The following is a 56,129-nucleotide window of genomic DNA, read 5'->3' on the forward strand; positions in this document are numbered from 1 at the left end:
AAGGTATGTACGGCCGCGAGGTTCAAGAGTACATCATGGACGTCATCGCACCGTATTGCGCCGAGTTTGTCGCGAAATGCGGTGTTGACCCCGCCAGCTCCACGAGTCATCTCTGTGGGCACAACCCAACGTACGACGGCGCGAAGTCGTTCGGCATCAAAGCTGGCTTTGCATACGAGCGCATCCATAGTGTCGCCGATGATCGTGCCAACACGTCGTCGACCTCGCCGTTTCTCAACTACCACACAGCTCGCACGCTTGGACTGATTAAAAGGGGGGATAACGTCTTCCTGGTTGGTTACGGCGCCGGTCCTTCGGCTGCGTTCCTCTACTACATCGAGCCCTGAGATGGGCTCCCTCGCCAACACCCCCTAGCTCTAGCAGTTAGGGGGTGTTCCTGTAAACTTGATTAGACCGTGCACCTTTCAGTTGCGTGGCAGACAGGAGCAACTCATGGAAAACCCCTTCATCATTCTCTGGGAGTGGACCTTGGGTTGGCTTAAAAGGCTCGCCCTCTACCGCTTCCCGGACCGAGTCGATTTCGCTTTCGGAATGTTCACTACATTCATCGTCCTACAACTGATCCTCGGCCGGTATGGCCTTTTCTACCTGCTCAGCTGGTGGCCAGACGCCCAACGGGTTCAGTTCGAGAACACCCCTCTTGCCTACTTGGGCTGCTTCCTCGCCTTCCATATGGGCGTGGCCTTCTTCGAGTTTGGATTCCACCGGTACATTCTTCATAAGGTGTTCTGGAGATTTCTCCAAGGATTAGCCCGGAAGCATCGCAAGCATCACGGCTTAACCTACGGTGACGCCTACCCGATCACCGAGCCAAAGCAGATCGAATCCTCGGCGTTCCCCGCGTGGACTTTGGCGGCCTTCTGGGGATTCTTCGCCGTCGTGGCGTTAATCCCCTTGCAGCTCATCTTCCCCTCCCTGCCGTGGCTCATCAGCGGCGGGGCGGCGGTTGCGTGGTCGTACTGGCTTTACGAGGTGAAGCACGCCGTAGAGCACCTCGACTACGACAGGTGGTGGAAGTGGTGCGTTGAGCGATCCGATCGCCTTGGTCAAGTGGCAAAAAAAGTCTATTGGTACCACCGGATACATCACTTTATCCCTGAGATAAATGAAGCAATCGGCGGATTTATGGGCTTTGACTTCCCCGGATGGGTGTTCCGAACCAGCTTCGTTCCTGAACACATTCCGGCGGTTGGGGCCAAGTTTGACCCTAGCTCGTTCAAGTACCCGCCTCCACGTTGGCCGGTTAACGTGCTCGACAAGGTAGTTGACGCTCGTGAAAAACAGCTTCAAGGAAGAGCATGAAAGAAGAGCTTCCGAAATTCTGTAGTGACCGTACGTCAATGAACTCCACGACCCCGCCCACAAGCGGGGTCGTACCATATTACAAAAGAATAAACGCTAAAATGTGTATACTAATAATGAGTCCTTTCGGGGGCTCGCAGAGAGACGGTCTGTCTTCTCTGGGTTAGGGATCGTGTCCGCGTTCGTGATCGGTCCGTTGTCCGTTTTGATAAGTTAGAGCGTACCTGGCAACAATACGTGACCGTGTTCGTCGATAGTTGCTCGTTTGTTCGTTAAGTTTTGGGATTGTTGCTTGAGCCCAGCTACAACCCTGTCGTGGGGCAAATGGGTTCCCGTTTTGCTAGCGGAGTTTGCGCTTCGTAATGAACCTTGTTGATCACAAGTGTTCAGCACAACCTTGGTACATACACGACAAAGAAGTCCTCGACACGCAAATGTCGAGGCTTCTTTTAATCCTTCAGGATTTTGGGGATTTCCGATTGCGGTACTTTACGAACTTCAATCTTGGCCTTTCCCTGTGAACTAGCCTTCATCAAACGGTGCAGACCATCCAAAATCAGCCAACGCCCCCGCCAGTGCATGATGTCAATTGGATGCGATAGATCAGCCTTCTGCGTCCGGTCGTACTCGCCTTGGTATTTTTTAGGGTTTTTCAACACTTCATCGGGCTTCAGGTTGTAATATCCATCCGGCTTCGTCCACAGAAATGGAACGTCGAAATGCCAAACTAACTCGTCTATATCCATTTCTTCGACTGGAAGATCGAGTGCCCAGACTTTCTTTTCGTCCCAGTCAAAATCAAACCCAACTTCTTTAATAATTTTCGGTGGTTGCCTGCTCATCAGTCACCCACAACGCCGCCCATAAAACGGGCTTCGTAAACTAAACCGTCCTTGAAATGTATCTGCTCCATACCATCAAAGCGCTCAACACTTCCTTCGGTTTTGTTACTGTATCGCCAGTCACCTTCTACTAACAATCCCGGTCCCCTGAAAGGTCTATCTTCGGGCATCTTCATTAGAGCTCGTTTCAGGAATCCATAAAGCTCGCCAACATTGACGTCGCTATCGAGCGGGTAGCCGTAGTACGTCATTATCCAAATCGGCACGTTTTTTAGCGATACGATATCGCGGCCGCCAAATTTCACTCCGCCGACCCAACTGTCGTGGAATCTCCAGTCGCCACGTTCGTAGATAATCGTTTCCGAGTTGTCAGAATTTTTTAGAATCTTTGTGGATTCATTTCCATAACCATTCTTATTGGCCTCAAGCAAAAATACCCGGAGTTCTTCGATGTTCATAATGACTCAAAATTTATCGCGTTTTTTACACTCTCTGTTTCTTCCGGCGTCAGTAGCCTCGTTATTTTCGCTACTTCCTCGGGGTCTGGCAATCCAATCCCAGAACCGTTTTCACGGGTATATAACGTAACGTGTGTTGGCTGGTTGAGAAAATCCATCCCGAGTGCTTGACGCATACCGTCGAAAAATTCCTGCAAGTTTTTTGCTTGGCACATCACGACGACAGTCTTCTTGTCCCGCTCTTCAGCCAATCGGAACTCGTCTTTGAACTGTTCAATTGAAATCGGAAACTGTTTTAACAATCGACTAGCTTCTTCTAAAATCGTCTGCTCGGCGTCCTCTTCCGAAACACCTTTAAGCTGAGCCATTTCTGGCGCGTACTTTTTGACACAAAAAATACTCATATGGAATTCCGATTTTTTAACTAATGTTTCGCCATCAATTTCTAATGTCGACGCAATTAGAGGCGTCTCATAAGGCAAGCCCACATAGCCCCCTGCATAACGGTATCCAGCAAGAAGGTTCTCGCTAGCCATTTAAGTAACCTTTTAGATTCGTAGCCGCAATATTGCGCATACTAAAAGAATTCTTCTCCTCTTGACCCATTTCGGCGAATGTTTTGTCACGGCCATCTGGACAAAAAATTGGGTCCCAGCCAAAACCTGTCTCGCCGCGCGGCGCAACGATTGTCCCTTCAATCACTCCTTCAAAATACTCAATCTTGCCACCTTCCGAAGCGTAGCCGATAATCGTTTTGGCTTGAGCTTTGGCGTTGCCGAGTTTCGTAGCAATTTCGGCCAAACCGTCATTGCCAACAGTTTTCAAAAACCATTTAATCAAAGGTCCGGGTAAACCCTTCAAACAATCGAGATAAAGCGAAGTATCTTCGACAATAAATCCGGCTTTTTTATGTTTTAGAGCTTCTTCTAATTTTGCTTTAATTATTTCGTGCGCATCGATGTTTTGAATCTCCGGCAGGTCAATGTCCATTTGTTCAACGTCGGGAATAATAGATTTAATTTCTGCAAATTTATTGGCGCTGCCTGTAATGAAAAATAAGGCCATCAAAACTCCGTTAGCTCTATAAGCGTTTCGGGTGTAGTGCTGTAGTCGCGGTACCTCAACCATTCGGGGGTAACTTTAAAATATCTGGTTTCAGGAATATCGAAGAACTTACTTGCTCCCGGGTTCTTTTTGACAAAAATATTTTTCAGCTCCTCCATCTCTTCACCATCAACTTCCGTCGCTACCCCTTCGTACTGGACCGTAGCGTCCTCCCAGCCAATGACCACCGCAACGTTAGGATTGGCCTTGAGGTTTGGGTATTTGCGATAGGTTGAGAACGTATCAAAGATCAGCTCGAAGTTGTCAGTTTCGGCAAACTCAATCGCGGCAGCTTCGGGTTTGCCTGTCTTTGACGAAGTAGCCAAGACACAAACTTGATGACGCTTTATAAACTCCAGAATCTCTATTTTTGTTTTCATTTTCCAAATTTATTTCACGAAGCAAGCTCTTTGAGCTGGGTAGGTATCCCAGACTTATTACCAATTTTTTGAGATAGGTTAATCATTATTTTTTGCAGCACATCGCTTACCATCACCAGTTCCTCTTTACTAATAACTACCTGGTCACTATGAGCGGCTGCAATACGTTTTGCATATATCTCCCGCAGTTTCTCTTGGTTGAAGACTTTATATTTATCCTGAATATCTTGTGTGAATAGTGAGAAATCAAAAAATTCTTTTTGGCTTATACCAAGCACGTGCTCGTAGTCTTGCAACCTACTCTTCAAGTCTTTTTTTGAAAACACCTTTAGATAATTTGTTACGAGTGAGAGGAGAGGTTCGGTTGGAGAAGAATGTCTTAATGCAACCTCCATACTGTCCTCCAGGAATGCATCGAATATGCCGCACATCATTACTAGGCTGTAATTATAAACCCATGAGAGGTAGCGAGCAGCTTTATTAAGGTTTGTAAAATATTGCTCTTCTATCTTTGCGTACATCCTATCTATATCATCCTCAGTAGGAGGCTTCAGAAACATTTTTGGGTTAGAGAGGATCTCTTTTGTCGTCTCTCGCAGCTCGTCGGTCATTTCTTTAGCTATGCACATTTGCGCGTGTGGGGTTAACGCATGATTTTCTACGCGATTGACAAACTGGTAACATTCTACAATCCTTTTAATGTAATCTAATTCTTTAAGCATAGGGTCGCAAGACAAAAAGCCCCGCGGTGAGGCGGGTACTTTTTGTGTTCATTCTTTGAATTCTCTTACTTTAGTTCGACAGTCGCGCCGGCTTCTTCGAGACGTTTCTTGGCAGCTTCGGCGTCGTCTTTCTTCATCATGCCGAGCTCCTTAGGAGCGGCATCGACGAGGTCTTTAGCTTCCTTCAGCCCAAGCTCCTGTTTGATTTCGCGAACAGCCTTAATGACCGCGATCTTTTGATCGCCGGAAGCAGCGAGTACGACATTGTACTCAGATTTTTCTTCAGCGGCCTCAGAACCAGCGGCGGCACCAGCGGCTGCGGGTGCGGCGCCAGCAGCCATAACTGGCATGGCGGAAACGCCGAACTTCTCTTCGACGGCCTTCACTAATTCGGACAGTTCCATTACCGACAATTCGGCGATCTGGTCAATCAATTTGTCTGTTTTATCACTCATTATTCTCCTTTACTTCTTCCTTATTATTAACTTCTTCATCCTGAGCGGAGTCGAAGGATTCTTTTTCTTCTTTAATCTCACTTTCTTCTGTGGATACTTCTGCATTTTCTTCGCTAGTTTGTGCAGGAGTCTCTACAGTTTCAGTTTCTTCTTTTGGTTGCCCTGATTCAGCATTAGCTGCTTCTGTAACTTCTGTTTTTGCTTCCTCCACAACTGGCGAAGCCGGTTGTGAACTCTTAACTGCCTCGACCACAAAAGCAAATTTCTGCATCGGATAATTCAAAGAATATGCTAGCGATCCGATTAAACCGCCAAGGCGGCCGACCAACTGTGCTTGAAGAGTCTCTTTGTTTGGCAGTGAAGCCAGTGTTTTGACTTGGGAGGCATCGAAGAAACTACCATCGATCCAGCCCCCTAAAACTTCCAGCGCTTCGGTTTCTTTACCGAATTCAACCAAAGTTTTAGCGGCAGTTACTTCATCTTGGAAACCGTAAGCTAAGGCCAAGGTTTTTTCAGGGATGTCAATCTCTCGCCCCAGGCGCTTTAAAATTAGGCGCAGCAGGTTGTTGGAAAGCATTTTGATCTTGCCGTTTTGCTCGAAAGTTTTAGTGCGCAGTTCGTCGTTAGCTTTCATATTAAGCTTGGTGTAGGCAACGATCAGGGCGACACGTGACTCCTGCAGGTCGGTGACCAGCGATTCAACTAAAGCTTCTTTTTGGGCTCTCACCAGTGGCATGGATTGAAAATCTCCTTATATACGAAGCAAGGAGAACTTTGGTTCTGCCCTCGGTAGGATTTACGGCTTGGGGCAGGCTGCCCGGCCACCTACTTTCTTCGTAGCTAAGGCATTGTCGCAAAAAGTTAGTTCAGGGTCAAGATGGCGTTAAGGTGTTCGGCGCCGATACGGCCCGGGAAAAAAGCTTTGAAATAACCACCGCGTATATAATAGGTAGCGGGCATCGTCGCGAACCAGGCCTTCGAGGTTGCGCCCTCAGCATCGTAAAGTGTTTCAAAGGTGAGGTTATATTTCTTGAGTGCCTCATCAGCCTGCTCTTTATTATTTTTAACATTAACGTAGACGACGTTAATGTCTGGGTGTGCCGCAGCGAACGCACTAATGACGGGCAGGCCGATGGCACACTCGCCGCATGTCGCATCCCAAAGTGTGATGAGAGTTTTATCAGGCACGGAGGAATCAATTGTCACGATCTTACCGTCGCCGTCCTTCAGTGTGACAGGCTTAATTGCCTCATTAACTAAGTACGGCTTGATTAATTCGCTGGCTTTTTTGTTATCGGTATAGCTTGGGCCAGTGTTAAAGACCGAGAGCCCAATTGCTATGGCAATAACTACCAGCAAGAAACCAATCGGCAGGATTAACCGCCGCGTCATGACTTAAAGCGAGTTTAGATCTATTGAAACGGAAGGGCTGATACTGGCCGACAGATGAGCCGTCTCGATCCGTGATTTAGGTAGGGTCGCAAAAATTGCGCGAATGTTTTCCAGCAGTTTTGCGTCGTCCCAAGAGACTTTGCCAACAATTTGGTGAACTTGGTTCTGGGCGTCAATGCGGTACTCGACTTTGCCAGCGTTGATTTCTTCGATGGTTTTCTTTGGGTCGTTAGTAACCGTGCCGGATTTCGGATCGGGCATTTTGCCTTTAGGGCCGAGAATTTTGGCAATTTTACCAACTTTAGGCATCAACTCCGGCGAAGCTAAGGCGATATCAAAATCAATCCTTTTGGTCTTGGCGATCTCTTCTATTTTGTTTTCATCTAGAACAATAATATTTTTTTGTTTGCCTGAACCGTGCGGCAGATGGAACAAGCCTTTCGGTGATTCAGAAACGACTTTGCCCTTCTTCTTGATAAGTTTTAGGTGCACCTCAATCGAGCCGTCAAATTTACTTAAAGAAACTTTCTTAACTAACGTCACTGCTTCGTCTAGCGGGTAACGCTTGCCAGCTTCGACTTGATTCTTTGCCTGGTGGTATTTTTTGGAGCGTAGTTTTGCCTTCTTAGATACGACCTTTTTACTCTCGGTTTTCTTAGCGCCCTTTTTCGTTGCCGGTTCGTTTAGTTCTTTGGCAATCTCATTGTCAGTATTAATCGCCGCGATCTCGGCAGGAATATCAGCATCAACATCAGCGCCTTCCTCGGCCGCTAAGCCCTTCTCCGCCTCTTCGTCGGGGCTTGAAGCCGCCTCGTCTATCGAGGCTTCGCTGTGGTGGCGACTTAAACCTTCGGCTTCCCGTTCGGAATCCTTCTCGAGTTCAACCGGATTATCGTCCTGTACTGTCTTGGTGTTTTTCTTTGGCATTGAATGTTATCGCTGATAGATTTTGTTCGTCAATTGATTGTATCAGGTAGGAAACCACTCGGTCAATGACAGAGCCTAACTCTTTTTCTTCCTCCTCCGTAAACGGCGCCAAGACGTAATCAGCTAATTCTACAAATTTCGCGTCCCTGCCAACACCAACACGAATCCGCCAATATTCCGGGCCGATTGCCTCGTCGATGGATTTAATACCGTTGTGCCCTCCACTTGAGCCGCCAAGTTTCACGCGAACTTCGCCAAAAGGAATTTCGACGTCATCGTGGATGACCCAAATATCCTCGTGGTCTAAGCCGTGCTTTTGTTTGATTTTATTTGCGACAACTCCCGATTCGTTAACGTAGGTGAGCGGCTTCAAAATCTCAACGTCGCCACTCTTGAAATATTGGGCCGGTATATAACCACCCTCGTTAAATTCCCCGTGGAGTTTGTGAACTAAAGCCTCAACAATCCGGAAACCGATGTTGTGACGGGTTCTGTCGTACTTACGGCCAGGATTGCCTAAGCCAATTATTGCTTTCATTTATTCGCGATCCTCCCCATCGCTTAAGAGGACGAGGATGCCGATAACGACAACTACGCCCACAATCACTAGGGAAAACATTTACATACCTGGGAAGTTGAAGTCTTTTAAGATCGGCTGTAAACGCGCGGCGGACTCGCTCTGCGCTTTGGCCATCGCTTGGCCGATCGTGTCTTTAAGGTTGCTTTCAAGCTGATTTTTATTGCCAGCGTCGAGCGCCTCATCGGCGATAGTTATCTCGACTATTTTCATCTCACCGTTCACGATGACGCCAACAGTACCGTCAGTGGAGCGGGCTTCGATCTCTAAATTTTTGAGTTGTTTCTGTACATCCTTTGCCTTTTTCTGCAATTGGTACATGTCTTTCATTTGTCCGAAACTTGGTAATGCCATGAATTCCTTTCTTTGTTAGTAGTGCGCTCGCTTCTTACGAAATGCTAGGAGCAATTTTAGCATTTCCCTAAGCTTCCGTTCGGCAGTTGTCGATTGTCCACCGGACATTCGACATTTGCTGCCTCATCATCTGTCCGAAACTTGGTAATGCCATATTTTCCTTTCTGAGTTAAAGCAAACTCTACCTGTAATTGATTTTACCTTGTGCGACGTGCTTTCGGTAGGCCTCGAGGAAAGGCTCGATCTCGCCGTCCAAGATATCTTGCACCGCCGAAGTCTCGTAGCCACTCCGCAGATCCTTAACCAACTGATACGGCTGTAAGACGTAAGAACGGATTTGGTTGCCCCATGAAGCTAAGACGGGTTCGCCGCGATGCTTTTGTTCTTCAGCTCGGTGCTTCTCGTCGTCGAGCAGTTGTAGTTTACCTTGTAGAATTTTTAAGGCCTGGTTTTTGTTTTGAAGCTGAGACCGTTCGTTCTGGCACGTCACAACGATCCCCGTCGGAAGGTGAGTCAAGCGTACGGCTGAGTCAGTAGTGTTAACGCCCTGTCCGCCGTGACCACCAGCTCGGTAAACATCGATCTTTAATTCATCCGGTTTGATCGCTAATTCGCTGCGCTCAATTTCAGGTACTACTTCGACTAAGGCAAACGAGGTGTGCCTGGCCTTATCGGAATCAAATGGACTAATGCGAACCAAACGATGCGTGCCATTTTCGCCTTTAAGCCGCCCATACGCTCGGAAACACTGAATGAAAAGGGTCGCGTTTTTAATGCCGGCCTCCTCGCCTTCGACACGATCAAGCAGTTGAACTTTGCAGTCAGCTTTTTCGGCGTATCGCATGTACATTCGCAAGAGCATTTCAGCCCAGTCCTGAGCTTCGGTACCGCCGGAGCCGGCGTGAACCGACAAGAAAGCTGAAGAATTGTCATGGGCGCCTGTGTACGTTGCTTCATCCTCAAGTTCCTCAAGCTCAGCTTCTGTTTCTGCCAGATCAAACCGCAAGATAATATCGTCTAAATGTTTCAGCTCTTGCGCGGTCTTGGCAGCACGTTCGTGATCCTCCCAGAATTTAGGATCGGCCATTTCCTGCTGAATTGCCGCCATCCGTTCACGCTTGGATGAGATATCTAAAATTGCGTCCAGTTCTTTTTTGCGATCGTCAGTGGCCATGTGTTTATTTTATCCTGTTACCTTTTACTTAAAAATGCCTAACAAAAAACACCCTTTCGGGTGTCTTTTGTTTCTTGGCCTAGTTAGGCAAGAAGAGCGGCTTCCTTCTTAGCAAGCATAAGCTTGCGAAGACCGGCAGCAGCGACAGCAGCTAAGCCAGCAAACAGGTAGATTTCTCCACCGGCTTTAGGCAGGCTGGTTGTCTTTTCAGCAGCAACCTTGGTGGTCACGCAGTTAGCGTTCGCACGGGCAGCAGCTGAAGAGCTAGCCGAAGCAGAAGCAGCGGCGGCAGCAGCAGCGCTTGAAGCGCTTGTGCCTGGGCAGTTCTGGAGGCTAGTAACCGTTTGGTTACCAGTTGAACCAGAAGCAGCCGCAGCGGCGGCAGCAGCGGCAGCGGCGTTTGAGCCACGATTACCACGGTTGCCAGCCGAAGCTGACGCACTTGCAGACGCACTACCACTGGCAGAGCCAGAGGCGCCATTACCAATAACAATATTATTCACATTGTTAAGAGCATTGGCGTTTGCGTTTGCATTGTTATTAACACTTACAACTGAATTACTAACATTAGTACTGGCAACAACAACATCGCTGCCGTAACCAGCAACTAAAGCAGTGCCTAAAACAGTTGCAATAATAGTAAGAGTAATTTTATTCATTTTCTCTTTCCTCCTATTAATTGATGTTCGTCACGCAGCAATCGGTTCGACCTGCCGATTGTCGTTGTGGCCTTATTGCCACAAGGAGCTTTCTACTATTTTTAGAGGGAAATGTAAATCTTAGATTTGTATTTTCTTCTAAATTAGAAAGTTTCTTGTAGGAAGAAGGTCGGTGCAGGGGTGCCCCAGGAGGGGCACCCGCTGCGATGGGAAGTAGTAGTGGCCGTTAGGCGGCAAGAGGTCGGTGTCCGTCCTCATACCGCCAGTCGGCGCTCGGCTCGGCGGATGGCTCGGGTGAGCCACCGCCGTTTCCAGAGCCGGCCGTGGACGATCCAGCTCCTGAACCGGATGCGGAGCCGCTTGAGCCGTTGCCCGTGACGATGTTGTTCACGTTATTCAGAACGTTGGTGTTGGCGTTACTATTGTTGTTCACGCTTATCACCTTGTTCCATATGTTGATGTCGCCCGGGCGGGCGAACGACATCGAGCCGGAGATCAGGGAGTTCGACGTTGAGTGCCAGCTGAACTGGTTCTGCAACGGCGCGAACGCCATCACTGGTGCCGCGGCCGGCCCGGTGATGTTGATCGTGATCGGGGCAGTCGCCGCCGAGGCGGTGATGTCGTTGTTGACGATCGCGGTCGCCGAGGCCCGAACGTCGATGTCGACGTCGAGGATCTCGGTTTCGTTGGTCGTCTCGTAGTAGTTCTGGCTCGGTGGGAGCTTGCGTGCGCGTTTGGCTTGTTCCTTATTCCTGGGCAACGTGTTGATGCAGTCATCTTTGACGTCTACAGGCTTAGGCGCCGGACAGCGCTTGCAGACCACCGTCGTGTACGAGACGGCGTAGGCCCGCGCGTCAGCGTAGGCAAGCGGCTTGCCGTTTCGATCGAGGCCGGTGTTGGCAAAGTTCTTTTCCTTGGGGTTAGCCGGAGGAATTGTGCCGTAGCCGACCTCTTCGACGTCTTCGTCGTGTCGCCAGTGCTGGCAACCGAAGGCGTCATCGAGAAGTTCGGCCGCGCCCTTGTCGGACTTGCCGGTCATCTCGATCTTCTGCGGCAGCGTCGCTGCCTTGTAGGCCTGGGTATTGCGGATCTTGTAGTTCAAGGGCCGAACACCGAGCCGTGGAGAGGCGTGGGCCGTCATCGCAAAAGCGCTGACGGCCAGAATTGCGAGGAAAGCGTAGATTCGCTTCATAGTCTTCATTTGCTCCTTGCGATGGCGTAGCTGATTCGTTGGCCGTCCTGGGTGATGGCGAGCGTGGCACCAATCATGGTGTTAGCACGCGCCCATACTCGAACCCAGTGAATGCCGTCTTGACGTTTCCTTACCGCTAACTGGAAATCAGCGCGACCGTCCTTGATGAGCTTGGCCTCGAAAGGCTTGCTCGACAGGACGTAGATCACGTTCCAGCCGTTAGGCTTGGTGCTGATCTCGCGACCAGTCACGCGGCCCTTAGCGGCGAGTTGAAGTTCGTCGTCGCCCAGGATCGCCTCGTTGGCGAACTTGGGCTCGTCGAGGAAGAGCGCTGTGCCGACACCGATGTCGGTGCGGTTAGCCGTCTGGCCGTTGTCTCGATTTTGCGTCGAGCCACGGTACGGCAGATCTTCCTCGCCACCGGCGGTTTTGGAGCCGCCGATGCGCTGCGTGCTTTCCTGACCAGGGATCACCGTTGAGGTGCCCCCGTTGTTGTCGGGAGTCGCGTCGATCGGCAAGAACCCTTTCAAGAAGCGGAGAATCTCAGTCCCCCGCAACTGTCGGTAGTCCGCCGGTCCGCGCAAGATGTTGATCTCCAAGCTACCGGTCATCATACCGCCGCGGGTCCAGGTGAACGTGAAAATTGCCACCTGGTATCGATCCCGATCGTCACGGTGCTCGACGATCCACTGAAGTGGAATCGGCCGAAGCGGTGACTGGTCGGTGTCGAAGAGATACGAGAATTCGCCTGGGAATTCTGTCGTACGGCATAGCCGATAGCGATAGCCCTGGTAGTCCCAGATGCCGCTGCGCTCGTCTTTGCTGTCCTTGCCGTTGGCGCTTTCGCCAACGCAGATCCAGACTCGTTCTATCCTCTTGAAACCCCGCGCAATGATGCGCAGATCCAAGACGGTGCCGCGGGGAACTTGCGGGTAGTACCCGGTGATTGCCGAGTACGAGCCGCCGAGGTTGTCTTCGCGAGTGCCTCCTGTGTCGTACGCCGAAGCGTTGAACGACATGGAAACGCTCTGCCGAAGCCGTTCCTCAGTTTTCCCCAGCCACTGCACGCCGAGCGTGTGCTGGGCTTGCTGTGTGGCAGCAAAAGTTGTCGGGGCGACGCCCATAACGAGCGCCGCGAGAACTACGAATAGTCTGAGCATCCGATACACGGGCTCACCTCCATTTGTCGTTGGTAACATAAGTTTCTGTCCTGCTTGTAAAACAACGCACTGAGCGTCGTGGTCGCCTTACTTGCAGGCGCCGTCTCAGCCAGGAGAAGGGCAGGAGGAATATTGCCGGGATGAGCAAGCTCAACCCATATGGCAACTCTCCCTAGTCCCAGCCGAGACGGCACCTACAAGCGTTTACCATCGCGCTTAATGTACGACGGGATAATAGCATATGCCTACCTAAAAGTCAATCATTATAGCAGGTATTTCGCATATACTATTTATATACTTTTAGTTGCCGAAAAATTAACTCACCGTTAGCGGGAATGCACAATTACCTTTAAGGCTTATTACCGTGGCACGTATTCTGTGCCGTCGTCGGTATCTAGAACGTCGTACCCTAGCTGAAGTAGTTCCGCCTTACGGTTATCAGCCGTCAGGAAGTCCTTTTTTTCTCTAGCGCTATACCTATCAGCGGCTAAGCGTTGGGCTGGCGGGTCTTCTTCCACTTTTCGATAGACAAGGCCGAAGATTGCAAAAAGCTTGTCGGTATCCTCAAGGCTTATCTCCGTCGCGTTCTGTGACCAGATCTGTAAAGCTAGGGGGGTATCAAGATCGTCCTCGAGAGCAGCGATGATTTGTCCCCATATCTCCGCGTTAGTTTCCGACGGCAAATTACGGTAGGCGCCGAAAATTTTCTTTCTTAAAGCGACGCCCTGCTCCATATTTGCTCTGGTATAGTCGAATGGGCGACGATAATGAGTTTGATACATTGCCAGGCGAATTTCGTTTGGCGAGAAGTCTTCTAAGATTTCTTGGATCAGAATGGTGTTCTTGAGCGACTTACTCATCTTCTGACCGTTTACCGTTAACATACCGCCGTGAATCCAGAAATTGGCCATAGTTTTACCTGTTAGCGCCTCTGTCTGGGCGATCTCATTCTCGTGGTGCGGAAAAATATGCTCAATAGCTGAACCGTGAATGTCAAAAGTATCGCCCAAATACTTGCGACTCATCGTCGAACACTCGATATGCCAACCAGGAAAACCCCTGCCCCAGGGCGAGTCCCAGACCAGTTCGTTGGCCCCAAACGGCGCTGCTTTCCACAGGGCAAAATCTGCTGGTGACAGTTTGTCTTTAGCAGGTTCAGTTCTGGTGCCGGTGACAATTTCAGCAATACCCCGATGGCTTAACTTGCCGTAGTCTTGTTTTCTCGAGACACGAAAATATACATTTCCTTCAGATGTAGCATATGCGAACCCCTTTTTAATAAGTTCCTCAACAAACTTGATTATTTCCTTGATATGGGAGGAGGCTTTCGGGTACTCATCAGGTTCGAGGATATTCAGGCGTGACATATCCCTCTTATGAGCCTCGCTAAACTGTTCGATTACCTGCACAGTAGTCTCGCCAGTCTCCTGAGCCTTCTGCCTTATCTTATCTTTACCTGATTCGGCGTCGTTCATCAGGTGGCCGACGTCAGTGATATTCTGGATATAATTCACCTCGAAGCCCTCGTAGCGAAGTACCCGGTTTAAAAGGTCGAAGCTCAAATATGTCCGGGCGTGCCCAATATGGTCATAGTCGTAGACAGTAGGGCCGCAAACATACATCCGAACCTTATGCGGCTCAATAGAATAGAAGGGTTCCTTTTTTGTCGTCAAAGTATTGTAAAGCTCTAAAGCCATTACCTTACTTTTACCTTAATTTTTTTCCGGAGAACAGGCCGGCAGGTGTAGTGCTGGCTGCTATTCGTCACCGTCGCCGTAGTCGTCGTGAGTATCGTCCTGGGACTCTTCTTCCTGAAGGCGCTCGAGTGAGAGCTCTTGGCCATCTTCTGCCCCGCCACCTTCTGTTTGTTCGCTCAGGGATTCGTCCTCGTCTGACTCGCTGACAGCGCTGCGGTGCTTTGCAGGCGCATCAAGCGTCATCATGCGGCCGCTACAGTTAGGGCAAATTTCATTGGGGATCGGGGAGGTAAAGCCGCAATCCTCACAGGCGAATTCTTGATCTACAGTGTGTTCCATAGGGCAATATTAGCGAAAGTTAAAACAAAATTACAGTTATGTTACTACTCATTGTGATACGAACGACGACCCTCCAGGGCCCGGCTTAAAGTTAGTTCGTCAGCATACTCAAGATCGCCACCAACCGGCAAGCCGCGTGCCAAGCGTGTGACAATTATTTCAGCGGCGATATTCTTGGCTTGCTGTTTATTTTTTACCTGCTCATCAATGTAGAGCGCTGTCGCTTCGCCTTCGAGCGACGGATCAGTCGCTAGGATAACTTCCTTAATTTCGTTACCCTCAAGACGTTTTAGTAGGTGGTCAATTGCTAAGTTTTCGGGGCCAACGTTGTTAATTGGCGAGATTTGGCCGCCAAGCACGTGATAACGACCAGTGAAGCGGGCTTTCTCCAGAGCTAAAACGTCTAGTGATTCCTCAACGACTGCTAGTTTCTCACGCTCGCGACTTGTGTCGGAGCAAATCGGACACGGGTCGGCTTCGGCAACAATATGGCAAGTTGAACAGCTGACTACGTTCCCTTTTAGCTCAGAAAAAGCTTTGCCAAATTCTTCGAGCTCTTCGTCCTTGCGTCCTAACAAGTAGAACGTCAAACGGTTGGCCGTTTTTGGGCCAACACCAGGCAGGCTAGACAAAACCTGCGACAATCTCTCCACGGCTTTCGGTAAAACGCTCTTCATAGCTGCAAGGGCATTGTACTAACTTTTTACTTCAGGACTAGCCCCAGCTGGCTCTTTGGTGTAGTCGCACTGACTGCAGGCAAGCCCGGCGCGCTTCTTTACCAAGATATTGCTGCATTGTGGGCATTTTTCGCTTGTTGGCTCGTCCCAAAACGCAGTCTTGCAAGACGGGTAGCCAGAGCAGCCCCAGAAAGCTTTGCCACGACGAGTCATCTTGCGTACTAATTCTTTGCCACAGTTAGGGCAAGGCACGCTCGAAGCAATAACAAGCGCCTTGGTGAACTTACATTTTGGGTAATTAGAGCAGCCAAAAAACGTACCGAACCGTCCCTGTTTTAAAACGAGCTTGCCGTCTTTGCATTTTTCACACGCGCCGCCTTCTTGCTCGTCAACGGCTTTTTGCTCGTCTTTGTCCATGTTCTCAGTAATCGGCGCCGTATATTTACATTCCGGAAAGCCTGTACAGGCGTAGAACTTGCCGTAACGGCCAAGCTTAATTACCAGCGGTTTATGACACTCCGGACACTTCTCATCGGTTTTCTCCTCGACGATAGATTTCTTGTCGACAGTTTTTTCGCCTTTGGCAAGCAATTCGGCGAACGGTTTATAAAATTCGTCAAGAACAGTATTCAACTTTTTCTTGCCCTCGGCGATGTCATCTAACTCATCCTCCATTTCGGCGGTGAAGTTAAAATCAACCACCGTTGGAAAGTGCTCAACGAGTAAGTCGTTAACGATGCCGGCGACGTCTTCCGGAACAAATCGTCCGACCTGCTTTGTGACGTAACCGCGTTCGACGATTGTCGACATCGTTGGCGCGTACGTTGATGGTCGGCCAATGCCGCGTTTTTCCAGTTCCTTTACCAGCGTCGCTTCGGAATAGCGCGCCGGGGGTTGAGTGAAATGTTGTGTTGGTTCCAGTTTTTTGAAAGTCACGCTCTCCCCTTCCGCTAATTCTGGGAGTGCGACGAAGCGCTCTTCGTCGTCGGGAAAAACCTTCAAGAAGCCTTCAAACTTTAGGTCGCGGCCGCGAGCGATTAACTTTGTGCCGTCACCAGACTCGATAGTTGCGGTGGTGGTTTCAACTTTTGCTGGCGTCATCTGTGAGGCCATAGCAGCACGCCAAATTAATTCATAAAGTTTGAAATGATCACGATCGAGCTTATCCTTAAGCATCGTTGGGGATAGGTTGAAGTTAGTTGGTCGAATTGCTTCGTGCGCCTCCTGTGCTCCCCGAACTTTTTTGGTATAAACGTTCGGCTTGGCCGGAGCATATTTTGCTCCAAAATCAGAAACGATCACTGAGGCGGCTTGTTTACGAGCTTGCTCAGCCAGGTTGTACGAGTCGGTCCTCATGTAAGTGATTAAGGCCACCGTGCCCATACCGGCAATATCCACACCTTCATAAAGGTCTTGGGCAATTTTCATCGTCTTCTTGGCGGCGAAATGGCAAAAGCGCGCCGACTGTTGTTGCAGAGTAGAAGTAATGAGCGGCGGTTGAGGATTAAGTTGGGAATCGGCAGTCTCGACGCTACTGACTTTTAACGAAGCACCCTTGAGTTTGGCGGCAAGTTTTTCGATATCCGCCCTCTTCTCAACTTCCAACGGTTTGGTCGAACTTTTTTCTGAAACATAAGAATCAAACTCGCCGTTCTTGCTTTTAAGCGTGGCGTCTAGTGTCCAGAATTCACGGGTTTTGAACTCGCTAATTTCCCGCTCGCGCTCGACAATTAGCCGCACAGCGACTGACTGGACTCGTCCTGCCGATAAGCCGCGGTAAACTTTTTTCCAAAGAAACGGCGAGAGCTTATAGCCAACTAGGCGGTCAAGAATTCGTCTTGCCTGTTGCGCGTCAACCAAATCGGCGTCGATTGTTCGCGGATGATCGATGGCTTCTTGAATCGCTGACTTGGTAATCTCATGAAAAGTGATTCGCTTTGGCTCAGACTTCGGCTTCAGGAGCTCTGTTAAATGCCAGGCGATTGCTTCTCCTTCGCGATCAAAGTCCGTTGCGAGATACAGTTCGTCGGTCTTCTTAACCGCTTCGCGAAGTTCGCTAACGACGGTCTTCGCCTTAGCGATCGGCAGGTAATCGACAGAATAATTGTGCTCAACGTCAATACCGAGCTTGCTTTTCGGCAAGTCACGAACGTGGCCGTATGAAGCTTTGACGACGTAATCGCTACCTAAATATTGTGAAATAGTTTTTGCCTTGGCGGGAGATTCAACAATTACCAACTTCTTCATCTATAAAGTTTTCTCTGCTGGTCGTGCTGACAAGTTTTCTTCATGGTTATTTTATCTGCTGATACTGTCCAGGATGAACTTGGTAGATCACACCGGCAAGTTCGAGCTCCGTTATTAATCCTAATACCTCTTCTATATTTTGCCCAGTTTCGCTCACTATAGCGTCTAGATCCAGAGCCCGATCAGTAAGTAAGTTTAGAAGTCTTGCCTGCTCACTGTCAACGGCCACTCGTTCGGTGCTGTTATTTTCCAGGCCGTAGTATTGAAGAAGTTGACTCGGGTCGTCTAGAAGTATCGCGCCGTGCTTAATAAGCATGTTCGTACCTTCGGCCTGAGTCCGAGTAATGTCAGCGGGAATGGCAAAAATGTCGCGGTTGTAATCAAGAGCAGATTTAGCGGTGGTCAGCGACCCTGAACGAATTTTTGCTTCGACGATTACTGTCGCGGGCGAGAGCGCTGCGCCGATACGATTACGAACTGGAAATTTGTAAGGCTGTGGGCGACTTAAGGGCGGGTACTCGCTAAGCAGCAAGCCACCAGAATCAATAATATTCTCCGCTAAATTGGTGTGGTCGGTGGGGTAAATGCCGTCAAGGCCCCCGGCAAGAACTGCGATTGTCCTTCCTTTATACCGTAGACTGAGTTCGTGTACCGATTTATCAACGCCGTAAGCCAGACCAGAAACAGTTGTAATGTTGGTTAGTAGCTCGGGCAGGAGAAGTTTTTTCAGCGCCTCTTGGGCGTACGTACTCGGCTTACGCGTGCCAACAACTGTTAGAGTTTTAGCTTCACTTTGAGCCCCTAAGTCCCCGCGATAATAAAGCCAGAGCGGCAAATCAGGAATTTCTTTTAAAAGCGCGGGGTAATGTGCGTCGTCTACAGTTATAAGCTTAATGTCGCGGCTCTTTAGCAATTTCATCTCACGACTGACATCGGTATCACGATCTCTAAAACACTCCGCCTGATGTTGGGTCAAGCCGGCAGCGATTAAGTCTTTTGTTTTAGCAGCCAATAATTCTGTGGCTGATTTGAAACCACGACGGAGCTTTTGCCAGGAGAGCGGACCAATTACCTCAAGTCTAGATAAAGAGATAATCTCCTCTAACGATACATCTTTAAAGTAGCCGGAAGTCTTCGACATATCACTAATATTACACGTCTAGCTGTGCAAATTCCTAAGTAAAATTAGCGATGAGACTCTTGACTATTGTTAGGTGTCGTGTTAAATTCCTTCAGCACTTAAAAAACAAACGCATATAGCGAGGGTTCCCTTCCTTCTCATTCTAAAGACCAATACGAAAATCAATCAGCGTATCGGAAGCGAGTGGGCTAGGTCCCATAGGGCCACGAGCTGAGATCGAGGGCGAGTCACCGCAGGAGTGACGAGACCCGACTGATAGATGTTCGTATTGGTAATCCCCGCTTTCTGCGTTCAGCCAACCCGCGCCTTATTAAAATGCGCGAAATAATTCTTAACGAGGCTGGTGAGGATGTAGGGAGATTTTCGGGAAAGGCCTCGGCATTTATGTCGGGGCCTTTCCCTTACTCCCTAAATTTTTTTCAACTTTTTGGCCAGTTTTTCAGTTTCGCGTAAAAGCTGTTCGACTTCGTCTAGGCCTTGATCCCAGAATGCCTTGTCTTCGATATCAATCCCCAGTGCTAGAAAAATGTTTTTTGGAGAAACGGACGAGCCGGCCGATAGGAATTCTTTAATCTTAAGAATGAAAGTGGGCTCTTGGCGGAACTTACGCTGGAGTGCTTTAGAAATTAAAAGCCCGCTTGCGTAGGAATATACATAAAACGGACGGCGAAAATGGTGCCATCCAACCCACCAATTCTCGCTGCCAGGAGACTGCTCTACTGTTGGACCCATGTACGAGCGCATGTGTTCTTGGAATATATTCCCAATTTCTTCTTTAGAAAGGTAACCTCGCTGACGGTATTCCTTGTGTAACTCCTGCTCACATTTATAAGCAGCCACTTGCCTTATAATTGTCGAGATGTCATCGCCCAGTTTCATTACCATTACTGCTAGTCGTAACTCATCGTCGGCATCCTTGAGTAGCTCGTCAACTGTGAAATCTTCCATAAAAGTACTAGCCACCTCCGCGGTCGCAAGCGGCGTGTGTGCATAAGTCGCAGGCTGTCGCTTCTTAATTAATTCGTCATTTATTCCGTGCCCAACTTCGTGAGCAAGCGTCGTCACGTCACGAAAACTGTCAGTATGGTTGAGTAATATGTAGGTCGGTAAGCTGACCAAATACATTGTGCAAAATGCCCCGGCTCGTTTGCCCTTTTTGGGGAACACATCAATTTGCCCGTTTTCGACAAACTTCTCAAAAATCTCCACAAATTCTTCATCAACCTTGGACAATGCGCTTCGGACAACGTCGAGTGCTTTATCGTAAGAATAGTTGTGATCGATATCGCCGTACTTAATACTCCGCTCATGATACGCAAGCTTCGATACACCGAGCAGACGAGCTTTAAGCGCGTAATAACGATGGGCAATTTTAAATCGCTTGCTCACAGCATCGACTAGCGCATCAACGACCGTGCTGTCAATATCGTCTGCTAAATGTCGGGCGGCATCGGGACGTGTATATCCACGAAGTTCATCACTGACCTTTTTAGTTTCCAAAATGGCATTCAGCTCATTCTCTGCGACCTCAACATGCTGAAATAAGATATCGTTTATGGCAGCTGCTGCGTCGTCTCTAACCTTTTTGTTTTTGCTAAATATCACGTGGTGTAACTTGCTGTAGTTAGTTTTTGAGCGTTTGCCGTCCTCGAGTAACACCACTCTTTCTTCTTTTGCCAGGAACCCGCTAACCATTTCGGTCCAACGGCTGTATGCCGACGGGTGAAGTAATGAGAAAACGCGCTCTTCTGGGTCGGTAAGAAAATGTTCCGCCTGCTTAAACAGACGGGCAAGGAATCTATGATACTTTTTGAGTTTCGGACTATTCAAGAATATTTCTTGCTGGGCTTCGGAAATTTTTCCCAAGTTGAGCCGAAAGAACCTTATGGCGTTAGAATTATTTTTGCCAACCTCGTTAATTTTATTATTTCGAGCTTTGATAGTCGGGTCGTTTAAGTCGAGGTTACTTTTAAGGCCGAAGTAATATCCCGGCTTTCCCTCCATCCCAAGGCGAGCAGCTATCTGTTCGCCTTCTTCGAGAGCGTCAAGAAGAGCCTCTGGGTCACGAAGATAATCGTCGCGCTTTCTCCATTTGTTGGCGTAACTACTAACGACACGAGAAATCTCTTGTAGATCTCTCTCTATTTGCGGATCGTCGTCTGATTTATATAGCGCTGTAAGATCCCAGTCGTGGGTATTGAGACGTTTACTTTTCAACTTCGATGCCCATAGACCGGGCTGTGCCTTCGATAATTCGTTCCGCTTGCTCGGTAGTGCGAGCGTTAAGATCTGCCATCTTATTTTCGGCGATCTCCCTTATTTGGGCACGGCTCACTTTGCCAACTTTCTCCTTTTTGGGTGTCTGAGAACCTTTCTGTAAGCCAGCCGCTTTGAGTAGCTGATTAGCAGCTGGTGGAGTTTTGGTAATAAAGGTGAAGGAGCGGTCTTCGTAGATTGAGAGTTCAACCGGCACGACCGTATCACCCATAGCGCGGGTCTGCTCATTGAACTGATTAACGAACTCCATCAAGTTGACGCCGTGCGGCCCTAAAGCAGTACCAACAGGTGGCGCCGGGGTGGCTCGGCCCGCCGGCACTTGAAGTTTAACGATAGTTTTTAATTTCTTTGCCATTTATATAAATTTATATCTTTTTAACTTGTAAGAAGTCTAAAGTCACCGGTGTTTCGCGGCCAAACATCGAAACTGAAACTTTAACGCGCCCTTTGTTTGGATCGACTTCGGTAATCTTACCTTCGTAACCCTTAAGTGGGCCGTCGTTGATACGAACTAAATCATCTTCACGTAAGTCGACAGTATGTTCCGGCTCAACCTGCGCCATTTTGGCCTTGATAGTTGTAATCTCGGTTTCAGGAATTGGGGTCGGTCGGACGCCAGAGCCCAAGAAACCGGTAACGCTAGGGGTGTTGCGCACGACGTACCAGGATTCGTCTGTAACAATCATGTTTACGAAAACATAACCAGGGAAGCTTCGTTTCTCGACTACTTTACGCTTACCGTTCTTAATTTCGATTTGTTTCTCTTTTGGCACGATGACCTCGAAGATAAAGTCCTGGAGTTTTAGCGTCTCGGCTCGCTGGTTGATATTTTCAGCTACCTGATCTTCGTAGCCTGCGTAGGTGTGGATAACGTACCAGCCGGCTTTGCCGGATTGGCGACTACCTGATGCTGGCTGCTCGTCCTTAGTTGGTTGAAATTCTAAATCGTCTTTCATCGTTCGATTGCTAGAATTACTAGTTTTTTCAGGCCGTAATCAAGGCTAGCAAAAATTAATACCGCTACGGCGACTGAAACAACGACCATAATCGTGTGACGGACAACGGTTTCTCTGGTAGGCCAAACGACTTTGCGTCCTTCCTCAACGGTTGATTTTAGGTAACCGAACGCAGCAATCCGTGCCATTACTTCGCCTCTTTCTTGGTTCGCTTTGCCCCGGTAGCAGCTTTGGCAGAAGCTTTCTTGGCGGTTTTAGCCACCTTTTCCTCAATGGCAACAGCCTTCTTGACGCCGCCAATGGCGGTTACTTCTAAAACGGTTTGCGTTTGGCGGTGACCGTAGCGCTTGAGATAACGGACCTTGTTCTTGAACTTAAGGCCGTTAATTTTTTTGCCTAAACTGTGAGTAATGACTTTAAGCGATACTGGCGAGCTGTCGTCGAGGCTTTTCAGCTCGAGGATTTCGCCTTCTTTGGCTTTGAGGCGATTGGTGGTAATACGAGTTCCGGCAGCCACTAAGTGCTGCTTGCCGCCTAATTCAACTACAGAGAATAACGTATCGGTCATAACATCAGTTATTGTACCCCTCGAGAGATATTAAGTCTAGTAGAAGAAGCCTGTTACCGCTAACTCGCAAAAAGCGCCCTTTTATGACGAATATAGATACTTTGAAGAACTCCGATTGAAGCTAGGTCAATCACGAGAGCAGTGCCGCCGTAAGACATGAACGGCAACGGAATCCCGGTAACTGGCAGTAGTCCAAGGTTCATGCCAATATGAACGGTAACTTGAAACATTAGCTTGGAGCCAATACCAATCGCCAGCAGCCGGCCGAACGGATCAGTTGATGAGCTGGCGATAGCGATAATCCGATGAATTAGGACGACGTACAGAATAAGCAACGTGCCAGAACCAACAAATCCTGTCGCCTCAGCGTAGCCCGCGAAGATAAAGTCTGCGTGAGCAACGGGCAAGAAGTTCAATACGCTTTGTGAACCTTGGCCAAATCCGCGTCCAGTTAAACCTCCGCTGCCGATGGCGATGAGCGCTTGGCGGACATTGTAACCCTCGCCTTGGGGATCGCTTGCTGGGTTAAGAAAAGTTTCGATACGTTGCTTCTGATAATCCTGTAGAGAAAACCAAGCTACTGTTAGGGCAATCACGAGCGCTACACCTGCAAGCGCGATCGTCTTGCCAGATGGTCTCGCCGCCAAAAAAATACCGCAGAAAACCGTAAAAACGACTGCCGTTGTGCCAAGATCCGGCTGCAAGAGTACTAACGCTGTCGGAATCCCGGTAAGCGCCACGTAGCCCAGCAAACGCTTCCAGTTGATGGCGCTTATATAGCCCGACAAGTACTTAGCAGCGGCAATTCCGGCAATCAGCTTAAAGATTTCGGCAGGCTGAAGCTGAAAAATACCAAAATTAAGCCAGCGGTATGCACCGAAGACCTTCAAAACGAAGGGCAGCTTAGGCGCAAGCGGCGGTAAGAGCGGGATGAGCAGTAACAGTCCTGCCGCGTAGAGTAGGCCCGCGATTGATCCCAAGAAACGGTAATCGGAGAACATAAGTCCCAGGAGTGCTACGACTCCCAGTGCCGCAAAGATAGCTTGGTCAACGGCCAAAGAAGTGTGGTATTGGTTGAAAGTAATGGTGTAAATCGTGATGGTTCCGACTACCACTAGGAGAAGTGGGATTGCCAGTAAAAACCAGTCGATTGGCAAAGACAGGAATCTTTTCATTAGAAACTCATTCCACGGAAAACGAGACTAATAAAACGGAGCATTACTATGACCTTAGGCGTCTAGAGCGATATTTGCCAGCTGGTCAGCGCGTTTGTTAAATTCACGTCGCACTGCGACTAATTCAACGTCGTTACCGGCACGCTCCCAGTTATCGATCAGCTCTCGGATCGCCGCAAAATGGGGTTTAAGATCAGCGTCCTTAACGCGGTATTCGCCTAACAGCTGCTTAACCATCAGCTCTGAGTCAGAATTGAAGGTAATCTCGGCGTTCTTGAGGCTGTGTTTGGCAAGCTCCTGGCAGGCTGCAAGCATCGCTCGGTACTCTGCTTGATTATTTGTCGTCGAGCCAATCACTTCAGCGTGCTCGGTAATATCGCCATCAATGTTGATGACAAATGCGATAGCGGCCCTTCCGGGGTTACCTCGGGCAGCTCCATCAGTATAAACAGTAGCCTTACTCACGGAGCAATATTACCAGTGCCTGAGTAGAGGTTAAAGTCGTAGATTCCGATCAGAGTGCCTGACTTGCGATCAACCTTAGCCTGAAGAGTCCGCTTAGTGTCGCCATAGTAACCCGTCGCGGTGATATTAGTGATTAAGCCGTCAAACTTTGGTCCCCCACCAGTGCTGTTAGGGCTAGTGGCGGTGACGAAAGCGTAATTAACATTGCAGTGATACGGTCGTATCCTAATGTAGCTGGAGAGGTTTGATCCGGTCGCGATCGGCAAGTTCGTACCTAGTGAATCGACTCTATTATTAGGTTCAGCGACGGCTCGGCGCAGACTGTACGTGGTTTGACCAGTTGTAGTTGTCACCACCTGTTGAATTTCCACAAACGCGCCGCGGCTGTAACAGTTGCCTTCACCAACAAACTGGAAGGCATAACGCAGGAAATAATCATTACTATAAACGGTGTCGTTGGGGAACCCTGTTAGCTGTAACTCGTCGTCCTGCATTAAGGGCGATGGGTTGTTATTGAAGTTGAAGTCGCCAATTTGAGTTGTCTTATAATCAATCGAGAGGTCGTAGTATTGGTGCGATGGCTTGTAGCCAAGAGTGGTTTCGATGGTTTGATTGGCCGCAATTTCATCAAAACTAATGCCGGCTGTAACGTCGAAGCGATGCGTTTTATTCTCAGCGGTCTCGACGTTGCGCTGATGCCGGAAGCGTAGCAAACCGTCTTCAACCCCCGACTTTGCAGCGTAAAAGGCAAAAGTATTGTCTTCTTCTCGAGCCGACTGGTTGAACTGAATTAGCGAAAGCCGTTGGGCACCAATTGTTACCGTCATAATGCCGGCAATTATAATTAATACAAAGACTAAAGCCGAGCCCTTTTTCTTAGCAATTAGCTGACTCATGATCTTACCCCCTCGGCGGTTAATACCGTCTCAACTTTGTAGCAAGCGCCATCGGGTATTTCAGTTGACCCGCAAAGCTTCTTTAAGTAATCAATAGATTTAAAATTCATTGAGATCCTGAGGTAGCCGGTAATATTACTGAACACGGGGTCATTAGGGCGAACGCCGTTAAAGATTGGTTTGTTTATATCATTATTGAGTACGTAGCCTTCATCCAGCATCGACTGATACTCGGCAGTAGCGAAATTATCGCAGCGCGATAAATAAACTGTTGGCACGCCGTTAATGAGCTCAATTTTACAGCCTCGAAACTCTCGGACTTTGATAGCCCGACTTTCTGGGGACAGCGAATCGCTCGTAGTGCTATAGCGCTTGAACACCAGTTGTTGGTCGGTTGCCTTTGGGTGCTTAAGCAGCATCACGACATCGTTGAATCCGGCATCGTTTATGAAATAGAATCCGGTAAACTTCCAGCCGTTGTCACCTGGATCGCCGAGGGTAATTTGTTTGTCGTAATATATGTAACGAAAATCGTTGGTAATTCTAGCGATCGCCGAACGGGCGGCTTCGGATTTTTCACGCAGGACACTGACCCGGGCTGCTGAACCTGTTGTGCGCACGAAGACGGCGAGGATTAAAATAACCAGGCCGGAGAAAATGGCGACGGAGATTAGCATTTCCAACAAGGTATAGCCAGGCAATGCTACTTTTCGCGGCCGTTGGCCGCTCACAGTTAACATTTCCAACAGGGTGTAGCCGGGGAGTTTTGTTTCTCTGTCAAATTGAGCCATGGCTAGTGATCCACCGCTTTCCAGTTCGTCATGATGGTACTCATCTCGCTGGTGCGGTAACCCTGCGTCGTTTGCCAAACCACGACTGACCGAACCTTGACCGCGTTCCCGGTTGGAATGTAGGTACTCGTAGCGTTATTAAGGTTTAGACTGGGCTTAGTCATAATGCAGTAGAGGTCATTGTTGTAGCAATCAGTTCCAACAGTACGATTACCCTGAAGATCGCCGTCGTTATAACGTTGGTTTGAATTTCTATCGAGGTTACATCTTAAGCGGTCGGTGTTTTGGGTCTCGTTAACGCTCGGAACACCTATTGCCTCAACGCAAATCAAGCGGCGCGCCGACAAGCCCTCGCTCTGCAAGATTGCTTTGGAATCGTTCAAAGCCATCACCTCAGACTTCTTGATATGAAGATAATTTGGATCGTTATTGATAGCGGCACGTGTTAGCTCGACTTTTTCGGTTTCCGGATTGAGATAAGCATAGTACCAGCCGTAGTCTTCGAGCGACCTTGCTTGATCTAGCCAAGTAAGATTATTGGCCGAATTTAGGCGATCGTCACGGTTTTTAGCTACCATCTCCAAACCTTCGACAGCCCAAAGATTAGTCACTGTCGAGTCGGCGGTGTTAACAGTTCCCTGTATTAAAGTATTTGATAGGGAAACGACTGCTGAGCCAACGATAAAAAGCACCCCGACAGCAATTAAGATCTCCAAAAGTGTGAAAGCAGGTCGCCTTGCTCTTATGAGCACGAAACCGGGTTTGTAGTCCTTAGTCAAAGTCCCCTCCATCAGTTTTCGCTATACGTCACGCCAACCTTAGCCGTGTACGGCTCTATGGCTACTGTTGCTTTTTTGTTGGTGAAAGTCAATTCAAGTAACGGGTTACCAAAAACCGGTCCTTCTTCGATCCAGGCGGAGCCTTCGACCCGAATGTGAAACATTTGACGGGTCGGAACGCGAAAGACAACGAAGTGATTGCTGCGTGATTCGGCAGTGTCCCCGCAAATCTTGCAGCTTAGTGTCACACCCTTACTCATGTTGACGCGTTCAACAAAACAGGGCCCGTCTTGATTCCAGGCTTGCAACTGAACATCCCCGGGCTTACACGGCGCTCCGGAGGCATTTAACGGATAAGACAAGCGCACGATATCATAGTGACTGCTACGATAAGCGTCACTGTGAAACCAGATACCGTAATAACCTGTTTCGTCGTAGGTGAAGTTACTACCGGGCGTTTCGTCAGTCTGTTGGGTAGAACCAGAAAGTAATCTAACTTCTTCGATTTTAGAGCGGAAGATTTCAGCGTCGGTTGCCACACGGTTTTTCCCGAGCGAGCGATCAACCATCGGTACGAGTAAGCTGAGCATCAGACCCATAATGGCAACCGTTACCAATAGCTCAATTAGCGTGAAACCTCGTTTAGTAGCCATAGCCAAGCATCCCTAGATACCATTCTACCAATTGCGGACCCCAGTACAGGGCGAGCAGCCCGGCGATAATTAGGAATGGTGCAAATGGCACAGCCGATTTTAGTTTAACTTGGCCGCGAAGCAGTAAATAAGCCCCAAATATGCCGCCGATAATGAAGGAGCCGACTAGAAACACCACGGCCGATGGCCAGCCTACAAGCAGCCCTAGTGCAGCGGCAATTTTGACATCCCCCTCCCCCATCCAGATTCCACGTGTCGGGTAAACCAGTAAAGCAATCGGGATGAGCGCCGCCAAGCCTCCATAAAGCGTGACGAGCGGATCTTGGTGGTAAAACAACGAGAAAACAGTCGCCCCAATTAGGGCAACGTAGGACATAACCTCCGGCACCAGCATTTCATACAGGTCATGGAAGAAAATCGTCACCAGGGCGCTAATAGTGACAATGTAAGCGATAAAGGCGGCCACCCCTTGCCAACCCGCCAAGTCAGCAATCACGAAAACCAGGTAGTAACCGGCCGCCACAAGCGCTGCCGTGGAAAACTCCACGATCGGGTACTGGGCGCTGATAGGTTGTTGGCAGTGGCGGCAGCGACCGCGCAGGACGACGTAGCTGAGTAGAGGAATTAGATCAAACCAAGAAAGACTCTTTTTACACTTGGGGCAATGTGAGCGACCGCGCATAATTGATTGCCAGTCGTCAAACCTGGCAATGACAACATTAAGGAAAGAGCCGATGATTAGGCCGAAGATGAAAACAAAGATTACCCCACCCATATACTCAGCTTAAAGATAAACTAGTTAAAATCCAAGCGGTTAGGCCGGTTTATTGCGGGCCATAGGTTACGAAGACGTAAGCGCCATCTTCAAACGGTCCGTCGAGGGTAAAGTTAATCGCGCCGCCCGTATCGACTGCACCACTGCCATCAGCCTGATAGGTACCATTTCCTGTCGAGATCGGCTCGTCACTACGAGCGGACAACTGCCAGCCGATCGAGTAGTCGGTCGCTACGCCGTTAACGCTGGCCGAGGTAGCGTAACGCTGAGGATTGCTGGCAATTTCCTGACAAGTTGAGCCTGAAGAAAGGTGACCACCGATAACTAACGCCGATTGAAGTGGCTCGCCACATGTATTATCTGCCGCTTCGATATCTATGCCATCAGCGACCTCCGAGTTGGTGTCGGCCGGATAGCCACTTTTGTCTAAGTAAAAGCGTGCCAAAGCCGCGTCCAAGTTGTGAGCGTTACTTTTACGTTGGGCATCCTGTGCTCGGTTCCTAGAGCTGTTTAGTGCCACCAGGACGAGCGAGGCAAGAATACCGATGATCGCAATTGTGATCAGAAGCTCGATCAAAGTAAATCCCCTCTTCATATCTACTCAATAATATACTGTCACCTAAAAAGAAAAACCCCCGAGCGGGGGTTTTTCTTTCTTGCTTGAAGCAAGCGCAGACTACTGTGGACCGTAAGTGACGAATACGAGCGCGTTGTCCCCAAAAGGACCGACGTTAGTAAAGTCAACAGTACCACCAGTTAAAACATCACCGTCGAGATCAGCTTGGTAAACACCGTTGCCGCTAGTGATAATCGTGTCGGTTACCGAGGCAAGCTGCCAGCCAAGAGTGTAGTTAGCAGCTGTTCCGCTAGAGTTAGCTGACGTTGCGTAACGCTTTGGGTTGGTAGCATCGGCTTGACTCTCGTGGCAAGCAGTGTGAGTCGCGAGATACGCACCGGTGCCAACAAGCTGCGCCAGAGGTGCCGCACAAGCCGGAGTCGTACTTTGGTTAGTACCAAACTGGAATCCGTTAACGTCATCTGTTGTATCGCTAGCTGGGTAGCCGCTCTTGTCGACGTAGAACGTCGCTAAAGCAGTATCAAGGTTTCTGGCGTTGTTCTTGCGCTGGGTGTCTTGAGCCTTACTTCTGGCACCGCTCAAAGAGACGATGACAAGTGCTGCCAAGATACCGATGATGGCAATAACAACCAATAGTTCAATAAGGGTAAAACCTTTTTTCATTTCCCTCCAATCATTTAACAGCGTTTATGGCTGAATATTCGAGCCACAAACAACTGTACCCTGCACTAAATTGTGCAGGACCCCGACTCCCGTCGACCACACTAACTGCAGTGAAAGTCATAGTACTAATATCTGTTGAACTGAAGGCCGTGTCAAGCGGTTGAGGCAAAGACAAGCTCAACCGCTAGAAAGCTCGCTACCAAGGCCGAGCTACTTAATGACGCTGGCTAGGTTGTAGATCGGGACAATGATATCCCTGACGGGCATAACCGCGCCAATTTACTTTATAACGCTAGCTAGGTTATAAATTGGCACGATTATCGAGAAGACCAGGAAAGCAACACCCAAGCCGACAACAATAAAGACTACTGGTTCGGTTAAGGCGGTGACGTTTTTGATGTTTTGATCAGTTTCGGCCTCGTAGTAGGTACTTAAACGGTATAGAACCTGTTCCAACTTTCCAGATTCTTCCCCGACGGCCACCATCTGAGTAACAGTGGGCGGGAAAACGTCGTACTTGGTCATGCTCTGGGCAATCGGTGAGCCACGCTCGACGTTACGCGCAACGTTTAATAGGGCTTCGCGATAGATTTCGTTATCGAGCACCTGGGCTACCGACTCAATGGCGTGAATAATCGGTACGCCGCTCTGTACCATCAAGGCAAATATCCCCGTGAAACGCGCCATCTCAAGATTACGTATCAGTAAGCCAAAGGCCGGCAAACGTAAGACAAGGTTATTGAATGAACGTTTTCCCTCATCAGAATGTAACCAGCGCAGAAACCAAGCAACCACGACGATTATGCCGATGATGTAGAGCCACCAGTAGTTAATAAGGCTGTTCGTGATGCCGATAACTACTCTGGTCATCCAGGGCAGATCAACATTTGCCTCTTTGAAAACTGACTCTAGCGCAGGGACGATGCGGGTTACCATGATAATGGCGACGATTATCATTGCTCCAACAATGAACGCCGGATAAAGCAAGGCGCCAATTACCCGTCCTCGGAAACGCTGATCCCGCTCCTGCTCGGTCGCCAGCAGATCCAAAGCAACATCCAGCTTACCGGTTGCTTCACCGGCGGCGATAACCGCCACGAAAACGGTGTTGAATATTCTTGGGTGCTTTTTGATAGCGTCTGAGAACTTGTAACCGTTCTCGAGGTCTTTGAGGATAACGCCGAGTGCTTCTTCGACTGAAGGATTAACCGTTTGCTCGATTAACGAGCGGATGGCCTGAGTAATCGGCAAGCCCGATTCGATCATTACCGCTAACTGCCGGGCGATAAAGGCCTTATCGGAAGCCGAGACCCGACGTGTTAGTACTGCAGCAAAATCGTAAGCGCGTTTGGCCATCTCTATTCTTAGTACACCATCATCTTAAAGGCTTTCGGATCGAGCGCCCAGGAGAGGGCGGTGTCAATGGTAATCTCGCCGCGACTGACGAGCTCCGCCAAGACTTTGTCGAGAGCGATCATGCCTTCTGAGGCAGAAGTCTGGATAATATTGGGCAATTGATGGGTTTTGCCTTCGCGGATAGTATTACGGACTGCAGAGTTAGCAACCATAATTTCTGTCGCCAGGACCCGGCCGCCCTGTACGCGCGGCAGTAGGCGTTGTGAGACGACACCGAGTAAAACATTCGCGAGCTGCATTCTAACCTGCTGCTGTTGGTGCGGCGGGAAGACGTCGATGATACGGTCGGCGGTTTGGGCAGCGGAGTTAGTGTGAAGCGTCGTAAACACCAAGTGGCCAGTTTCCGCCAGGGTGAGGGCGGCTTCAATAGTTTCGAGGTCTCGCATTTCGCCGACGAGCACAACGTTCGGATCTTCTCGTAGAGCGGAGCGCAAGGCGCGACTAAACGAGTTGGTGTCGCTGCCAATTTCCCGTTGAACTATAATCGACTTCTTGTGTTCGAAGACATATTCGATCGGATCTTCGATCGTAATCACGTGTTCTGCCCGCTTCTGGTTGATCGACTCAATAAGCGCCGCGAGCGTGGTGGATTTACCGTGACCAGTTGGCCCGGTAATGATAACGAAGCCTTGGCTAGGTTCAGTAAAACGTTCCAGGATCGGCGGGATACCGAGTTCGTCCATCGCTTTAATCGCCATCGGGATAAGCCTGAGAGCAGCTGATAGCGCCCCCTTCTGGTAGAAGGCGTTAGTTCGGAAACGAGTTTTGCCGTAACCAAAAGAAAAGTCCAGCTCACGACGTTGGTGAAGTCGCTCGATTTGCTCGGCGACCATAATACTCATTAATAAACGCTCGGCGGATTCAGGTGTAACGGCGCCGTGCTCAGTTAACGGGAAAAGTTTACCGTCGATTCTAATTGTTGGCGGCACACCTACGGTAATGTGTAGGTCGCTCGCCCCTTTCTCGATCGCCAAGTCGAGCAGTTGCTTCATCTCGGCGGTCATTGCATCTGACATTTTCCTCCCAATTCCCCTCTAGACAGGTAATTCTTTAATTTGAGTCGTTGTGACCCGAAGGACTTCATCAATTGTCGTGATGCCCTTCAATGCTTTTATTAAACCATCTTGTGACATAGTTATCATCCCCGCATCAACCGCAGCCTTCTTTATCTCGGAGGCAGGAGCCTTGCTAACGGCGAGCGATTCGATTTTTTCGCTCATCGTTAACACCTCGTAAATGCCGATTCGTCCTTTATAACCGTCTGTGCATTGCGAACAACCCTCGCCCTTATAGAAAACTAGCGATTCAAGGTTAATATTCTTAAGCTTCCCTGAAGGCAAGGCTTCAAGCTCTTTCTTGACGTGCGACAACACTGCCGGTGGAATTGGCGCTTTCTTTTTGCAATTATCGCAGATTTTGCGAACCAAACGTTGACCGACTACGGCGTTAACAGATGAGGTAATAAGAAACGGCTCAACGCCCATATTGATCATTCGTGGCAGGGCGCCAGCAGCGTCGTTGGTGTGAAGCGTCGAAAGCACTAAGTGACCCGTTAAGGCGGCGTGAGTAGCCATCGCGGCAGTTTCGAGGTCGCGGACCTCTCCGACCATGATAACGTTAGGATCTTGCCTCAGAACCGAGCGCAGGCCCTCAGCAAAGGTAAAGCCGATACCCGGCTTAACTTGCGCCTGGTTGATACCCGGGAGTTCGTATTCGACGGGATCTTCAAGCGTGATGATATTAACGCCTGGCTTACTAATTCTTGTTAAAACGGCGTATAGAGTTGTTGATTTACCCGAACCGGTCGGCCCGGTAGCAAGAATAATACCGTACGGTTTGTTGATGTTTTCAATCAGCCGGTCAAAGTTAGTTCCGGTCACCCCAAGCTGTTCAAGGGACAGAACGCCTTCTGACTTATCGAGCAGACGCATCACAACCTTTTCGCCGTGGACGGTCGGCATTGTTGAGACACGAAGGTCGACTTGGCGATTATCGATCACCACGTCGAACCTACCGTCTTGCGGAATACGCTGCTCGTCGATCTTCATTTTGGAGAGAATTTTGATTCGAGAGATGAGCGGGGCGTGTAGAAAATGCGGCACTCGAATAACATCGTGCAGGATGCCGTCGATACGAAAGCGGACCCGGACGCTTTCCTGTTCCGCTTCGACGTGAACGTCACTTGCCTTCATTCTAATAGCGAGGAATAGCGTCCCGGCAACAATCTCCGGAATACGGCCGTTTTTAAAGACCTTAGCCAGAAGGTCAGGACTGGTAACCGGTTCTTTGAGCAATCGGTCAAGGTTCTGGTTCTCAAGGCTTAGCTCTTGTTCTTTAGCTAGTCGCTGCAGTTCTTCACCAGTGTCCTCAGAAGGGCGACTAATGATGTCCGTGGCCGAGAGCTTAATGCCGTCGCCCTTCTCGACCATGATATCGGCCTGCGGCTTGTGAGCCTCAGGTTTGGTTGGCTGCAGAAGCGGCGGTTTCGGCGCGTTGTTGATTGGCGAGGGCTGCTCGGCGTCTTTTTTCTGAGGCGTCGGCATGACTGGAGCGGTCGCTTGCTTGTCCTCGTGCTCAGTTACTATTTGGGCGGCTTCTGAAGCCTCGCGCGGATAAAGCTTGAGCGCTACCTCAAAGGAGTTAAGGTCGGTTCGGTAACGGTCAACCAAGACTTTGTTTCGCGATTCGATATAGCTCAAGATCTCTCGGACCTTGACGTCGTCGGGGTTAACGGCAGCAACCTTGATGAGCGATGGTTCCAGTTTGCTTTTTGGCTCAACTGCTGCAAAAACGATGATTTGGTACTTCTCGGCCACATTAACCGGGATCTTATTAAGAACTTCCTCCGGTATTTGCATATTTCGTAAATCAATCGTCTTGGGACGCTCTTCAACAGTTTTAACTAAACCGGCCGGTGCTGCTGGACGAGACTGGATGAGCGGAATTTTAGCGACATCCGTTGCTTCAGTGTTGTGTTCCTGCTCAATAACATGTTCCGGCTTTAAAAAAGTCGGAATCGGGCTTTTTGCTGGAGGTGTAAATTTTTCTTCCTTTTCAACATGCGGCTGCTCGGAGGAGGTAATGGGTGCTGTTTTCGATGAAAGTTCCTCGTGGCGCGGCGGCATAATCGGCCGAGGGGAGACATCCGGGCGGTGGTAAATCTTATCTAGGGCGGCTTCGATTTCGATGCGCGACGCGATCGAGAGATGCACCTTGAGACCTTTTTGCTGGCGTAACTTTACAAGCATATCGGGGGCGTTACGTTGCAGTTTTGCTGGGTCGCCAACGGCTACCCAGAGATCAAGACGATCGAGATCGTAGACTAGAGTGCTATATTTGCGAGCCACTACCTCAGGAAGTAAACGCGCGGTTTCAGCTGGGATAGGCTTGTTAACCAAATGCATGAAGGGCAGTTCGTAGAACTCTGCGTAAGCTTTGGCTAACTCTAGCTCATCAACCAGATGATGACTTAAGAGGTAGCGATCGACTTCGTCGAGATATTTACCGCCCAGAATTGACGAAAACCCCGGCTTTATCAAGCTTTTGTCAATTAGCAATTTTAGAAACGACTTGGTGCTGTTAGCGTAAAGCTGGGGCAGAACGTGTAGCGTCATACATTTATATTAATAACGCTCAAAGACGTTCGACCGGCCAATATTATTGGCGTCGAAGCTAACCGGCACGCCGTTAGGTACGTTTAGTTTGCGGACCGCCTCTGTCACTGCATTACCAGAGAAAAAGTCACGAGGCAAGATGTCGAGAGGCTTCGCCTTTGCGGCAACATCGGCTGAACGTGGCAGATTGAGTAGCAGTGAGACGATGAAGCCTAGGACAGCGATAAGTAGCAGTGCGAGGCCAATTAACGTTTGAACTCGGTGTGCGTAACGTGAACCCATTATTGAGCCTCCCCCTGGAATACTAATCCAAGCTGCATCGTTACTGTCAGAGTACCATTATTATCGGCGATCATTGATTGGTCTTTGATAATCACGGTGCGAATATTATTGTGCAAGGAATTCAAAAACGAGGTTACTGTCCCTAGGCCACCGGTGAAGGCAACCGTAACCGGTACCTCACTGCCGTTAGCTTCGCCAACTGTGGCGGAACCAAGAGTTACACCGCTTGAAGCGGCAAGCGCCTCGATCATCACCAGTACCTCAGGAATTTGGCCAGTTTTAGGCATCGCTAGATATTGAGCTCGCAAGACAGATTGGATTGATTCACCTTTGTCTCGAATAAAGGTTATATCTTCAATGCGTTGCTCATAAGAAAACAGCTCCTCTTGCTTGACCTTGGATTCCAGTGAGCGCTCGGTGAAAACATTAATTTGTGGCCGAACGATGAAGAACCAGCCGATAATGGCAACGAGCAGAAGTAAGAAGCCGCGGTTCGATTTATTTAGCATTATTTCAGTACTCCCATATTAAGGCTGCCGGAGATGGTAAAGCTGACGATACGGTTGCCATCCTTTGTCGCGAAACCGTTATTGCTGAGTTTAGCGCTACTAAAAGGAGTCGGGGCGGCAGTGGAGCCCTTTTGCCATACCACTAATGCCTGGGCCAAACTGCTCATGCTTTGTGTCTCCCCATCAAGGCGGAACGTTCCGTTTACATTAAGCTGGATACTGTTAACCTTGACATTTTTAGGCGTCACGGCGTTTAGCATGGTGTAAAACTGCGACCAATTAACCTTGCTATCAAGTACCGTTTGTAGAAGCTTCTGTCCAGCCAAGACTTCTTCAAGTTGAGTATTAAGGGTGGTGTATTCCGGCGACGCGAGTGTCTTTTGGCTTGCGCTGATTTTGTTACCGATAGTCTGGGCTCGACTTTTTTGGTAAAGGTTTAAGCCAATAAGAAGTAGGATTTCTACCAAAACGACAAGGAAAATTGCCACCCCAAAGGTGTCGAACGGACTCTTTGTCGCCTCAACTTGGGCAATTTCTTCCTGATTTTTTTGGTCGTTCTGAGCCAAAACCCCTCCTTTTTATACTGTACTTTATTACTCTACTGATGTCGTAAGCGCTCTGTCAATGCCGCCTAGCTTCGGTAAATAAAGACCCACAATCTGTCTGTAGGCGGTTTCGCAGGGGTGACAGGAAGTCTCGTCGCTATCGCTCCTCGGAAAGCTACTACGCTAACGCTTCGTCGCTAGTGAACCTGGTTCAAGCCAGACACCACAAAAAGAAGAACGCCCGAATGGGCGTTCTTCTTTTTGCAGGGGTGACAGGATTTGAACCTGCGACACACGGTTTTGGAGACCGTTGCTCTGCCGGGCTGAGCTACACCCCTATAATTCGAGCGAACTCGAACAGAGTAATTCTATCAAGTAATTGGCTGAAAATCTGCCGCCTAGGCGGTGTGGCCGGAAGACTCTGTTGATCTGCCAGATTCTTGGGTCTCGCTTAGATCAACTAGTTGGATGCCGAGTTTCAAAGAGGTGTCGCGAATCTTTGGCTCGCGGTAAAACTCGCCGTAAACAATTTTTTTGATGCCGGCGTTAGCCAGCAGCTTAAAACACTCCCAGCAGGGACTAGCAGTGATGTAAATTTCGGCACCGTCTACAGCCACACCGTTTCGGGCAGCTTGAACGAGTGCGTTAGTTTCGGCGTGAATCGTGCGGACGCAGTGTCCGTTAACCATGTCGTGCCCAATTTCGTCACAGTGCGGTAGGCCACGGATAGAGCCGTTATAACCAGTCGAGAGAATAACACGGTCGCGGACAATGACGGCACCAACGTGCTTACGGTCGCAAGTGCCCCGAGTCGCCACGACTCTGGCGACGTTCATGAAATATTCGTCCCAACCGACTCGCTTGTACTCTGGTAGCTTAGGCTTTCTTGCCATCTATGTATTTCTCCACCTCTTTTTTTAGCTCTTCCTCTGATCCAGTATTTACCACCGTCACGTCGGCCATGGCAATAGGGCCGGCCTGCTGAAGCTTTTCAATTTGACTATGGTCTCGCGAACGAACCTCAGATTCGCTCAGCGGCCGATGCGGACGGACCGCGAGACGTTTCGCTCTAAGTTGCGGCGGCGAATAGATCGCCATCACTTCTAGATACGGAAACTTTTCTTTCAACACTAAATACTCTTCCCAGGAATACATGCTTTCGATCACCACGTCTCCCTTTTTCAGCAGCCGTTCGATTTTGGGGATACTAAGCTTGGCGTAGGCGCTCATTCCATGTTCAGCGCGCAAGCGCTCCCTCATCAATCGCTCATTTTTTTCGTTGACCTCGAGACCCTCTTCTTGGAGTTTTTCAAAAGTCAGGTCGCCAAAATATATTTTTTGGAAGCCGTTTGAAACGAATATTGCCGTGGCAACTGATTTGCCGCTTCCCGGCATTCCTACAAGAGCTACAAGACGAGGCATTTCTTCGACCTAATCACGTTTGCCCCGCCTTGCAAAGTCTTACTTACCTTCTTTGTGAAGGGTGACTTTACCGCAACGGGTGCAGAGCTTCTTCAGCTGCAGACGGTCGGGGGTTTTGGTTTTGTTTTTTTCTGTATGGTAATTAATCTCGTGGCACTCGGTGCATTCAAGATGAATTATTGTTCGGGCTGCTTTTTTCTTTGCCATTTGTTTCCTTTTCTAGATTTCTGAGCCATCTTCGGGGATTGAACCCGAGACCCCTTCCTTACCATGGAAGTGCTCTACCACTGAGCTAAGATGGCTTGTCGCGACAGTATTACTGTCTACTAAACGCTCGCTGCCGCAACAAGGTACATTCTATTTTATTCTGGCAGCATCTCGTTTAATCGTATCCAGCAACACTGTCGCTCGTTGTTGGAGATTAAACGAATGTGCTGGGGGTAGGATTCGAACCTACGAAGGCACAGGGCCGTCTGATTTACAGTCAGATGCGTTTGACCGCTTCGCTACCCCAGCGCGTTGTTAAATTTTATCAAAGAACAGGTTGAAAATACAGGATTTGAGCAACTGTCGGGATACTCGCTCAAGGCTCATTCCTCAGTAGCATTGAGCCACCTGTCGGAATACTCACGAGTTCGTTCCGACATCGAGCCACCTGTCGGAATCGAACCGACGACCCGCTGTTTACAAAACAGCCGCTCTGGCCTCTGAGCTAAGGTGGCGCTCCAGTTATTCTACTTTTTGTTTAGTAATTGCTCAAGGAGTGCACGGTATTTCGGAGAGACCGGATCAAGGCTTATAGCTTCACGGATGGTGGCAATCGCCCGCTGGTTGTCGTTCTTGCCTTCGTAGGCAAGCGCCAAATTGTAATGCCTGGACGGATTGTACTTATCGAGCTTTACCGCAACTTTGAGAGCCTCGATTGCGTCCGAGTAGCTCTTGCGTTGCAGGTAAATCAGCCCCAACCTGGCGTAAACTTTAGAGTCTTTGGGGTTTCGCGTTGCTGCTGTTAAGAAAAAACGCTCCGCCTCTTCGAGTTTGCCGCTTTTAAAAAGCGCTTCCCCTTCCTCGTAGTGGGTCATTAATTCTGCCCGATCGCCTAAGGCTTCTTCTTTCCAGAAATTAGAATCGCCCTGCGAAGTATTTACGGCGCGTCTCGGAGTATTTAATCCACCCGGATTGAAACGCGGTACGCGAACCGCCTTCGTCCTGTCGCTGACCCCGCTTTTAATCTTGTTAAGCAAGCTTAAAATAATCGCCAAAAATGCTTTCGCAATTCTGATAATGAACAGCCAGACGCTTTCAATCATCGTAAAACGCCGCAACAACAAAACGATGAATAAGGCAACGGCGACGAAAAAGATTATTTGGGCAGTCATTTTTTAGTACTCAACTCTCACTCGTACTCGAGTTGAACGGCCAGTTCAAGAGGAAGGAGTCAATTACCAGCTTCTGATTAGCGTTTTGACGCAATCTTCTTATGGCTCGGTCGAGTAGATTAACCTGAAGAACCTTACTTTTGTTCGGCAAATCCGTCAATTGCGTCTTAGCGGTAGACAGCATCTTTATAAGAAGCTTTTCCAACTTACTTCGGTCTTTGACTTGTTCTAAAACGGCTCTTGCTTCGCGGTAGTCGGTAAACAGTTTTTCTGGCTCTAGGTCAGTTTCCCGAATAGCGCTATCGAGACGGTGCAAGCGCGACTGAATCGTCGGCAATAAACTTGCCGGATTTACGACCTCCAAAATCACCGTCAGGAAAAGGGGCGGTTCCTCGAGGAGTTTGAGCAAAGTGTTCTGCACTGCCTCGCTCAAGGCATCGGCGTGGCGAATAGCCATCAGCCTTGCGTCCCCAAAAGGTTGCAAACTCGCCTGGGCGATGAGGTGTCTGGCTTCTTTAACACCGAGCGTATCTGCCTCAACCCACGTTTGATCGATCTTCGACCAAAGCGCAAACCGCGGTTCGGACGGGTCGAGGTAGTTTACCAGATAGGATCGTCCGGGCTGCATGCATGGATTGTAAAGAAAAACTCATTTTTTAGCGAGACTGCGGTAGTGGTAGAATGGTGGTCATGGAACAGGAATACCAAGACAAGTCCTTGAAGTGTAAGGACTGTGGCGAAGAATTCATTTGGACGGCTGGCGAACAGGAGTTCTTCTTTTCCCGTGGCTTCAAAAACAAACCAGCTCGCTGCAAAGAGTGCCGTAAGAAAAATAGGCAAAAAGTAGAGACCGAGTATTTTCGGGTAACTTGCTCCGTCTGTCGCCAGGTCGGCGACGTTCTATTTAAGCCGGCAAACCCTGAGGCTAAAGTCTATTGCAAAAATTGCTTCGAAACGGAATTCTTAAAGAAAGAAGCGGCGGATAGCGCCGTTACTTCACAGTAGTCTTCTTGAGAGTACGACGACACCTGGAACAAATAAGCAGGCCGTTCCATTTTTGCAGGTTCGGCAAAATTGTCCGCTGTGTTTTATGCAGTGACTTTGGGCGGTTATAGCCAACTTGCGGTGACTTACCACAAATCTGGCAAATTTCCGTACGAATGGTTTTTAGAGATTTTGATCCAAGCATTTTGAATGGGTATACCCGCCGAGACGTAAAGTCTCTAGGGAAAGTCGACGTCCTGTCGACTATCACTAGCGATACACTAGTGGATATCATATATTATTACTGATGCAGCTTCAAGATTTCGGGGTCAGTTTAATTCTTATTATTGTCATTCTCCTCAGCCTGTCGGTGCATGAGTACGCTCACGCTCTAGTGGCTTCCATTTTCGGTGACGATACTGCCAAGCGCGAAGGACGGCAAACGATCAACCCGCTCGCCCACTGGGATCCAGTTGGCACGACGCTCCTTGTGGGATTGTTGCTCCTTAGAGCTTTTGGCCTAGAGCTTCCGGTCTTTGGCTGGGGTAAGCCGGTACCGGTCAATGAAGACAATTTCGACAACCCACGCTTACAGGGGCTTCAGGTAGCCTTGGCTGGACCGCTGAGCAATCTACTCTTAGCCGCACTCTTTGCCTTTGTTGCTAACTTAGTAGGCTCATACGGGGTGTGGAGAGAGGTCCTTGTCGCGTCAGTTTATCTCAATGTTTTCCTGATGTTCTTCAATTTAATACCTGTGCCACCGTTAGACGGTTCCAGAATTTTGCGCTTGTTTATCAGTGACCGAGCCTACTACGCTCTGAGCGCAAACCCGATGATCTTTTTTGTTTTGATTTTCTTGGCGTTTGGGTTCCTGCTTAACTATTTAGTCCAGCTCAGCTACTTCCTCACCGGGAAATTATTAATCCTCAGCCTGTGAGTATCGGCGGCCAATGTGTGGCCGCCTTAATTCGGCTAGAATAGGGCGGTCTTGCAAGCCCTAACAATTGGTCCTCAATCTAAAATAAAGGGAATCTGCCTTTGGGGCGGTTGTGGCTGATTAGCCACAACCGGTCGCGTTTGTCGTTCGCGACAAACCGTAGGATACCCACTTCTCCCGTAGTCGTGGCCGGGTGTAAAACTGGGCGCGACCGAATGTGGGGACTAAGAAGATGGGTGCCAATTTGTTAGTGGCTTGCAAGCAAACGGGCTGTGGCGCAGTTGGTAGCGCGCATGCATGGGGTGCATGAGGTCGCTGGTTCAAGTCCAGTCAGCCCGACAAACAGGGTAACGGCTTTGACTTCAGGGGTTTTTCTGATACATACAGATTGGCGCCTATGGAGACAATTCAACCAAACTACGACACTATTAAAATCGGTCGGCACGATCGCTTAGTCGATCGGTACGCTGAGAGCGAAGTCCACGCCTTGGAGAGCAAGGGACAAAACTGTGTGATCGCCGTGACGGTCGAGATTGATAACCCCTGGCATCACGCCCGTGAGTACGGCCGTCAAATTATCACCGCATTAGTGCGAGAATTCGTCCGAGCTGAAAGTTCTTCTAATTTAATTCGTTTCGAGCAGTCGCTGAAGGCAACGAACAGTATAATCAAGCAAGCCAAAGAAAAGCTAAACGTCCCGGTAAACTGTGTTGTCGCCCTGCTAATCAACGAGGAAGTCCATTTTGCTGTTGCAGGCAACAATAAATTGCTCCTGTGGCGAAACGGCGACGTGACCGATGCCACAAGCGGCGGCTTGGAGACTGAAGAGCAGTTCTCAAGTGTTACTAGCGGTGACCTCAATGAGGGTGAATGGTTGATGCTTGCTAATAAACCACTCTCTCATTTTCTCGAAAATAACGAGCAAGAAATCTGGTCCGACGACGACTCGGAGGCAATAAGCGCAGCGATTGTTGAGTTATCACCTGTCGGAGAACGAGAGAGCTTTACGGGCATTCTGCTGCGTTATGCGCCTGGCAAACTGCACCGCGAGCTTTCTGTCATGTGGGATACACTGGAGCATCTTACGCCGATTAAGTTACCGCGATTTAAATTTCCTAACTTACCGCTCAGCGATACGGCCGCCGTTGTAGCTGGCTCGTCTCGCGCCTCGTGGGAATTTGTTAAAAAACTTATCAGCAAGATTAAAGAGCGAGGGAGCAAAAGAGCAGAGAACTCTTCGTTTGACTTGGGGAGCAACGGGTTCAAGCTGCCACGGCTATCATTACCGAAGTTTAATATCCGCTCGCGCATTCAAATAATCGCTGCCGTAATCCTGGTGGCTCTAATTATCGTTGGGGTGCGGACGATTGTTTCCCGCGTGAACTCGACGAAAGAAGAACAAAAAGCGCCCAATCTGGCAGAGCAACTTGTCGCAACGCCAGTTGGTCAGCGTATCTTGTTCTTAAACGACAGATTCTCACTCGAAGAGTACAACGCTCTAAGTGGCGACCAAAAACAAACTTTCGCCCAAGCATTAGCAGCCGAGAGTGTCTCGCCGCTGATATTGAACGATCTAGTGAGCGAGCTCGAGACACCAGTTAAGGCTATCGATAGCCTTAACGACGTTCTAGCTGTGGTCGATACCTCCGGGCAGGTGTGGCTAATTAAAGAAGGACAGGCAATTAAGGTTGAGCAGACCGTAAAAATTGCCGACCCAATATCTATCGCCATTGTCGCTGAGGACCGGATACTTGTTAGCGATAAAACTGGCAACATTTGGCTTCTCGACGCTACTCCATCACAACCCCTAACACTGCCGTTACAAGCAGCGGTCTCTAGCGGGCCAAAATTACTGCAAAAATTCAACCGGAACGTTTATGTTTACCACCAAGCATCTAACACTATTTATAGACAAGTTAACTTCGATAAAGACCTGAATGGTCTTAAGGCACTACTGAAAGACGACCTACTGACGCTGGCTTTGGCCGATTTCGCAATTAACGGCCGCGTTGTAGCACTTGACGTGAACGGCAAAGTATCTAGTTTTGCTGCCGGCAAGCTCGAAAGCCAACAGCTCACCGTGCCCGTTCAGGAGGGGGCGCACCTAACGAGCGTCGAGACAAACAGCAAAATTTTCGTACTCTCTGGCGGCGTGCTGTACATCGCTGACGACAAAGGGGTTTTGCAGCAATCTATCTTCCCGCTGGTAGATTCGGTAGAGGATATTGTTCTTGACGGGTCAGGCAAAACGCTCTGGCTCGCGACAGGTAAAAAAATCTATCGCTTTACGATTTAGGCGATTCGTCACGCACCATTCTGGACGGAGCGCTGATACCAATGAGGTCGAGAGTTTTTTTGATAGTTAAACTGGTCGCTTTTAAAATCGCCAGCCTAGACTGAGCAATCAAAGGCTCCTCGCCTTGAACCCGTAGTCGCTCGTAAAAAGCGTGGAGATCTGTGGCTAACGCGGTGGCGTAGTGAGTCAGCTTGTGAACCTCTAAATCTCCAGCGATGTCCTCAACCAGATCTGGAAATCGTACGATCCGGAGCAACAGCTGGCGTTCTAATGGGTCGGTGATGATGATTTTTTCGGGCACTTCGAACTCCTCGGTTTTAGAGAATTGGCGGAAGATTGAGCTGATCCTGGCGTAGGCATATTGGATGTAGAAAACCGGGTTTTGTGACGAAGCGGAGCGAGCTAAATCTAGATCGAAATCAAGATGGCTGTCGACACTCCGGCTCAAGAAGAAAAAGCGAGCCACGTCCGGCCCCACTTGCTCGATAAGTTCATCGAGCGGCACGTATGTTCCGGCCCGTTTCGACATTTTAATTTCCTTACCCTTTTCAATCAGCTTCACAATTTGGGTGATGACCCAATCGACTTTACCTGCCCAGGTGTAATGGCTGCGGAGAATCCCCTCGATAATCATGTTCATTTGCCGGGCGTAGGTGTGGTGGTCGGCGCCAAGTACCGTTATAAGGCGATGATAGCCCCGAGCAATTTTATAGTTATGGTAAGCAATATCAGAAGCAAAGTAGGTGTCCTCGCCATCCGATTTAGTCAGTACCCGATCTTTGTCATCACCGAACCGCGTCGTCGAAATCCAGGTCGCTCCCTCCGCCTCATAGGTGAAGCCGTGCAGCTTAAGAAGCTCCATGGTCTTCTTGAAAACCCCGGTCTGGTAGAGCGAAGCTTCTGAAAAGAACTGATGAAAATCAATACCTAAGCCACGCAACGTTGGCTTAATCATCTCCTCCATGATAATCATGGCTGCCTTCTCGCCAGCTGCCCGGTCATTACCATCTTTAATTCTTTTGCGGAGCTCCTCGACGTAAATGCCCGAATACTGCTTCTCAGGATCTTTAGGATTCAAAATTGAATGGCCAAGAGCATCGACTTGGACGCCGCGATCGTTAACGTAATACTCGCGCATCACCGTGCACCCATAAAGTTCGAGGACTTTAGCAATAGACTCCCCAACAAATGCACCCCGCCCATTGGCAAGCGTTAACGGGCCGGTCGGATTGGCGGAAACAAATTCCAAGAGTACCCGAATCTCCTTGCCAAGATCGCTACGGCCAAATGCCTCAGGGCGCCTGATAACCTCCTTCACTACTTCCGTCAGGTACTCATCAGTTACCGTGACGTTAATAAAGCCTGGCGTTGTGACAGAGACGGCCTTAAATATCTCGGTACTTTCTAGTTCCTGGACGATTCTCTGCGCCACCTGCATCGGCGATGACTGTAAGTCAGTGGCTGAAACCATAGCGACGTTGCTAGAAAAATCTCCAAACATACGATGCCGTGAGAATTCGATGTCAAACTTTGGCGGTTCCTGATTAAAGGCCTTAACAAAAGCTCTCCGCACAACTTGGTGGACCTGCCCGATGATCATATTGAATCCGCTCTATACAAACAGAAAGATGAATCTGCCGTCACTAAGCCTTGTGAAATATTTATTAACAGATATGACATGAAAAATTTTCTCAATCCTTGCGGGAAAAGTGGAAATTCAAACAAATTGTAGCACTTTCAGCACTAATTTCTAATAACAACGTATCTTGGCCTAGTCGCCGACGAAGTAGTTGTAGGTATTAGGATCTTGGCAGTTATCGTAAGCCGCGCCGCCGAATGTTTCCGTCCAGGTTACGCCGCCACGGCAGTTTTCTTGCCTCTGGCTTGAAGATAGCGTCTTTTCCAAACGAGCCTTTAGTCGGAAGTGCTTACCGATCACATCAGACTCATTTGACAGGTTAAACTGGTAAGGGAAGCTGCCGTCTTTTGGCTCTTTTGGGATAGTCGCCAGAAATTCACTGAAGGCGCCGCAATCGTCAGTGTAACCCTCAAGTTCAGAGACGGGATGCCATTCGTTGGCGTTCTGAACATCTTCAAAGCCTGGGTAGCGGTTACGGGAAGCAGCAGGGCAGGTCTTGGCCTCGTATCGCGCCTTGAATGTTACGGCTAAAGCCGTTAGATCTGAGCGTCGAGCCGCGTCACGTGCCTGCCGCTGAGCCTGGCTAATCACATAGAAGGTCAGCGAGGCCAAGGTGCCGATGACAGCAATGACCGTTAGTGATTCGATTAAGGTAAATCCCCTCTTCATATTTAAATATTAGGCCTCTTTAACCAACTCGTAAAACCGGTGCTTGCCAATTTGTAGCCGATGAGTAGCGCCGGAAACGTCCACCGTTAGATTAGCGTCGGCAACAACCTGGCCATCAAGTTTAACGCCGCCTTGGTCAATTAATCTTGCCGCTTCAGAGGCGCTGACACCCGACGCGTGCTTGACCGCTTCAAGAATCGTAATAGAAGTGACACCGCTAATAAGGACCTCGTTAGCTAGCTCCGAGACTACTTCGCCTTTACTGAAGGCTCTATCGAAATTTTGCGCTGCCAGGTTAGCGACCTCCACACCATGATAAAGTTCAACAATTTTTTTAGCCACCGCTACCTTCTTGTCACGCGGGTGCTCTGGCAATCCCGATCGCTCACTCTCGTTCATTAATGCTGCGAGCTCGGCGTAAGAATCTGTTAACTTGTCAGGGATACTCATTACTTTCCCGAACATCTCGTGAGGCGGTTCAGTCAGCCCGACATAGTTGCCGTAAGATTTGCTCATCTTACGCTCTCCGTCAACGCCGAGCAGCGGCTTAGTGACAACGATCTCCTGCGGTGTCTGGCCAAATTTATTCTGAAGCTCTCGCCCCATTAACAAGTTAAGCCGTTGATCCCAGCCACCGATTTCGACGTCTGCTTCCATCTCAACGGAATCAATGCCTTGAGTAACTGGGTAAAATAGTTCGTGGAGTGCCAGGGGTTGATTGTTTTTAATCCGCTCAGAAAAATCCTCACGTTCTAATAATGTCTGCAGGCTTACCTGCGTCGCTATCTTAATAAAATCAGCGTACGACTTTTTAGAGAGCCACTCTGAATTGAACCTAACTTCGGTCTTTTCTGGATCGATAATGAGCTTGGCCTGACTAATGTATGTTTCCATATTGGCCTTTATTTCGTCCTCGCTTAGCACTGGGCGCGTTGCGCTTCGCCCTGAGGGATCGCCGATCATCGTCGTAAAATCACCAATTAACAAAACGGTATGGTGGCCTAGTTCTTGAAACTGCCGCAGTTTGCGTAAAGCGATCGCGTGTCCGAGATGAAGGTCGGGTGTTGTTGGATCGACACCGAATTTTACCTTAAGCGGTTTTCCCGCAGACAAGCGGCGACGTAAACTATCCTGGTCAATAATCTCTGCGACGCCGTAGGTAAAAACTTCTGATTCGAGATTATTATCGTCTGAGGCCATGACCGTCTTAGTATACCCATATCACCGACGGGATTGAAAATCCCTGTCGCAAACACGTCTCGCGACAATCACTGCAGTAGGTGTCCGCGACTTCACAACGCTCTATATCCCTGTAAAATTAATGCTGTCCATAGAACTGACTCATCAATGGTCCGTTCACAGACACCATGAAGCTAAAAGTGCCAAAAATAAGTCTAAGGAATCCGTTCAAAAATCCGATCGGCCTAAAAAAGCTACACCAGAAGTTTTTCGGCAAAAAAAGCCGGCGTTTCAGCTGGAAGCAAGCCGGCATCGTCGCTTTATGGGGCGCGGGGATATTTGTGCTCATCGCGATATTCCTGTTCGCATGGTTTGCCAAAGATTTACCGACGCCGAATAAGATTCGAGACCTAGTTTCCGTCGGCTCAACACGGCTCTACGACCGGAATATGAAACCGCTTTATACGATTTCCGGCGATAAAAAACGGATTCTAATCGAGAACAAAGACATACCCGAAGTCGCGAAACAAGCGACAATCGCCCTAGAAGATCGCGATTTTTATAAGCACGTCGGTCTAGATTTCACAGGGATATTGCGAGCGGTCTTTGTTGATATCGCCAGGCGAGATCTGAGCCAAGGCGGTTCAACACTGACTCAGCAGCTCGCTAAGAACGCCATCTTAACAAGAGAGAAAAGCTTTGTTCGTAAGATTAAGGAAGCAATTTTAGCGATCGAGATGGAAGTACTGTTTTCCAAAGAAGAGATTCTGACGATGTACTTTAATCAAATGCCGTACGGCGGCACCAACTACGGGATCGAAGCAGCAAGTCGTTCGTTCTTCAACAAATCCGCCAAGGACTTAACCCTCGACGAAGCTGCCACCTTAGCCGCACTGTTGCAACGACCAAGCAGTTTGTCTCCATACGGACCAAATGTTGATCAATTAATTGACCGGAGAAATTACACGCTCGACGCGATGGTCGGGATGTCGTTCATCACCAAAGAGCAGGCAGAAGAAGCTAAGAAAGTGACACCAAAATTCGCTGCCCGCAAGGACTCGATAACTGCGCCGCATTTTGTCCAGTTTGTTCAAGATTGGTTGGTGGAGTATTTCACTAAAGAGTTAGGCGACAAACAGCTCGCTGAACAGAAGGTGGAAGAGGGCGGTTTAACTGTCGTGACAACCCTTGATCTAGATAAACAGCTAATCGCTGAGGAAATCTTAAGTACAGCTAGCGAAAAGACGCTCAAACGAGCCGGCGCTTCAAACGCAGCGTTGGTCTCGATAGATCCAAAGCGCGGCGAGATCGTTTCAATGGTTGGTTCGGTTGACTACTTCCAAGAGCAATTCGGTAACTTCAACGTCGCTACAGCCGAACGCCAACCAGGTTCCTCATTTAAGCCGGTCGTTTACGCCGCAGCGTTCAAAGAAAAGTTCCATCCCGGCTACACAATTTTTGATCTGGAGACTGACTTCGGTAAGTACAAACCGCAAAACTACGATGGCCACTCGCGCGGACCGCTAACAATCCGCCAGGCGCTTGGTAACTCCTTGAATGTTCCGGCCGTTAAAACTTTGGCGCTAATCGGCCTCGATAAGGCTCTGAACACTGCCCATGATATGGGGATAACTACTTTGAACGACAAGAATCGTTACGGTCTCTCCTTAGTGCTCGGCGGCGGCGAGGTAAAGCTTGTCGATCTGACTACGGCTTACGGGGTGTTCGCCAATAACGGCACACTAATGCCAACAACGCCGATACTCAAAATAACTGACTCCCAAGGTAAAGAGATCTACAACCATGAGGATCCAAAAGACGGCCGACAGGTTCTGGATCCAAAAATCGCCTACCAAGTTACCAGCATCTTGAGTGATACGGAGGCAAAAAAGCCAACCTTCTCAAGAGTAATGGGGTCTTTAACCTTGAATGGCCGGCCGGCTGCTTCGAAAACTGGCACAACCAACGCTTATCGCGACGCCTGGACGCTCGGTTATACCCCGCAGTTTGTCACCGGTGTTTGGGCAGGGAATAACGACAATAGCTCGATGAATAACGCCGGAGGCTCAATCGCCGCCGCACCGATTTGGGACGAGTATATGGAACGGATTCACAAAGACCTGCCAGTAGAACAGTTCAGTCGTCCCCAAGGCCTAGAGGAGATGGAAGTCGCTCGCTATTCTAGCCTTCTTCCAACTTCAGCAACCCAAGAAAAAGTTAAAGATTTGGTCGCGCCGTGGCAAAAACCGACCGAGCAAGATAGCGCCGTGGCAAAAATAAGAGTTTGCCGCGAAAACGGCTTACTGGCTGACGAGAGCATCCCCGACAGTCTGACCGAAGACCGGATCTACGCGAATATCCACTCCGAAAAACCCAATGACCCACAATGGGAAGGGCCGGTCCAGGCTTGGGCGAGAGCCAACGGGTTTGTTAATACACCGCCGACAGGAAAGTGTCAGGTTGATGGCAGCGAACCAACGGTCAAAATCACTTCTCCTTCAAACGGTAGTGGCGTTGGTGGCGTCTTTACGGTCGTAGCCTCAGCCTCGGCGCCTAGTGGCGTCAGGGCAGTTGATTTCTCAATTGACGGTAGTGTCTTCTTCACTGCTACCGAATCGCCGTACCAGGCCTCCTATAATGCGGCGAATTTAACGAGCGGTACCCACACTATCAATGTCCTAATGACAAGCAACAACGGATCGACCCGTTCCGATCAGATAACTGTCACCGTCAGCAATGACACTACGGCACCGGGAGAGGTCACGAATTATGGCGGCTCCCAAAGCGGTTTGCCGTCAGGCTCGGTCAAACTAACCTGGATAAACCCTGGCGACGCCGACCTAAAAGCCGTCAAGATTTATACGTACCGCAACGGCGTGACCTTGGAACGAACAAATGAGGTTGGCGTACCAACTCAAACACTAACATTAACGGGGCTCACGCCTGGGATTTACAACTTCGTCGCTAAAACTCTCGACAACAGCGGTAACGAGTCGGCCGGAGTGACAATCATTCTCAACATCGTCTAAAAGTAAACGTCTAGCGCTTAGCCTCAAACAAATTTGGTAATTGCTGGATAGTCTTAATCTCTTTTCCGAGCACGTATTTTAATCGATCGACCTCTTTAGCTCGTTGCGAATGATTAACTGGTCGTCGAATTTCTCCAAGCAAGCCGACTTCTCCGACTAACGCCAGGCGCGGCGGAATGGCCCTCTGTGTGATTCCTGAAGCGATGGCTGCCGCAATCGCTAGGTCGATGCCCGTATCTTTGACAGTAAAACCGCCGACCACATTAACGTAGATATCGTACTGGCTAGTAGGTAGTCCGAGACGGTTTTCGAGCACCGCGACCAAGAGGTTGAGACGCCCTAGATCAATCCCCTGTGCCGTGCGCTTTGGATAACCGAACGCTGTCTTAGTAACCAAGGCCTGAATTTCGATAAGGAAAGCGCGTGAGCCTTCTAAGGTCACGCTGATTGCCCGGCCGGGAATGTCTGGCGTGACAATGCTTGCAAAGAGTTTGCCTGGATCTTCGACTGGCTCAAAGCCCACGCCAGTTAGTTGCCAGATCCCAACTTCATCGGTAGAACCAAAGCGATTCTTCTCACAACGCAAAACCCGCAATCCCGTTTGCTTCTCACCCTCGAGGTACATCACTACATCCACCAGGTGCTCCAAGACCTTTGGACCGGCGATGACACCCTCTTTAGTAACGTGCCCCACGAGCAAGATCGCGATACCTTCTTGTTTGGCAAATTGCTGTAAACGCCAACAGTTCTCCCGCACCTGAACCATAGAGCCGGGCGTGCCAGGAATAGCGTCGTCGTATACCGTTTGGATTGAATCAATAATTGCAAAACTTGGCCTGGTTTCGACTAGTGTGCGCATGATACTCGGCAGCCGACGTTCGGCAGAAATTTTCAGTTCACTTTTAGCAAGACCCAGTCGAACTGCGCGCAAACGAAGCTGCTCTAAAGACTCTTCGGCCGAAAAGTACAACGCCCCAGTGACCGAATGCGCCACCTGTAGAAGTAGCGTGCTCTTACCCACGCCGGGATTGCCCGCCAAAAGTATGATCGATCCTTTGACGATTCCCGGATCACTCGAACCGAGCACGCGGTCAAATTCGTCAGAGTTGGTGTGGAGACGTTGCGCCGTAGCCTTGGGTAGATTTTTAATACTAACCAGCTCGGCAGTGGGAGCATTAGCGGTTTGCTCGGTAGTCGCGTCGACTTGTTGCTCAACGATCGTATTCCACTCTCCACAGTTTGGGCAACGACCACTCCAGCGATTTACCTGCTGCTGACAACTTAAACAAACGAATAGTGTTCTAGACTTTGCCATTTTTATGCTAACTCAATTACGGCTTCTCGGGGTTGAAAGTCAACTAGTCGCAGCTGCAACCGCTCCGCTCCTTGAAAGTAGTTATTCTCTAAATAGCCCAAGAAGTTACCGCTTTTAAGGCTTTGTTGCTTATAACGATCTGCCAAATCGAAACCAATAACTTCCAGATTCCCTAGTGCCGAGTTCAATAGCATTTTAAGATGCCTGGCATCAGAGCCAATAAAACGAACATCGGCAACGTCAGCATCTCGTAAAATTAGCAGAGGCTTAGTATTACCAAGTCCGAACGGCGCCAACTTTTCGAGCGAAGATGCGACTTTGGTAGTCAAGTCGCTCTTTTCCAGAAAGGCCTCGGCAACGTATCGCTTCACTAAGTCGTGCTCGTCAAGGCAATTAACGGCGTCCCTTTTCAGCGCCGAGGATAGTTTCTCCCAGTTGCTAGCATTCGTAGATAAACCCGCCGCCTGGGCATGCCCGCCGAAAGTTCCTAGGTGCGTCGCACATCTCGTTAGGCCGTCGACGATCGAATACTTTTCAATTGAACGCGCGCTTGCCCTAATTTCACCGTTTTGGAGCGAGCCAACGATGACTGGTCGGCTATACTCAAAGACTAGTCGTCCGGCAACGAGCCCAACAACACCGGAGGGCCAATCTCGACCAAAAAGAGTGAAAATTCTGTCACCGTTATCGTTCTGTTTAAATAACTGTTCACGCGCTTCCGAAAGTACCTCGTCGACCAATGATTGCCTAGTTACGTTGGCTTGTTCAATTTCTTTCGCAAGCGCTTTGGCTTTTTTCTTATCTTCGGTGAGTAACAATCTGAGTGCCGGGGTATTATCGCTTAAACGACCGCTTGCATTAAGTCGTGGGCCGATAATGAAACCGATCGTTGAAGACGTGATACTGTCTGACTGAACACCAGCTTCTTCTAATAGTGCTTGGAGCCCAACCCGACGATTCTGTCGCAACACTACAAGGCCATAATGGACTAAGGCGCGGTTTTCGCCGACAAGCGGCATCATGTCTGCAACGGTAGAAATGGCGACCAAATCTAAAAGCCACTTACAATACCCCTTCGTTATTTCGTGAAAATCCTCAACTAGTGCGCATACTAATTTGAATGCGAGAGCGCAGCCGCAAAGCTGGGCAAAGGGATAGGTGGAGTCCTTTCTATGCGGGTCAATTATTGCGTCAGCTACTGGGAGCTCGGGCCCGGGCAAGTGATGGTCGAGCACGATCACGCCGAGACCGGCGTCCTTAGCCATTTTTATCTCTTCGAGAGAATTTATCCCCGTATCAACGGTAATTAATAACTTCGATCGTTTAATAATTTCCTCTACTTGCTCGCAGTGCAGGCCGTAACCGGTGCTCCTTGTCGGAAGCATCACGTCGTGTGGCACATTAATTTTAGTCAGAGTCATAGATAGCAGCGCTGATGCGGGCGTGCCATCTGCGTCATAATCGCCAAAAATCGTAACATGCGAACCGTTTTCGACAGCTTGTCTAATTAATCGCCTGGCCACGACCATATCCGGCAGTAAATTTGGATCATGTAGATGAGCGCTATAATCTGGCTGTAAGTCGTCTGCGCTGAATCCCCGTAGCAGGCAAAGATGCTCTAATAAATCTCTATTTAAACGTTTTCTGACGCTCCAACGACTTTCGCGTGTGTGCTGGTTCATCACTTGTAATAAACGTATCCGGGGATTCGTAGATCAACTCTCTCCTTAATAGAACCACCTCTCTCCTTGAGCAGGGTCCGCAACGCTTTAACCTGTGATTCAATTGGCTGGGTAGAAATAAAGAGAGCGGTGAGTTCTTTCTGCACCGGCTGACCATCGGCTCCAACGTAACTAGTGATAAGCGCCCCCAGCTGATAGAGCGAATCCGCGACAAACAAGCTTTTGGTCGTGACTGATTGCTCGCTCAGTATTTTTTTCAGTCGGATCACCTGCTCGACGATTTCGCGACTGGCGACCTGGGAACCTAAGTTACTGTCAGTGTTAACGCGATCTTCGAGGAGCGGAACATCTAGAGGCTGCCCACTTTTTTCAGCATAGAGCACGCCCTCCTCATCTACCAAAAACTCTCGACCGCTCTGAACCCATATTATCGCCGGTGAACGCATCGTTGCCTGACAAGATAAGCTACTCGGCAAACCACGATGGCAAGTAAGGGCAGCCAGGGATCGTTCTTGGCGTAGCCAACGCTCCGTTGTGCGACTAACGGTACTAGAGAATATCGACTGCCCGACTAACGATTGAAGCTCCTCTTTTAAAAGGGCGTTGTCCGCGCCCTCAATATTCACCTGTTTTATCTTAAAGACTGGCAATCTGCTTAAAGCAAATATTACCGCTACAACAAAAAGAACTCGCACAACCGGACGCCAAGCCAAAGAATTGGAAACACCGCCGTTTGCGGAAAGGCGCTTGGGTGGAACGTAACTAGTGTTAAATACCTTAGGTGTTTTACCCGTGCCTGATTGGCGCATTATCCTCCTCTTTAGACGGCCAGTACCCCAAGTAACTCATTCGCTCCTCCAGTTCGATGCCGTACCCGGCTGCAAGTTGTCGTAATTGTTCAATGAGTTCTCGGTAAGTACTGCTACCAACTCGGCCAGTGGCGGTGGCGATACCAGTGGTCGGGTTAAATTTTAACCCTAGAACGCGTAATTTACGACCCGCCGGGTGAAGTGAGGGTTGAGCTTCGAAGGCCGGCCGTGTCAGACTACCAACTTGCGGTTGGGATAAATTTACCAGCGCACTTCGAGCCTTATTAATATGAAGACGGCGAACGATCTCTTCTTGGGGTAATAAGGCAAATTGCAGTTTAACATTTAAGATGACCGGCGGGAAAATACTCGGCCGAGTTAGCAGCGAATCATACGGTTTAAACTGCAACTCCGCGCCGGTGATGGTGACAATTTTGTGTTCCTCGCCGTCTGTTACCCAGCATGTAACGTCTTTAACATGAGCGCTTATCGACAAGTTTCCTACCGTAGCGTTGCTAACTACTGCACCACCGATGGAGCCAGGCACGTTACTCAAGAATTCAATGCCTCCAAGATTCTTTGAGGCAGCAGCAGTTAGCAATGCTTGATTGGTAGTACCGCTTGATACCGTAACGACACTTGAGCCTTGCGTGAAACTGATACCGCTGGAACGGTTGACGATGACAAGGCCGGGAAAACCGACCTCACTAGGCAAAGTGCCAGTACCTCCACCGATAACGGCATACTCGAGCTTGTTTTCAACGGCAATTTCAGCCGCGTCTGTTAAATCTTCCGGCGAGGTGGCGATAACAACGTACTCGCTAACCCCACCAACAGAAGCTGATACGTAAAGCGCAAGCGGCTGATTATTTAAGAACCGTTCCGCGAAGCGGGAACGGAATTTAGAGTTAATGCTCTCGGAGGTTCTGGAGTTTTTCGTAAATTTTATAGACATCCCCCGCTCCCACTAAAAAGACAACGTCGTTACTATCGATAGACCCACCTAAATAAGTTGCCGCCTCCTCTAGGCTTGAACGATATTCGGTTTCCTTTTTCAGCTTCCTGACCTCTTCGACAAGGTCTTTGATGGTTACGTAACCGCTCTTTTCTCTGGCCGAAGCGAAGATGTTTAAGAGAATAAGCCGATCCGCCTTCGCCAGACTCGACGCAAACTCCTTCAAGAGTTTACCGGTCCGACTATAAGTATGTGGCTGAAAAACCAAGGTTAGCTTCTTCGTTGGGAATTTCGATCTCACCGTGGCAATCAGATAGTCCAGCGCGGTAGGGTGGTGAGCGTAATCCTGATAGATCGATGCGCCATTGTATTGACCCATCTTCTCGAACCGACGAGCAGGTCCGCTAAAACTGCCAACAGCCCTAACCACGGCTTGTTCACTAACGCCAAGCCGTAAGGACATCACAATTGCCCCGGTAGCATTTAGCACATTGTGAGCGCCAGGCAATTTTAAGGTGAATGGTCCAAGCTTCTTTTCCCCGTTCTTAATTGAAAATGACGTCGCTTCACCACTCTCGTCGTGATCGATAATTTGGAACTGGGCTTGTGAGCCAAAACCGTACGTTAAGCTCTTGAGATCAACCCGGCGAGAGGCTAGGCGTCGGACGAGCGGTGAGTCGATACACGCGACAATCGTGCCGTCACGCGGAATTTTAATCGACAAGTCGTAGAACGCTTTGTAAACGTCCTCAGCCGACTCGTAAACATCGGGATGATCTAGCTCAATACTGGTGATAATGACGTGCTTCAACGGCAAATCCATAAAGCGCGGCGTTTTGTCCTGTTCGGATTTCTTGTACTCATCTGCTTCAACCACAAAATATTTGCCGTCGCCGATATGGGCATTACCTTCAAGGTCGCGAACATCAGGAGCGCCGATCGCGTAGCTTGGGGAGAAACCGGCCTCTTTGAGAATATAAGCCAGCAGTGATGTCGTAGTAGTTTTGCCATGGACGCCAGCAACGCCAACACCCTCAAACTTCTCTATCACTTTGCCCAATGCTTCGGAATGAGTAAGGATAGTAATCCGGCCTGATTTGGCCGCTTTGTATTCAGGGTTTTGCACCCCAAATGCCGCGGAAATAACCACAATATCTGGTTTGAATTGCTTAATATTTGCTTGGTCGAAACCGATTTTTGGCTCGATACCGAGCTCGGCGAAGCGGCGTTCCGTCGCTTCGTCAGCATATGAGCCGCTATCGTCGCTCCCCGCCACCTCATAGCCTAAACTCTTCATCATTACCGCCAAACCTGACATCGCTACTCCCCTTATGCCGATAAAATAGTAACGATGTGGCACTTTATTTTTTCTGGCCATTTTCAATCTCCCGAATAATCATTTCAATCGCGTCCTCATTATAAAAGTAGCCTTTTAATTTCATTCCCAGCACACTCAACTCAGCTCGGTCATTTAAGAGCGCCGATAAATTCTCATACAACTTATCAGGCGAGAGCTGATACTCCTCGCGCATAATTACAGCGTGCTCACGCTTAAGAGTTTTTGCGTTTTCAACTTGATGATTACCGGCAGCTGTTGGTAGCGGGATTAGATACATTGCCTTGCCGAACAGGGCTCCCTCAGCAACTGTTGTCGAACCAGCCCGGCTGACAACAACATCAGCGGCTTGAAAATAATAAGCTAGCTCACGGTCCAAGAAACTAAAAGGCTTGTACGCTGCCCGGTCCTTTTTATCTAAGCTGTCCTGTAATTTTTGATAAATACTGGCTTCTCTCTCGCCTGTCACATGAACAATGTCGGCAGTTGCCACAAGCTTTTTGACAACTTGGCGTATCAGGGAATTGATTGCTGATGCACCTTGAATTCCGCCCAGAATTAGAACCAACGGCCGTGTTTTTTTGGGCGAACGAAGACGAGCCGCCTGACGAAGCGTCTTCCTTATCGGTATACCAACTTGTAGGTAACGAGAGTCGTGATTGGGATAAACCTCTGGAGCAAACGCAGTAAAAACTCGAGCGGCAAATCTAGCCGAAAGACGATTTGTTAGCCCCATA

Annotated in this window: 62 protein-coding genes and 5 tRNA genes (2 of these 67 only partly in view); 7 read left to right on the forward strand and 60 right to left on the reverse strand. The window is 49.2% G+C overall.

Features of this window, described 5'->3' with window-relative positions:
- Positions 1-347, forward strand: the 3' portion of a protein-coding gene (locus HY845_02585) for a hypothetical protein (protein ID QQG51430.1). It extends 727 nt beyond the left edge of the window; 347 of the gene's 1,074 nt are visible here — the last part of the coding sequence; the start codon falls outside the window, past its left edge; its stop codon occupies positions 345-347.
- Between the two features lie 106 nt (positions 348-453).
- Positions 454-1,323: a hypothetical protein gene (locus HY845_02590; GenBank protein QQG51431.1), complete on the forward strand. Its 870-nt coding sequence runs from the start codon at positions 454-456 to the stop codon at positions 1,321-1,323.
- A gap of 449 nt (positions 1,324-1,772) precedes the next feature.
- On the opposite strand, the gene HY845_02595 is transcribed toward HY845_02590, so the two are convergent.
- From HY845_02595 to HY845_02840, 50 genes are all read right to left on the reverse strand, one after another.
- Positions 1,773-2,165, reverse strand: coding sequence for a hypothetical protein (locus tag HY845_02595; protein ID QQG51432.1), 393 nt, complete (start codon positions 2,163-2,165; stop codon positions 1,773-1,775).
- Positions 2,165-2,623, reverse strand: a complete 459-nt coding sequence (locus HY845_02600; GenBank protein QQG51433.1) for a hypothetical protein — start codon at positions 2,621-2,623, stop codon at positions 2,165-2,167. Before HY845_02600 ends, HY845_02595 begins: the two co-directional genes overlap by 1 nt.
- Positions 2,620-3,159: a hypothetical protein gene (locus tag HY845_02605; protein ID QQG51434.1), complete on the reverse strand. Its 540-nt coding sequence runs from the start codon at positions 3,157-3,159 to the stop codon at positions 2,620-2,622. Before HY845_02605 ends, HY845_02600 begins: the two co-directional genes overlap by 4 nt.
- Positions 3,152-3,688 carry a non-canonical purine NTP pyrophosphatase gene (locus HY845_02610; GenBank protein QQG51435.1) on the reverse strand — a complete coding sequence of 179 codons (537 nt, stop codon included), beginning with the start codon at positions 3,686-3,688 and terminating at the stop codon, positions 3,152-3,154. Before HY845_02610 ends, HY845_02605 begins: the two co-directional genes overlap by 8 nt.
- On the reverse strand, positions 3,688-4,107 hold the full coding sequence (locus HY845_02615; protein QQG51436.1) for a pyridoxamine 5'-phosphate oxidase family protein: 420 nt from the start codon (positions 4,105-4,107) through the stop codon (positions 3,688-3,690). Before HY845_02615 ends, HY845_02610 begins: the two co-directional genes overlap by 1 nt.
- A 14-nt stretch (positions 4,108-4,121) precedes the next feature.
- On the reverse strand, positions 4,122-4,829 hold the full coding sequence (locus HY845_02620; protein QQG51437.1) for a hypothetical protein: 708 nt from the start codon (positions 4,827-4,829) through the stop codon (positions 4,122-4,124).
- 65 nt (positions 4,830-4,894) lie between these two features.
- The gene (gene rplL, locus HY845_02625; GenBank protein ID QQG51438.1) at positions 4,895-5,284 is read right to left on the reverse strand and encodes a 50S ribosomal protein L7/L12; all 390 of its coding nucleotides are present in this window, start codon (positions 5,282-5,284) and stop codon (positions 4,895-4,897) included.
- Positions 5,277-6,011 (reverse strand): 50S ribosomal protein L10, encoded by a 735-nt coding sequence (locus HY845_02630; protein ID QQG51439.1) that lies wholly within the window; start codon positions 6,009-6,011, stop codon positions 5,277-5,279. The genes rplL and HY845_02630 overlap by 8 nt, the downstream gene beginning before the upstream one ends.
- Positions 6,012-6,145: 134 nt before the next feature.
- Entirely contained in the window at positions 6,146-6,676 is a 531-nt protein-coding gene (locus HY845_02635; GenBank protein QQG51440.1) for a redoxin family protein, read from the reverse strand.
- Between the two features lie 3 nt (positions 6,677-6,679).
- The gene (locus HY845_02640) at positions 6,680-7,603 is read right to left on the reverse strand and encodes a 50S ribosomal protein L1 (protein ID QQG51441.1); all 924 of its coding nucleotides are present in this window, start codon (positions 7,601-7,603) and stop codon (positions 6,680-6,682) included.
- Positions 7,566-8,141, reverse strand: a complete 576-nt coding sequence (locus HY845_02645; protein QQG51442.1) for an aminoacyl-tRNA hydrolase — start codon at positions 8,139-8,141, stop codon at positions 7,566-7,568. The genes HY845_02640 and HY845_02645 overlap by 38 nt, the downstream gene beginning before the upstream one ends.
- An 81-nt stretch (positions 8,142-8,222) precedes the next feature.
- Positions 8,223-8,534, reverse strand: coding sequence for a YbaB/EbfC family nucleoid-associated protein (locus HY845_02650; protein QQG51443.1), 312 nt, complete (start codon positions 8,532-8,534; stop codon positions 8,223-8,225).
- A gap of 181 nt (positions 8,535-8,715) precedes the next feature.
- Positions 8,716-9,708 carry a peptide chain release factor 2 gene (prfB, locus tag HY845_02655; GenBank protein QQG51444.1) on the reverse strand — a complete coding sequence of 331 codons (993 nt, stop codon included), beginning with the start codon at positions 9,706-9,708 and terminating at the stop codon, positions 8,716-8,718.
- 83 nt (positions 9,709-9,791) lie between these two features.
- Positions 9,792-10,367, reverse strand: a complete 576-nt coding sequence (locus HY845_02660) for a hypothetical protein (protein QQG51445.1) — start codon at positions 10,365-10,367, stop codon at positions 9,792-9,794.
- A gap of 226 nt (positions 10,368-10,593) precedes the next feature.
- Positions 10,594-11,559 carry a hypothetical protein gene (locus HY845_02665; protein ID QQG52159.1) on the reverse strand — a complete coding sequence of 322 codons (966 nt, stop codon included), beginning with the start codon at positions 11,557-11,559 and terminating at the stop codon, positions 10,594-10,596.
- A 5-nt stretch (positions 11,560-11,564) separates the two neighbouring features.
- Positions 11,565-12,719 (reverse strand): hypothetical protein, encoded by a 1,155-nt coding sequence (locus HY845_02670; GenBank protein ID QQG51446.1) that lies wholly within the window; start codon positions 12,717-12,719, stop codon positions 11,565-11,567.
- Positions 12,720-13,078: 359 nt separating this feature from the next.
- Entirely contained in the window at positions 13,079-14,416 is a 1,338-nt protein-coding gene (locus tag HY845_02675; protein ID QQG51447.1) for a cysteine--tRNA ligase, read from the reverse strand.
- 60 nt (positions 14,417-14,476) lie between these two features.
- Entirely contained in the window at positions 14,477-14,755 is a 279-nt protein-coding gene (locus HY845_02680) for a hypothetical protein (GenBank protein QQG51448.1), read from the reverse strand.
- Positions 14,756-14,799: 44 nt separating this feature from the next.
- Positions 14,800-15,432: a recombination protein RecR gene (gene recR, locus HY845_02685; GenBank protein QQG51449.1), complete on the reverse strand. Its 633-nt coding sequence runs from the start codon at positions 15,430-15,432 to the stop codon at positions 14,800-14,802.
- Between the two features lie 18 nt (positions 15,433-15,450).
- The gene (gene topA, locus HY845_02690) at positions 15,451-17,679 is read right to left on the reverse strand and encodes a type I DNA topoisomerase (GenBank protein QQG51450.1); all 2,229 of its coding nucleotides are present in this window, start codon (positions 17,677-17,679) and stop codon (positions 15,451-15,453) included.
- 46 nt (positions 17,680-17,725) lie between these two features.
- Positions 17,726-18,820, reverse strand: a complete 1,095-nt coding sequence (gene dprA / locus HY845_02695) for a DNA-protecting protein DprA (protein ID QQG51451.1) — start codon at positions 18,818-18,820, stop codon at positions 17,726-17,728.
- 408 nt (positions 18,821-19,228) lie between these two features.
- Positions 19,229-21,037, reverse strand: a complete 1,809-nt coding sequence (locus HY845_02700; GenBank protein QQG51452.1) for a M3 family oligoendopeptidase — start codon at positions 21,035-21,037, stop codon at positions 19,229-19,231.
- Positions 21,027-21,452, reverse strand: coding sequence for a 50S ribosomal protein L11 (rplK, locus tag HY845_02705; protein QQG51453.1), 426 nt, complete (start codon positions 21,450-21,452; stop codon positions 21,027-21,029). Before rplK ends, HY845_02700 begins: the two co-directional genes overlap by 11 nt.
- Positions 21,453-21,462: 10 nt before the next feature.
- Positions 21,463-22,053, reverse strand: a complete 591-nt coding sequence (gene nusG, locus HY845_02710) for a transcription termination/antitermination protein NusG (GenBank protein ID QQG51454.1) — start codon at positions 22,051-22,053, stop codon at positions 21,463-21,465.
- Complete coding sequence (gene secE, locus HY845_02715; protein ID QQG51455.1) at positions 22,050-22,241, reverse strand: preprotein translocase subunit SecE; 192 nt, start codon at positions 22,239-22,241, stop codon at positions 22,050-22,052. Before secE ends, nusG begins: the two co-directional genes overlap by 4 nt.
- A complete protein-coding gene (locus tag HY845_02720; protein ID QQG51456.1) occupies positions 22,241-22,621 on the reverse strand; it encodes a bL21 family ribosomal protein in 381 nt (126 codons plus the stop codon). The genes secE and HY845_02720 overlap by 1 nt, the downstream gene beginning before the upstream one ends.
- 59 nt (positions 22,622-22,680) lie before the next feature.
- Positions 22,681-23,796 carry a rod shape-determining protein RodA gene (locus HY845_02725; protein QQG51457.1) on the reverse strand — a complete coding sequence of 372 codons (1,116 nt, stop codon included), beginning with the start codon at positions 23,794-23,796 and terminating at the stop codon, positions 22,681-22,683.
- A 54-nt stretch (positions 23,797-23,850) separates the two neighbouring features.
- Positions 23,851-24,261: a ribonuclease HI family protein gene (locus HY845_02730; protein ID QQG51458.1), complete on the reverse strand. Its 411-nt coding sequence runs from the start codon at positions 24,259-24,261 to the stop codon at positions 23,851-23,853.
- Complete coding sequence (locus tag HY845_02735) at positions 24,258-25,157, reverse strand: hypothetical protein (GenBank protein QQG51459.1); 900 nt, start codon at positions 25,155-25,157, stop codon at positions 24,258-24,260. Before HY845_02735 ends, HY845_02730 begins: the two co-directional genes overlap by 4 nt.
- Positions 25,154-25,948: a hypothetical protein gene (locus HY845_02740; GenBank protein ID QQG51460.1), complete on the reverse strand. Its 795-nt coding sequence runs from the start codon at positions 25,946-25,948 to the stop codon at positions 25,154-25,156. The genes HY845_02735 and HY845_02740 overlap by 4 nt, the downstream gene beginning before the upstream one ends.
- Before the next feature lie 2 nt (positions 25,949-25,950).
- Positions 25,951-26,739, reverse strand: coding sequence for a hypothetical protein (locus tag HY845_02745; protein QQG51461.1), 789 nt, complete (start codon positions 26,737-26,739; stop codon positions 25,951-25,953).
- Entirely contained in the window at positions 26,739-27,380 is a 642-nt protein-coding gene (locus HY845_02750; protein QQG51462.1) for a type II secretion system protein, read from the reverse strand. The genes HY845_02745 and HY845_02750 overlap by 1 nt, the downstream gene beginning before the upstream one ends.
- On the reverse strand, positions 27,370-28,155 hold the full coding sequence (locus HY845_02755) for a prepilin peptidase (GenBank protein QQG51463.1): 786 nt from the start codon (positions 28,153-28,155) through the stop codon (positions 27,370-27,372). The genes HY845_02750 and HY845_02755 overlap by 11 nt, the downstream gene beginning before the upstream one ends.
- A gap of 49 nt (positions 28,156-28,204) precedes the next feature.
- Positions 28,205-28,750: a type II secretion system protein gene (locus HY845_02760; protein QQG51464.1), complete on the reverse strand. Its 546-nt coding sequence runs from the start codon at positions 28,748-28,750 to the stop codon at positions 28,205-28,207.
- Positions 28,751-28,831: 81 nt separating this feature from the next.
- Positions 28,832-29,395, reverse strand: coding sequence for a type II secretion system protein (locus HY845_02765; GenBank protein ID QQG51465.1), 564 nt, complete (start codon positions 29,393-29,395; stop codon positions 28,832-28,834).
- A 279-nt stretch (positions 29,396-29,674) separates the two neighbouring features.
- Entirely contained in the window at positions 29,675-30,751 is a 1,077-nt protein-coding gene (locus HY845_02770; GenBank protein ID QQG51466.1) for a type II secretion system F family protein, read from the reverse strand.
- Between the two features lie 8 nt (positions 30,752-30,759).
- Positions 30,760-31,815: a type IV pilus twitching motility protein PilT gene (locus HY845_02775; GenBank protein QQG52154.1), complete on the reverse strand. Its 1,056-nt coding sequence runs from the start codon at positions 31,813-31,815 to the stop codon at positions 30,760-30,762.
- A 30-nt stretch (positions 31,816-31,845) separates the two neighbouring features.
- Positions 31,846-34,425: a Flp pilus assembly complex ATPase component TadA gene (gene tadA, locus HY845_02780; GenBank protein QQG51467.1), complete on the reverse strand. Its 2,580-nt coding sequence runs from the start codon at positions 34,423-34,425 to the stop codon at positions 31,846-31,848.
- 9 nt (positions 34,426-34,434) lie between these two features.
- The gene (locus HY845_02785) at positions 34,435-34,707 is read right to left on the reverse strand and encodes a hypothetical protein (protein ID QQG51468.1); all 273 of its coding nucleotides are present in this window, start codon (positions 34,705-34,707) and stop codon (positions 34,435-34,437) included.
- Positions 34,707-35,216 (reverse strand): type 4a pilus biogenesis protein PilO, encoded by a 510-nt coding sequence (gene pilO, locus HY845_02790; GenBank protein ID QQG51469.1) that lies wholly within the window; start codon positions 35,214-35,216, stop codon positions 34,707-34,709. The genes HY845_02785 and pilO overlap by 1 nt, the downstream gene beginning before the upstream one ends.
- Positions 35,216-35,782: a hypothetical protein gene (locus tag HY845_02795; GenBank protein ID QQG51470.1), complete on the reverse strand. Its 567-nt coding sequence runs from the start codon at positions 35,780-35,782 to the stop codon at positions 35,216-35,218. The genes pilO and HY845_02795 overlap by 1 nt, the downstream gene beginning before the upstream one ends.
- Positions 35,783-36,025: 243 nt before the next feature.
- Positions 36,026-36,099 (reverse strand) — tRNA-Trp (locus HY845_02800).
- A gap of 60 nt (positions 36,100-36,159) precedes the next feature.
- Complete coding sequence (locus tag HY845_02805) at positions 36,160-36,597, reverse strand: dCMP deaminase family protein (protein ID QQG52155.1); 438 nt, start codon at positions 36,595-36,597, stop codon at positions 36,160-36,162.
- Positions 36,598-36,637: 40 nt separating this feature from the next.
- Positions 36,638-37,183 (reverse strand): AAA family ATPase, encoded by a 546-nt coding sequence (locus HY845_02810; protein QQG51471.1) that lies wholly within the window; start codon positions 37,181-37,183, stop codon positions 36,638-36,640.
- 39 nt (positions 37,184-37,222) lie between these two features.
- Positions 37,223-37,390, reverse strand: coding sequence for a 50S ribosomal protein L33 (gene rpmG / locus HY845_02815; protein ID QQG51472.1), 168 nt, complete (start codon positions 37,388-37,390; stop codon positions 37,223-37,225).
- A gap of 23 nt (positions 37,391-37,413) precedes the next feature.
- Positions 37,414-37,485: transfer RNA gene (locus tag HY845_02820), tRNA-Thr, on the reverse strand.
- Positions 37,486-37,615: 130 nt separating this feature from the next.
- Positions 37,616-37,699: transfer RNA gene (locus HY845_02825), tRNA-Tyr, on the reverse strand.
- 133 nt (positions 37,700-37,832) lie between these two features.
- Positions 37,833-37,905 (reverse strand) — tRNA-Thr (locus HY845_02830).
- A 12-nt stretch (positions 37,906-37,917) separates the two neighbouring features.
- Positions 37,918-38,562 (reverse strand): tetratricopeptide repeat protein, encoded by a 645-nt coding sequence (locus tag HY845_02835; protein ID QQG51473.1) that lies wholly within the window; start codon positions 38,560-38,562, stop codon positions 37,918-37,920.
- Positions 38,563-38,572: 10 nt separating this feature from the next.
- Entirely contained in the window at positions 38,573-39,190 is a 618-nt protein-coding gene (locus HY845_02840; GenBank protein ID QQG51474.1) for a hypothetical protein, read from the reverse strand.
- 62 nt (positions 39,191-39,252) lie between these two features.
- On the opposite strand from HY845_02840, the gene HY845_02845 reads away from it, so the two are divergent.
- Positions 39,253-39,567: a zinc-ribbon domain-containing protein gene (locus tag HY845_02845; protein ID QQG51475.1), complete on the forward strand. Its 315-nt coding sequence runs from the start codon at positions 39,253-39,255 to the stop codon at positions 39,565-39,567.
- On the opposite strand, the gene HY845_02850 is transcribed toward HY845_02845, so the two are convergent.
- Positions 39,554-39,751 carry a 50S ribosomal protein L28 gene (locus tag HY845_02850; protein ID QQG51476.1) on the reverse strand — a complete coding sequence of 66 codons (198 nt, stop codon included), beginning with the start codon at positions 39,749-39,751 and terminating at the stop codon, positions 39,554-39,556. The two genes, HY845_02845 and HY845_02850, sit on opposite strands and share 14 nt — an antisense overlap.
- Before the next feature lie 102 nt (positions 39,752-39,853).
- On the opposite strand from HY845_02850, the gene HY845_02855 reads away from it, so the two are divergent.
- The 3 genes from HY845_02855 (at position 39,854) to HY845_02865 (ending at position 42,779) form a co-directional block, all read left to right on the forward strand.
- Complete coding sequence (locus tag HY845_02855) at positions 39,854-40,483, forward strand: site-2 protease family protein (GenBank protein QQG51477.1); 630 nt, start codon at positions 39,854-39,856, stop codon at positions 40,481-40,483.
- Positions 40,484-40,749: 266 nt separating this feature from the next.
- A tRNA-Pro gene (locus HY845_02860) sits at positions 40,750-40,822 on the forward strand.
- 58 nt (positions 40,823-40,880) lie between these two features.
- Complete coding sequence (locus HY845_02865; GenBank protein ID QQG51478.1) at positions 40,881-42,779, forward strand: hypothetical protein; 1,899 nt, start codon at positions 40,881-40,883, stop codon at positions 42,777-42,779.
- Here HY845_02865 and HY845_02870 read toward each other — a convergent pair.
- The 3 genes from HY845_02870 to HY845_02880 all read right to left on the reverse strand — a co-directional run bounded on the left by HY845_02870 (position 42,769) and on the right by HY845_02880 (position 46,287).
- Positions 42,769-44,379, reverse strand: a complete 1,611-nt coding sequence (locus HY845_02870; protein ID QQG51479.1) for an arginine--tRNA ligase — start codon at positions 44,377-44,379, stop codon at positions 42,769-42,771. The genes HY845_02865 and HY845_02870 overlap by 11 nt on opposite strands.
- Positions 44,380-44,550: 171 nt before the next feature.
- Entirely contained in the window at positions 44,551-45,087 is a 537-nt protein-coding gene (locus HY845_02875) for a type II secretion system protein (GenBank protein QQG51480.1), read from the reverse strand.
- 9 nt (positions 45,088-45,096) lie between these two features.
- Positions 45,097-46,287 (reverse strand): tyrosine--tRNA ligase, encoded by a 1,191-nt coding sequence (locus HY845_02880; protein ID QQG51481.1) that lies wholly within the window; start codon positions 46,285-46,287, stop codon positions 45,097-45,099.
- Between the two features lie 167 nt (positions 46,288-46,454).
- On the opposite strand from HY845_02880, the gene HY845_02885 reads away from it, so the two are divergent.
- A complete protein-coding gene (locus HY845_02885) occupies positions 46,455-49,295 on the forward strand; it encodes a PBP1A family penicillin-binding protein (GenBank protein ID QQG51482.1) in 2,841 nt (946 codons plus the stop codon).
- Positions 49,296-49,305: 10 nt separating this feature from the next.
- Here HY845_02885 and radA read toward each other — a convergent pair whose 3' ends face one another.
- The 6 genes in view from radA to HY845_02915 are tightly spaced (at most 2 nt apart) and all read right to left on the reverse strand, a layout consistent with a single transcriptional unit that may run on beyond the window.
- Entirely contained in the window at positions 49,306-50,610 is a 1,305-nt protein-coding gene (gene radA, locus HY845_02890; GenBank protein ID QQG51483.1) for a DNA repair protein RadA, read from the reverse strand.
- A 2-nt stretch (positions 50,611-50,612) separates the two neighbouring features.
- Positions 50,613-52,292, reverse strand: coding sequence for a single-stranded-DNA-specific exonuclease RecJ (gene recJ, locus HY845_02895; protein QQG51484.1), 1,680 nt, complete (start codon positions 52,290-52,292; stop codon positions 50,613-50,615).
- The gene (locus HY845_02900; GenBank protein ID QQG51485.1) at positions 52,292-53,101 is read right to left on the reverse strand and encodes a hypothetical protein; all 810 of its coding nucleotides are present in this window, start codon (positions 53,099-53,101) and stop codon (positions 52,292-52,294) included. Before HY845_02900 ends, recJ begins: the two co-directional genes overlap by 1 nt.
- A complete protein-coding gene (locus HY845_02905; protein ID QQG51486.1) occupies positions 53,079-54,056 on the reverse strand; it encodes an FAD-binding protein in 978 nt (325 codons plus the stop codon). Before HY845_02905 ends, HY845_02900 begins: the two co-directional genes overlap by 23 nt.
- Entirely contained in the window at positions 54,010-55,434 is a 1,425-nt protein-coding gene (gene murC / locus HY845_02910; GenBank protein ID QQG51487.1) for a UDP-N-acetylmuramate--L-alanine ligase, read from the reverse strand. The genes HY845_02905 and murC overlap by 47 nt, the downstream gene beginning before the upstream one ends.
- Positions 55,418-56,129: the 3' portion of a UDP-N-acetylglucosamine--N-acetylmuramyl-(pentapeptide) pyrophosphoryl-undecaprenol N-acetylglucosamine transferase gene (locus tag HY845_02915; protein QQG51488.1), read on the reverse strand. Its footprint extends 404 nt past the window's final position; only the last 712 of its 1,116 coding nucleotides appear in the window; the start codon falls outside the window, past its right edge — the gene reads right to left on this strand; the stop codon is at positions 55,418-55,420. Before HY845_02915 ends, murC begins: the two co-directional genes overlap by 17 nt.

Source organism: Candidatus Berkelbacteria bacterium (assembly GCA_016432625.1).
Lineage (GTDB): Bacteria > Patescibacteriota > UBA1384 > 2-12-FULL-50-11 > 2-12-FULL-50-11.

Coding starts and splice junctions, on each gene's coding strand:
- HY845_02650 (QQG51443.1), bottom strand. CDS start 8,534: ATGGCATTACCAAGTTTCGGACAAATGAAAGACATGTACCAATTGCAG.
- nusG (QQG51454.1), bottom strand. CDS start 22,053: ATGAAAGACGATTTAGAATTTCAACCAACTAAGGACGAGCAGCCAGCA.
- murC (QQG51487.1), bottom strand. CDS start 55,434: ATGGCCAGAAAAAATAAAGTGCCACATCGTTACTATTTTATCGGCATA.
- HY845_02770 (QQG51466.1), bottom strand. CDS start 30,751: ATGGCCAAACGCGCTTACGATTTTGCTGCAGTACTAACACGTCGGGTC.
- HY845_02880 (QQG51481.1), bottom strand. CDS start 46,287: ATGGCCTCAGACGATAATAATCTCGAATCAGAAGTTTTTACCTACGGC.
- HY845_02680 (QQG51448.1), bottom strand. CDS start 14,755: ATGGAACACACTGTAGATCAAGAATTCGCCTGTGAGGATTGCGGCTTT.
- HY845_02835 (QQG51473.1), bottom strand. CDS start 38,562: ATGACTGCCCAAATAATCTTTTTCGTCGCCGTTGCCTTATTCATCGTT.
- HY845_02870 (QQG51479.1), bottom strand. CDS start 44,379: ATGATCATCGGGCAGGTCCACCAAGTTGTGCGGAGAGCTTTTGTTAAG.
- rplK (QQG51453.1), bottom strand. CDS start 21,452: ATGGCAAAGAAATTAAAAACTATCGTTAAACTTCAAGTGCCGGCGGGC.
- HY845_02675 (QQG51447.1), bottom strand. CDS start 14,416: ATGGCTTTAGAGCTTTACAATACTTTGACGACAAAAAAGGAACCCTTC.
- HY845_02885 (QQG51482.1), top strand. CDS start 46,455: ATGAAGCTAAAAGTGCCAAAAATAAGTCTAAGGAATCCGTTCAAAAAT.
- HY845_02740 (QQG51460.1), bottom strand. CDS start 25,948: ATGGCTCAATTTGACAGAGAAACAAAACTCCCCGGCTACACCCTGTTG.
- HY845_02720 (QQG51456.1), bottom strand. CDS start 22,621: ATGACCGATACGTTATTCTCTGTAGTTGAATTAGGCGGCAAGCAGCAC.
- HY845_02805 (QQG52155.1), bottom strand. CDS start 36,597: ATGAACGTCGCCAGAGTCGTGGCGACTCGGGGCACTTGCGACCGTAAG.
- HY845_02850 (QQG51476.1), bottom strand. CDS start 39,751: ATGCTTGGATCAAAATCTCTAAAAACCATTCGTACGGAAATTTGCCAG.
- HY845_02785 (QQG51468.1), bottom strand. CDS start 34,707: ATGGGTTCACGTTACGCACACCGAGTTCAAACGTTAATTGGCCTCGCA.
- HY845_02855 (QQG51477.1), top strand. CDS start 39,854: ATGCAGCTTCAAGATTTCGGGGTCAGTTTAATTCTTATTATTGTCATT.
- rpmG (QQG51472.1), bottom strand. CDS start 37,390: ATGGCAAAGAAAAAAGCAGCCCGAACAATAATTCATCTTGAATGCACC.
- pilO (QQG51469.1), bottom strand. CDS start 35,216: ATGCTAAATAAATCGAACCGCGGCTTCTTACTTCTGCTCGTTGCCATT.
- HY845_02600 (QQG51433.1), bottom strand. CDS start 2,623: ATGAACATCGAAGAACTCCGGGTATTTTTGCTTGAGGCCAATAAGAAT.
- tadA (QQG51467.1), bottom strand. CDS start 34,425: ATGACGCTACACGTTCTGCCCCAGCTTTACGCTAACAGCACCAAGTCG.
- HY845_02840 (QQG51474.1), bottom strand. CDS start 39,190: ATGCAGCCCGGACGATCCTATCTGGTAAACTACCTCGACCCGTCCGAA.
- HY845_02775 (QQG52154.1), bottom strand. CDS start 31,815: ATGACCGCCGAGATGAAGCAACTGCTCGACTTGGCGATCGAGAAAGGG.
- HY845_02905 (QQG51486.1), bottom strand. CDS start 54,056: ATGTCTATAAAATTTACGAAAAACTCCAGAACCTCCGAGAGCATTAAC.
- HY845_02725 (QQG51457.1), bottom strand. CDS start 23,796: ATGAAAAGATTCCTGTCTTTGCCAATCGACTGGTTTTTACTGGCAATC.
- HY845_02640 (QQG51441.1), bottom strand. CDS start 7,603: ATGCCAAAGAAAAACACCAAGACAGTACAGGACGATAATCCGGTTGAA.
- HY845_02665 (QQG52159.1), bottom strand. CDS start 11,559: ATGAAGCGAATCTACGCTTTCCTCGCAATTCTGGCCGTCAGCGCTTTT.
- rplL (QQG51438.1), bottom strand. CDS start 5,284: ATGAGTGATAAAACAGACAAATTGATTGACCAGATCGCCGAATTGTCG.
- HY845_02645 (QQG51442.1), bottom strand. CDS start 8,141: ATGAAAGCAATAATTGGCTTAGGCAATCCTGGCCGTAAGTACGACAGA.
- HY845_02810 (QQG51471.1), bottom strand. CDS start 37,183: ATGCCTCGTCTTGTAGCTCTTGTAGGAATGCCGGGAAGCGGCAAATCA.
- HY845_02610 (QQG51435.1), bottom strand. CDS start 3,688: ATGGCCTTATTTTTCATTACAGGCAGCGCCAATAAATTTGCAGAAATT.
- recJ (QQG51484.1), bottom strand. CDS start 52,292: ATGAACCAGCACACACGCGAAAGTCGTTGGAGCGTCAGAAAACGTTTA.
- HY845_02670 (QQG51446.1), bottom strand. CDS start 12,719: ATGCTCAGACTATTCGTAGTTCTCGCGGCGCTCGTTATGGGCGTCGCC.
- HY845_02750 (QQG51462.1), bottom strand. CDS start 27,380: ATGGCTACTAAACGAGGTTTCACGCTAATTGAGCTATTGGTAACGGTT.
- HY845_02615 (QQG51436.1), bottom strand. CDS start 4,107: ATGAAAACAAAAATAGAGATTCTGGAGTTTATAAAGCGTCATCAAGTT.
- prfB (QQG51444.1), bottom strand. CDS start 9,708: ATGGCCACTGACGATCGCAAAAAAGAACTGGACGCAATTTTAGATATC.
- HY845_02865 (QQG51478.1), top strand. CDS start 40,881: ATGGAGACAATTCAACCAAACTACGACACTATTAAAATCGGTCGGCAC.
- HY845_02605 (QQG51434.1), bottom strand. CDS start 3,159: ATGGCTAGCGAGAACCTTCTTGCTGGATACCGTTATGCAGGGGGCTAT.
- HY845_02845 (QQG51475.1), top strand. CDS start 39,253: ATGGAACAGGAATACCAAGACAAGTCCTTGAAGTGTAAGGACTGTGGC.
- topA (QQG51450.1), bottom strand. CDS start 17,679: ATGAAGAAGTTGGTAATTGTTGAATCTCCCGCCAAGGCAAAAACTATT.
- dprA (QQG51451.1), bottom strand. CDS start 18,820: ATGTCGAAGACTTCCGGCTACTTTAAAGATGTATCGTTAGAGGAGATT.
- secE (QQG51455.1), bottom strand. CDS start 22,241: ATGGCACGGATTGCTGCGTTCGGTTACCTAAAATCAACCGTTGAGGAA.
- HY845_02595 (QQG51432.1), bottom strand. CDS start 2,165: ATGAGCAGGCAACCACCGAAAATTATTAAAGAAGTTGGGTTTGATTTT.
- HY845_02660 (QQG51445.1), bottom strand. CDS start 10,367: ATGAATAAAATTACTCTTACTATTATTGCAACTGTTTTAGGCACTGCT.
- HY845_02900 (QQG51485.1), bottom strand. CDS start 53,101: ATGCGCCAATCAGGCACGGGTAAAACACCTAAGGTATTTAACACTAGT.
- HY845_02765 (QQG51465.1), bottom strand. CDS start 29,395: ATGAAAAAAGGTTTTACCCTTATTGAACTATTGGTTGTTATTGCCATC.
- HY845_02745 (QQG51461.1), bottom strand. CDS start 26,739: ATGGAGGGGACTTTGACTAAGGACTACAAACCCGGTTTCGTGCTCATA.
- HY845_02760 (QQG51464.1), bottom strand. CDS start 28,750: ATGAAGAGGGGATTTACTTTGATCGAGCTTCTGATCACAATTGCGATC.
- HY845_02755 (QQG51463.1), bottom strand. CDS start 28,155: ATGGGTGGGGTAATCTTTGTTTTCATCTTCGGCCTAATCATCGGCTCT.
- HY845_02635 (QQG51440.1), bottom strand. CDS start 6,676: ATGACGCGGCGGTTAATCCTGCCGATTGGTTTCTTGCTGGTAGTTATT.
- recR (QQG51449.1), bottom strand. CDS start 15,432: ATGAAGAGCGTTTTACCGAAAGCCGTGGAGAGATTGTCGCAGGTTTTG.
- HY845_02620 (QQG51437.1), bottom strand. CDS start 4,829: ATGCTTAAAGAATTAGATTACATTAAAAGGATTGTAGAATGTTACCAG.
- HY845_02735 (QQG51459.1), bottom strand. CDS start 25,157: ATGAGTCAGCTAATTGCTAAGAAAAAGGGCTCGGCTTTAGTCTTTGTA.
- HY845_02590 (QQG51431.1), top strand. CDS start 454: ATGGAAAACCCCTTCATCATTCTCTGGGAGTGGACCTTGGGTTGGCTT.
- radA (QQG51483.1), bottom strand. CDS start 50,610: ATGGCAAAGTCTAGAACACTATTCGTTTGTTTAAGTTGTCAGCAGCAG.
- HY845_02875 (QQG51480.1), bottom strand. CDS start 45,087: ATGAAGAGGGGATTTACCTTAATCGAATCACTAACGGTCATTGCTGTC.